This window comes from Spirosoma areae, assembly GCF_054781775.1.
On record NZ_BAAGTT010000043.1, the window covers coordinates 115,344 to 173,014 of the forward strand.

The window sequence follows — 57,671 nt, forward strand, 5'->3', positions numbered from 1 at the left end:
TTGCTATATGTTCATACGTTACTAAATTATTTACTTTTAATGTATAAATCAATTCTTTTTCTTCCTTAGTGAGAGGCCCACCACCGGCACAAACGAGTTTCACTTGATAGTGTTTGAGCAAGTGATAAATCGCCTTTAATAAAGCAAAAAAATTTTTATAATGACCTCGTCTTCCAACAAATAAAAGGTACGGAATCCCTGAGATTGCCGACTTACTTTTTTGCCTGTGCGGTAATATTGGTAGAGAACTCCCTAAGTGTACAACATCTATTTTAGTTGGATCTATATGCAGTAATTCAACAATATCATTCTTTGTACTTTCAGAAATTGCAATTATTTTATCAGATAAATCAGCTATTTTTTTCTTTTGATTCACAATTACTTGATCAGACGCTAACTCAGTAAATTGATTGGCAAATCGTTCGTGAATCATATCAAGAAAAGTAACCACAAACGGCTTACCTTTTAGATAAGGAATAAAATAAGGATCATAATATGTAGCATGAAAAATATCAAATGATTTACTGCCTAATTCATATAAATTATATAGCTTATTTAAATTATAGATGATTTTTTCTTTTTTGGGAATTTTAGTTCCTGGCAAAAAAGGTTTTGTTGAAATTCCAGCTTCATTTAGGTGAATTGTATTAGAGAATAATAGGGGCAAATTAGCACTATTATCTGCAGTCTTGTTAATACCAGAGATAAGCTCTGCAAAATAGCGCGGTAAGCCGCCATAATTATGCATTGAAAACGTCTGATGATCAAAAAGAATTTGCATATCCTGTTTGCTGTGATACTATTCAGCTTGTTATTTAGTTAAGTAACTTTCTTTTATAATACTCTGTATGTAGGAAAAGTCTTTTTCTAATAAAGTACGTCGCTTACCTGCAATTTTATTATACAAGCGCGACCAGCGCGGGTGTGTAATAGTCTTGAATGCTATATTGTTTATTGATTTTCGACTAAAAAGATGAATATTTTGTTCGTTCCAGTTGTAATTCAGGCTAAAACGATCGGCAAGTGCTTGTAAGGACGCACGGCTATATAAGGCTATGTGCTGACCCGTTTCGGGCGTGAAATACCACCATGATTCAGGGCTAACTTCCTGAGTAGGTTGCACCATTGTAGAGAATAAAATTGTATCGCTATATATAAGCATTTTTTCTAGCTCGGCCACCGGGTCAGTCAAATGCTCAAATACCTCAAAAGCCGTCAGCAGTTCAGCTTTAAATTGTAATACATCCGTTACATCGAACAATTCTGCATATAGATTAGCACAATAGATATCCTGTCGATAAAAATCGAAACCCCGATCTCGCATCATGCGTACTAACATGCCATAGCCACCCCCATAATCGATAAACCGTCCATCTGGATTGAACCACTTATTTATTACAGCCTGTACTACAGGTGTCATAAGTTCATTTCTTACTATTAATCCAATGTCCAGACGAGTAATTGCCGAACTGTAGGCCTCCTCTAACCAGTAGGGTGTTTCTGTAAAAATAAACTGACAACGGCTACAGCGGAAGTACTGTACATCATACTTGCCGAGCAGTTTAGCAGAGCCATATGGAGAGACAGTTGATTCACAAATTGGACACGCCATTTTTAAGGAAATTATAGTCTATTGATTCCAGATACCATTTGCTGTACCAGAAATAAGCTTTTGAGCCTGTAGATTACCCAACACTGAACAGGCCAGTAATGATATACTTGTACCTAATATCACACCAGCACTACCCATATTAAGCATTTTACCAAGCAATATAGCCAGTGGAACGTTAATGACTGCAGAAAATAACGCATAATATAACTGAAGCCGAACTTTCCCCAGCCCATTTATAACCGAGGCTATAATACTATTGTAGCAGCTAATGATAATAAACACCCCCATACATATACTGAGTTTTATGGGTACTTCTACTCGACTACCTACCCAAACAGCATAAATAGTATTGGATGCTAAAATCATCAATGCAACAACTATGACTAATCCTAACCATAGTTGTTGCAAATATTGGTGCGTTTTCTGCATCCATAATGTATCTCCCTTCACAGAAGCTTCTGTGAAGGCTGACCAATAAGGAGTTATGGCAATAGCAAATAGAGTACTGGCCGCATTAAAATATCGAAATGCTACATTGTAAGTTGTTACTTCCGAAGGACCAAATAGTTGGGTAATAATGAGATTATCAGTATAAAAAAGAACGATAACCGCCAATTGGACAAAGAAGAATTTGTATCCAAGCCCTAGAAGGCTTCGTGCATATTTTAATTTAGCTAACCTAAATGTGGGACGATAAACATTTAAGGGGCCTCGATACAACCAAAAACCGCCGATTAACAAAGCAACTATAGGACTAATTACAGTTACGGCTGCTAAATAAATTAAACTTCCGCTAGTAATCCGTATTAGCATATATGTGCCTAAAAGTGTTAATATATTCGACCCTAATGTTATTAATCCTGCTTGACTGGATTCCTGCATAGCGAACAAGATATAGGAAAGAATATCAAGCACTAATTTGATAGCCATTGTAATAACAGTTATAGCGACAACAACCTGAAGTTGTTCAACATTTATATCTGTATTAAAAACTCTCTGCCAGGGAATATATCGAAAAACCAACAAAAAGAACACGGTGAGCGCAAACTGAATAATACCGAAAAGTACATAGGCCGTACTGACATAAGACTGAGCCAAAGTAGTATCTTGCTTGGAAACTGCTTCCGAAAATTTATTGCGTAAGCCATTACCAATGCCTATATCCAGAAATGTTAGCATCGTGACAATTGAACTAATGGTTAGCCAAGTTCCGTATATCTCTTTTGAGAGATAATCTATTGTTAATGGCACTAACAACAGAGAAATTAACATTCCACCGCCTTTAATAACAATACCTAAGATAGTGTTGAGATGCGCTTTTCGGGTTCGCGGATGTGTATCTTGCAGGCGTTCACGTACATAGCTAAATGATTTAAACTTCATAAGCACGATAGATTCAGCTCGTTTTTCATAGAAGAATATACGCTTGGAAACGCTCCAGTAATCCACCGAAATATCTTATCAACGGACAGCCATTTAGGATGTATGATAGCCTTATCAAACAGCCAAGATAATTGTAAACGAAATGCGGTCAGCCGCATAATATGAAAGTCTTTCATTAAAGTCCTGGTTTATTTTATATAGGGCTAAAACAAGTTGAATTAGTTCAAATTCGATTATACAACTAAGTTTTAGTAAAGATTCTTTGTTAAACACTTCATAGATTTTCAGATCATAATGTTTAGAAGACATAAAATATAATTATATCTTCTTATATCAAGCACGTATAAAAATAGCATCTTGCTGAAGTATCTTGTTTGATTGCGGGCTAATTAATTGATCGAATGCGCCAATGTACTGAAAACCCATTGATTGAATTATTTTATAGATTTCATCAAACAAAGGCTGCCCATTGTATAATGTTTCAAAAGAAGTTTCGACAATTAATACTTTAGCCTGAGAAATTACTTTCCTACCTCCCAGGATGACGTGCTTCTCGTATCCCTGCACATCAATTTTGATGAGCATATTCTCATACAAAGGAACTGTTTCGAGAAGAGTGTCAAGCATTTCTACTCGAACAGCGGTTTGTTTACGATTCTTAGTGAAAGGAAAGTTACTAATATGCTGATCAGTCATAGACAATACTGACGACGATGCTGAATACTCGTTTTCTTCAAAAGTAATGTTACCAACCTGATCGCCTATTGCAATATTATGCAACATGATACCACTCAGTCCGGCAACATTCCTAGAGAGTTCTTTAAAGCAGTCTGGTAATGGTTCAAATGCGTGAATAGTAGCTTTAGGAAAGGCATTATGAAAGGTAATTACTGACTGCCCAGTATTGGCACCAATATCAAGTATAGTTTTAATTCCCATCTGTTGATAGTATTCACCAATCAGCGTTTTATAAAACTCGGCATTAAATCCTTTTTTTCGCCATTTATATAACGCAGGGTTTCTCAGAAAAAATTTTAGGTCATCAACTGACATATTATTCTCTTGTTAAAAAGTACACCTAAATCCTTATAGAAAGAGAGTGAGTTTTACTACTTAATTTTAGTATCTGCCTCATTAACCATCATCTGAGCAACTTCATTCATAGTGTAACGTGCTTGCCAACTAAGTTGCTGTCTGGCTTTAGTTGGATTAGCATGGCCTTCGGCAATATCAGTAGGCCGAAAAAGTGATGCATCAATACAAACATAGTTTTCCCAATTTAACCCAACACTCTCAAATACAACCTGGATAAAATTTCGGAGCTTACTAGTATGCCCCGTTGCAATAACAAAATCATCAGCCTGTTCCTGCTGTAGCATAAGCCACATAGCTTCTACATAATCGGGTGCCCAACCCCAATCACGGGCAATTTCTGTATTGCCTAATGTGAGCGTTTCTTTACTACCGTTGGCAATGCGACAAGCGGCCGCCACAATCTTCTGCGTTACAAAACGCTCGGGCCGTAGGGGTGATTCATGGTTAAAAAGAATTCCTGTACTTGCGTGTAATTGATAGGCCTCCCGATAGTTCGCTACCTGCCAGAAAGCGGCCGCTTTGGCAACCCCATAGGGGCTACGGGGGCGGAAAGGCGTTGTTTCGTTAGCTGCTTCACTTCCCGTATCGCCAAAACACTCGCTGGAGCCAGCGTTATAAAAGCGAATCGGCTGCCCTGTAAAGCGAATTGCTTCCAGCAAGTTAAGTGTGCCTACACTAATACTTTCCAGAGTTTCAACAGGCTGTTCAAAGGATAATCCTACGGAGCTTTGGCCCGCTAAATTATATACTTCATCGGGTTTTGTACGCTGTAAGGTTTGCAGAACAGAACGGAAGTCATTAATACTAATGGACACTGTTTCAACATCTTCCCGGATACCTAATCGTTTTAAGCTGGTGAACGATGACATTTGGGCATCACGTGAGCCACCAACCACTTTATATCCTTTTGTTAGCAGGAGTTCGGCTAAGTAAGCACCGTCCTGACCCGATACACCACATATAAGTGCTGTCTTCACAAAGTTATTTTGCTAAGTTGAATGCGAACCTACTCAGTCCGTAGATGAAAATGCTTAAAAAGATACCGACAATCGTGAAACCTACTATAATTAAACTGCGCTTAGGGCCGCTTTTTTTCAGGGGAATACGAGCTGGCTCCAGAATTTTAAAAACCGGCGATTCTTCAGCTACTTTAATTTTTGCCTGTTCGAGTTGTTTTGATAAATCGTTGAAAACAGTCTGCGTGAGCAGAAAATTCGCCTGTAGCCTTTGTTCTTCAATCTTTGCCGTATTTAAATAAACACTACGATTCTGATCCCGGTAGTTGGATAAGGCATACTCTGCCCGTTGATATCGGCTTTTTGCTTCGTCTACCTGACGGGCTAAAAAACGAACCTGATTTCTGGTTTTCTCCGTCCGATAACTGACCATGTAATTTGTCAGATATTCCAGTGACAACCGGGCTACAGTAGCCGCTACAACCGGATCAGGGAGCGTGGCTGCCACAGTAATTATTCCGGTTTTTTTATCGTAAGCAGCCGCTACAGCCGCGTGTATCTGATTAATGAGATTTTCCTGCTTTTTTGTAATGTGTAAGGTTCTACTTCGATTGCCCGGATCAGGCACTGGTGTTTCAGTATCGTCCGAACTTAGTAAACCTCCTAATAACGTTTGCTTGCTCTGTTCTTCAACGAACGTTTGCAACGACGTTTCTTTTTCCAGAAGTTGGGAATACACGGGCTGGCGTAATAACTGAAGGGCAAATGGTACACTTTGTAGTACATCGGGATAAATATCAGGCCGAATCGCATCCATACTCCCACCACCTACACCTGCAATATCAAGTCCCGCCAAACCAGCCAATGATCCCAACCCGCCTAATCCACTGGCTTTTGACTGAACTTCCGGCATAACCGTCACCTGCACAGTGTATAAATTGGGTTTTGAAAAAGCGTATAAAGCACCTATGATGAGGAAAGTTAATCCCCCTATTAGAGAACTTCTTCGACTGTCTTTTAAAAATTGAACAATATCTCCCAGCCGAATTTCTATCTCGTCCTCGCCACTTTTCGTCATTCTTTTATTTTCCTCAACTGTCATAGCAGGAACAATCACTAACGTAACACGTTGATAAGGGCGATTGACACAGTTGCCAAAAGCGATAGAATTCCGATACGTTCAGCAGAGCTTAGCCGTGCAGTATCAATAGGTTTGAACGGAATCATAACCGTTGTACCTGGTTCAACCTGGGGGCGCGACTTGGCAAATAGAAATCGCTTCGTCCGATCTTTCCGCCCATTTGGATACACAACATAGCCTTTACTTTTTCGGGCATTGTCGGTATAGCCCCCTGCTTCGCTTATGTAATCTTCAAATTTGTAATCCACTTTGTAGCTTACGGATGATGGATTTAATACCGCACCCTGTACCGTAATAACTTCAGACCGTCGGGGAACATATAACGTATCTCCGTCCTGAAGTAATAGATTTTCCTCGGCCCCTGAGTCATTCAATACATTTCGCAGGTCGTTACCAATAACCTGGCCTTTTCGCCGAAACTGCGCCCCCGCCATGTATGCTCCCGGTCTCAGCCCGCCTGCCCGCACAATAACATCGCCAATTCGCTCTTCGCGGTTGGTAATGGCATAATTCCCCGGCTGCATTACTTCGCCATACACCGTGACTTGCTTTTGTGACTCGTAATTAGCCGATGTACGAACATACACAATGTCGAAAGGCTGAAGACGAAATCCCGGTGAACTACCAGAACCAGTTTCTATAGCCGTCATTTGTAAATTTCGGTCGATGGCAAATCGGTATGTTTCCAGCATTGTAGTACGAACACCAGCCGAATCCTGCCGAATACGCCGGGCTACCTCGACCAGATTAGGCTTAGCGCCTTCCTGAAAACCACCCGACTGAGCAATGAGATCAGCTACTGTCATATTCGTTACAAACGAAATTGTATCCGGACGATTAATTGCCCCTTCAATAGTAACGTAATACTCCTCCCGCAAGTCCTTAATGGATAAAATAGTCAGGCTATCCTGCCGCATCAGGGGAATATCTGCCATTTCACCCCGCATTAATCTACCCAGGTCGAACGACAGATTTTCCTTGTCCATATCAGGGCGTTCCCGGATGATGGTGGCCCGGTTCTGAAACGCGTCTTTACGCAGGCCTTCAGCCCGGAGAATGAGCTGCTTAACCGTTTCTAAACCAGGTTCGAGCGAGTAGTCGCCAGGGCGCATGATTGCTCCTGCCACCTGCACTCTGTTCTCGTATCGATCAAGAATTTTTCCAACCTCGTATTTGTCACCCCGCTGAGGCACGAATCCGGTTATCTGTTCTTCGGTAATGGTAACAATGCGTCGTTCGCGGGTTGTGTTCCGGCGAAGTGTTATGGAGGCCCGATACGCATCGTCGGCAAAGCCTCCGGCAAAACCCAGCACCGTTTTTAAGGTTTCGCCGGGCAGGACTTCAAAAATAGCGGGTCGGCGAACCTGGCCGGTTAAGGTAACGTGCGTATCGTAGTCGGCTACGCGAATAACATCCTGATCCCGCAACTGAATGTTATCGCGCTGATCGGCCCGAAGAATATAATCGTATAAATCAATGGTGCGAACGACCCGGTTGCCCCGAATTACATTGATTTTACGAAAGGAGCCTGTTTCTGGGTTTGGCCCACCCGCTGCATAGAGCGCGTTAAATGCAGAACTGAGGGATGAGATTGTGTAGGTTCCTGGTCGAACAACTTCACCTACCAGGGTAACCTTTATGCTGCGGATATTGGTTAGGGTGGCATTGGCGCTTGTGCCGCTGCCCGCCTGGCCTAAACCCTGGTACCCTCCTTGCCGCAACCGGGCTATAATTCGTTGTTCAGCCTGCTCAATGGTTAGCCCGCTCACGAAAATAGGGGCCAGGTCTGGCACTTTGACGGTACCGTCGGGACTAACTTTTAGCTGAAATTCACCCGTTGACGCGCCCGAAATATCAATTTTAATTTCATCATCGGGTCCTACAACATAATTGCGGGGGGTGGCAATCCGCAGGTTGGGTTCAAATGACAGATTGGCATTCTCGAATAATGAGGCACCAAAAACCCGTAATTTACGGGTCGTATCCCGGCGCACGAACTGCGCTGACGGCAGCGAATCAGTGATACGTTGGGAGAGATCGTTGGGTAGAGTGCGCCCTTTTGTATCGTCAGACAGCGTTCGATTTTGGGGAAGCGACGTTAGGGTCCGAATTTGAGCCATGCGCTTACGCATCTTGGCAATATCGTCGAGGGTATATCCCTGCGACATGGCAGCTTGCTCAATCTGCTCTTCACTGAGTCCACTGGCCTGTGCTTTTCGGTAAAAATTCTGCACATCTTCATCACTCAACTGATCGACCCGGGAGCGGGGGCGCTGAGCAACTGCCTCATACACTCCTGTCAGTAATAAAAGCAGGAGAACAGCTTGATAGGGACGAATGCGATGAATAAAATGTGACAATTTGTCCTTAGTACGCATGAACAATGGCTGTTGGGCCAAAATTTGAAATGCAAAAGTAATAGATTCCGGTTAAAACATCGTTCCCTTATCATAAGGTGATTCGGGTTTGTCGAATCATCCGAACGTTGTACTACCGCCGTAAAGCATTAAATTTGTACAAAAAACAGTCGTCAGTCACCAGTAAAGGCCAGGACCCACTTATTACCGACCGACGATAATCGACTATTGACTAAAAACGAAATGATTAATTTCATAGCTAAATTTTTCGGCACCAAATCGCAGCGGGACGTTAAAGAACTGCTCCCTTACGTAGATAAGGTGAACGCCGAGTTTGCCCGCTTACAAGACCTCTCCAATGATGAGCTGCGCCAGGCTTCTGCTCAACTCAAAGCACAAATTGCCAGCGAATTAGCGGACATTGACACCCAACTTGCCGATTTAACCGAACAGGCTGGACGAACTGACGTTGATGTTAATGAAAAAGAAAGGATTTTCAATCAGATTGATAAGCTTGAAGCGGATCGGAATACCGAACTGGAGCGCATACTGCTCGATGTGCTGCCCCCTGCCTTTGCCATTGTCAAAGAAACTGCCCGTCGATTTACCCAAAACGAGCAGCTAACCGTCACCACTACCGACGTTGACCAACAGATAGCTGCCCGCAAGAAGAATGTTATTATTGAGGGTGATCAGGCGCATTGGGCCAATCACTGGGATGCCGCCGGAACGCCCATTAAGTGGGACATGATCCACTACGATGTACAGATTATTGGCGGTGTTGTGCTTCACCAGGGCAAAATCGCCGAAATGGCAACGGGCGAAGGAAAAACCCTCGTGGCTACCTTTCCCGCGTTCCTGAACGCACTGGCCGGGCGGGGGGTGCATATCGTAACGGTCAATGACTATTTAGCCAAACGCGACTCGGAGTGGATGGCCCCCTTGTTTGAGTTTCATGGCCTGCGCGTCGATTGTATCGACAAACACCAGCCTAACTCAGAACAGCGCAAACAGGCTTATCTGGCCGATATTACGTATGGCACCAATAACGAGTTTGGCTTCGATTACCTGCGCGACAATATGGCCCGCGAAACGGGTGAGTTGGTTCAGCGCAGGCACCATTACGCGATGGTGGACGAAGTTGACTCAGTATTGATCGATGATGCACGTACTCCCCTGATTATCAGTGGACCCATTCCCCGTGGCGATGAACAGGACTATATCGAATTAAAGCCCCGCGTAGCCAGGGTAGTGGAGGCTCAGCGGAAATTGGTATACGATTTCCTGAACGATGCGAAACGAAAAATTGCGGCTGGCGATGAAAAAGAAGGGGGTGTGTCGCTGTTTCGGGCGCATCGGGGTTTGCCAAAGCACAAGCCATTGATTAAATTTTTGACCGAAACGGGCAACAAAGCGTTGTTGCAACGAACGGAATCGATCTATCTGGCCGAAAACCAGAAACTAATGCCCGAAGCTGATGCGCCACTGTATTTTACCATCGACGAACGGCATAACAGCATCGACCTGACCGAAAAGGGAATTGATTACATTACAGGATCAGGCGAAGACCCAAACTTCTTTATTCTGCCCGATCTCTCGATTGACCTGAACGTCATTGAAAAAAATGGCGAGTTCTCGGAACAGGAGAAAATTCTGAATAAAGAAGCTGTGATCCGGGATTATGCCGTTAAAACGCAGCGCATTAACACCGTCAATCAGCTACTGAAAGCCTACACGCTGTTCGAGAAGGACACCGAGTATGTCATCATGGACGGTAAGGTGAAGATCGTCGATGAGCAGACGGGCCGGATTATGGAAGGTCGCCGGTGGTCGGATGGACTGCACCAGGCTGTTGAAGCGAAAGAGAATGTAAAAGTCGAGGACGCCACCCAGACCTACGCAACGGTTACGCTCCAGAACTACTTCCGTATGTATCATAAACGGGCCGGCATGACTGGTACCGCCGAAACAGAAGCCTCCGAGTTCTGGCAGATCTACAAAATGGACGTGGTCGTGATTCCAACCAACCGGGCCATTAGCCGCGCCGACGAAGAAGACAAAGTATATCGTTCGGTGCGCGAAAAATACAATGCCGTTGTTGATGAAATTACCAGTTTAGTCGAAAAAGGCCGCCCGGTGCTGGTCGGTACAACGTCAGTTGAAAACTCTGAATTACTGAGCCGACTGCTGACCCTTCGCAAAATTCAACACCAGGTGCTGAACGCGAAGTACCACCAGCGCGAAGCCGAAATTGTCGCATCGGCAGGTCTGCCCGGCACTGTTACCATCGCTACCAACATGGCCGGTCGGGGTACAGACATCAAATTAACGCCTGAATCGCGGGGCGCTGGCGGACTGGCCATTATCGGGACGGAGCGGCACGAGTCGCGCCGGGTCGACCGGCAGTTGCGGGGCCGGTCGGGCCGTCAGGGTGACCCCGGCACAACGCAGTTCTTCGTTTCGCTCGAAGACAGCCTGATGCGCCTGTTCGGCTCGGAGCGGATTGCAAAAGTGATGGACCGAATGGGTCTTGAAGAAGGCGAAGTCATTCAGCACTCGATGATTACGAAATCTATCGAACGGGCACAGAAGAAAGTCGAAGAAAATAACTTCGGGATTCGGAAGCGGCTGCTCGAATACGACGACGTGATGAACTACCAGCGGGAGGCCATCTACAAACGCCGTCGCAATGCCCTCTTCGGCGACCGCCTGCCGCTGGATATTGCCAATACCATGTATGACGTGGTTGAAGAAACGGTTAACAATTCGGAAGGCAATTACGAAGAGGTTAAACTTCAGCTTCTGACCACTCTGGGCGTTTCACCCAACCTGACCAACGACGAGTTTAACAAGTTGAAGAAGCCCGATCAGGTCCGGCGGCTGTATGATGAGGCCGAAGCCCACTACCAGGCTAAAAATCACGCTATTGCGGAGAAGGCGCTGCCGGTATTGACGCAGGTACTTACGGATCAGGGGCATCAGATCAAAAACATCGTCGTGCCGTTCTCCGATGGCATCCACGAGTTAACGGTGGTTTCAGACCTGCAAAAAGCCGTTAGCACGGGAGGCCGCGAGATCGTAACCGAAATGGAGAAAGCTGTAACGCTGTCGGTCATTGACCAGGAGTGGAAAGAACACCTCCGCGAAATGGACGACCTGAAACAGTCGGTACAAAATGCGGTGTTTGAGCAGAAAGACCCGCTGCTGGTCTATAAATTTGAGTCGGTCGAATTGTTCAAGCGATTCCTCAGCAAAGTAAACTTCGACACGATCAGTTTCCTGACCAAAGCCGATATTCCGGCGCAGGAGGCTGAAGAAGTACAGCAGGAAATCCGGCAGGCTCCGGCCCAGCGTCGGCCACAGCCGCAACCTAAACTCCATACCAACATGGAGGACTTCGACGATAGCCACTTAGCCACCGGCCCCGAAGAATACGCCCGTCGTATGGCCGAAAACGATGCTATGGGCGCCGGTGCACCACCCATGTCGCGTCAGGCCCCGGTTCGGGTAGCTAAACTTGACCGAAATGCGCGCGTCAATGTGCAGTATGCCGATGGCTCTGTGAAGCGGGACGTGAAGTATAAAACGGTTGAAAATGACATAATGGCCGGCAAAGCCGTTCTGGTTGTCTGACAAGTCATTACTTACTGTTTGATTAAACGCCCTCTGATCTGTACATTCGGAGGGCGTTTTCATAAAGTATAGTGCTATATTGTATAGACCCACTGGCCATCATTAAGGCAAAATGCGTAACGTATTCTTTCTCATATTCGTACTTGGGCTGTTTACCTGGGTGCCCCCTGCCGACCCAATTCGGCTTCGACCGGAGCTGTTGTCCTTTATCCCGAAAGAATTTTACATAGCTACCGTCACCGACCAACGACCCGAACGCGGCTCAGTTGCCCGGTTAGCCCTGCAGCTCAATCAGGCTCCGCAGCCCGTTGATCTGGAACGGGGTATAGCGGCCAGCTTTAAGGAATTCATCAGTCAGGGGTTAAAGCAGAACAAAGCACTGCGGCCAGTTGCCATGCGTGTTCGGGAGTGCCGGGTGAACGAAACGGCGGCTGGTAACCGGGTGACGGGCCGGTTTACCTTTTCGGTTACGTTTGAGTTGCTGGGAAAAGATGAGGCAGGTACCGAAACCAGCACGCGCCTGACTGAGTATCGGGGCAGCGCAAATTATACCCGGCCTTTGAGCCAGACAGCCGTTATCGAGTCAACAATCCGGCAAGCCTTAGTGGCCTCACTTCGCAATTTGAATGAGTACATGAATCGGGAGAGCGGCCAGAATGAGAAATTAGCCAGAAGTCTCAAAATCAATTTTATCGACGATATCCGAATCACTACTGACGACACTGTGCAGTATAATCCGGCCCGCAAACTAACCTGGGCCGACTTTCAGGCCGAACCGCGTCGGGGCAGTCATTATGCCGCCGAAGTATTCACCAGTTTTTCGTATGAAGGGAAAAGCACGGTTAAGAATGGTGTTATCCTGCTTAATTTAATCGCTAAAGCCTACATGCTGAAAAACTCCTCATGGGGGCGGGCCGATGCCAAAAACGCCTACGCCCTCAATCATGAGCAGCGCCACTTCGACATCACGAAACTAATTGTCGAGCGGTTCAAGCGTAAGATTCAGCCCGACAGCCTGACGCTTGAGGATTATAACAGTATTATTCAGTATCAGTTTATTGAAACGTTTCGGGAGATGAGCCGCCTGCAACAGCAATACGACGACGAGACGAACCATAGCCTCAATCAGGCCGCTCAGGAACGATGGAATCAGAAAATTGACGCCGAACTCCGTAGCTTTGGCGTTATAAAATGAGGATTGCCCGAATTCGCGTTCTGCACATTAGTACCGCCCACCAACCCCAGGACCCGCGTATCGTGTTTAAGCAATGCCAAACGCTTGCTGAGCACTACGAGGTGTTTTGTGCCTTGCCCAACGCCGACTCGGCCATTGCGCCCGGTATTCAATTCATTAAGCTCCCTTATTTTCGGCGCGTTATCTGGCGAACGCTCCTGACCTGCCCACTTATTTTACTTCGGTGCCTGTGGCTTCGTCCAAAACTAATCCATATTTATGTACCGGAGTTTCTACCGTTTGCTTATGTCTTTTGGCTTTTTGGCGCACGCGTGATTTATGAAGTGCAGGAAAACCTGCATAAAAAAATGCACCTTAAGCGGGTTAATAGAGGTTATTTCCTGGAGAAGGTCTTTTGCTACTTCGATACACTCGCCCGGCGGCATTTCCACCTGATTTTTACGGAGCATGGCTATCTGGCAACTTACGCCCCTTTAAGCAAACCACACGCCGTGATCTACAATTATCCGCAACTGTCGTTTCTGAAACCCTTCCAGCAGCCATACCGGCCTAATTCGGCACCGCCGTCGTTTTTTTATATTGGCTGGCTTAGCTTCGAGCGGGCATTCGATACCCTTGTGGCCAGTTTAGCCAGGCTAAAGGCATCGTACCCGGATTTTGTTGTTCACCTGTTCGGCCGTCGCACGTTTAGGGATAGTGATTTGGCCAGGCTCCCCTATTTTACTGATGTACGGGACCATCTACAATTTTATGGCTATAAAGACCAACGGTCAGCCTTGCCCTATGCGGCTGGAGCAACGGCTGGGCTGGCTCTGCTCAAACCCGTTGGCGACTATCCGGACTCCTACACAACGAAACTGTTTGAATACATGGCCCTCGGTTTGCCGGTTATTACGTCTGATTTTCCTCTCTATCGTGCGATTGTCGAACAGCATAACTGCGGTTTCTGCGTATCACCCTACGACCCCGCTCAGATAGCAAGTTCACTCGTTTATCTGATTGAGCATCCTGAGGAAGCCCGGTTAATGGGGCAGCGGGGCCGCAATGCCGTTGAGGAGTTTTATAACTGGAGCAGCGAAGCCAAAAAGTTAGTGGCATTTTATGAGTTGATTCTCCAACCTGACCAGAAAACCTGATTTAAGGCCATAAAATAAAATATATTCAATACTTTATGGTATTGTTCCAATGTTTAATACCACGTTTTCCCGGAAGGATTTAACTTTACTCACCACTTCGGGTTATCTATACGATAGCCCTACCTATTTGGCCTGATGTACATACATGCAGTAAGCCACTATTTACCTACGGAAGTAGTTGGCAACGAACATTTTACGCAACTCAATGGACTCTCCAGCGAGTGGATTATCGAGCGTACCGGTATTGTAGAGAGACGTAAAGCTTCTGCTGGCGAGAATACGAACACCATGACAATTGAGGTCGTTGAACTGCTCAGGGCCAAAGCGGATCTCTCAACAATTGATCTGATTGTAGGCGCAACGTATACGCCTTACGATACCATAGTTTCATTGGCCCACGAGGCCCAGCATTACTTAGGCATTCCCGACATTCCGGTTATTTCGGTATCAACCGCCTGCTCGTCGCTGCTAAACGCTATCGAAGTGGTGGAAGGCTACTTCGCCTTAAACAAAGCCAGCCGTGCTTTAGTAATCGTTTCGGAGCACAACACGCTTTATTACAACGAAAAAGATACAATTTCGGGGCATTTGTGGGGCGACGGAGCGGCTGCTCTGCTCATCACAAAAGAACGGCAAAGCGAAGGCGACTTTACGATTAAAGGCTTATTGACGGGCGGGGCTGCTCATACAGCGAAGGCAACAACGGCGGTAATGATGAAGCCCGCCGACGGGGGCGTTACGATGCCGCACGGTCGCGATGTATTCATTAACGCCTGTCAGTACATGCCCAAAGCCAGCCTTCAGATACTTGACAAATGCGGTCTGTCTCTGGCGGATGTCGATTATATATTGCCTCATCAGGCGAATTTACGCATTTCCCGAAATGTGATGAACACGCTTGGCTTACCCGAAGAAAAACTGATCTCCAACATTCAGCGCTACGGCAATACAGGCTGCGCGGGTTGTGCCATCGCCCTCTCCGAACAGTGGGACACCTTTAAAAAAGGTCAGCGTATTGTTGTCACCGTGTTTGGGGGTGGGTATTCGTATGGCGCAATGCTGGTAGAGGTTTAGCCGTAAATTATACGGTTGCAGGGTTATAGAGTAGGGTTGGCTGACGCAAATACAGTTCGTGTCAGCCAACCCTACTCTATAACTTTTTTCATTGGGCTTCGGCCCGCCAGGTGTTGTTTTTTTCGTTAATATCCGGCAGTAGTTCGTCCGGGTCGAGGACAACTGTTTTCAGGGTCGAGGTCGAGTTGTACTTAAAGGTCCAGGTGCCGCCCCGCTGCCAAATCTCAATGGGCAGGTTAATGCGGCCTTTCTTGCCGTTGGTTTCGGTGACTTCGACCGTTGCGGGCATTGCAAACTTCTCGAGGTTTTCGATGGAAATCAGCGAGCCTTTGTCAGCAGCGCCGTCTACGTACCGCACGTCTTTGATACCCTGATCCAGTTTCCAGGTTTCGTAGAAGTAGCCCCGCCAGAACCAGCCTAAATCTTCGCCCGCGCCATCCTCCATTGTGCGAAAGAAATCATAAGGCGTTGGGTGCCTGAAGGCCCAGCGGTTCATATAACTTTTGAAGGCAAAGTCGAATCGGTCAGGACCTAAAACAACCTCACGAAGCAATTTCAGGCCCATCCCAGGCTTATAATAAGCCAGCGTACCCAATACGCGGGCCTGCTGCACATCAGGGATAGTCATGATCGGTTCGACCGGATAAAACAACGCTGGCGCAATATCGTGCATCGTACCGCGCTCCCGGTTGTACTCGCCTTTATTGAAATTTGCTGTCGACAGTGTGTTGATAAAGGTATTAAAGCCTTCGTCCATCCAGGGAAACTTACGTTCGTTGTTGCCCACAATCATTGGAAACCAATTGTGACCGAATTCGTGGTCAGTTACCCCCCAGAGCGCGTCTTTCTTGTCTTTATGATCGCAGAAGACAATACCTGGATACTCCATTCCGCCCACAATACCGGCCACATTGGTAGCCACCGGATAGCTGAATTCGTAGAGATAGTTTGAATAAAATTCAATGCACCCTTTTACGTACTCCGTCGAGCGGCCCCAGGAGTCATTGGTTGCACTTTCGACGGGATACACTGACTGGGCAAGGGCCGTTTTACCACTCGGCAGGTTCATTCTGGCAGCATCCCACACAAACGCACGCGACGAAGCCCAGGCCACATCGCGGGTGTTCTGGCAGCGAAATTTCCAGGTTAGCGTGCCGGACTTTTTCGGACGTGTATCGGCATTCGTGACCTCATCTTTCCCCCGGATAACCACCGTTTTGTCGCTCTTGCGGGCTTGCTCCAGGCGTTTCATCTGCTCGGCCGTCAATACCTCGCCCGGATTCACCAACTCGCCGGAACCAACAACGATATGGTCCCAGGGCGTTGTAACCGTGTATTCATAGTCGCCATAATCGAGGTAAAACTCGCCCGCGCCCAGGTAAGGGAGCACGTTCCAGCCTTCAATATCATCATACACACACATGCGTGGATACCACTGGGCAACCTCGTAGATAATCCCGTCTTTACGCCGGAGCTGCCCCATCCGGTCGGAGCCGTATTCAGGAATTTTGAATGAATAGGCTACTTTCACTTTCACGGCGTCGCCGTTTGGCTTAACAGGCTCAGCTAAACGCACCTGCATTCGGGTGTCCGTAATGGTATGTGGCACAGTAACAAACTTTCCCTTTCCCTGATCGACGGTAACGCTCGAAATAGTCAGACCGCCCGCAAAGCCTAAATTACCAAACCGCCCCCCCGAAATCGGGGTTGTTTTGGTCGCCCGCGACGTATCGCTGAAGGCATTCTGGTCTAATTGTAGCCATAGGTACGGCAGCGTTTCGGGCGAGTTGTTTTTGTACGTTATTGTCACCTCGCCAGTGATGGTGTTCTGCTGGTCGTCAAGGGCAATATTTATCTGATAGTCGGACCGATTCTGCCAGTAACGCGGGCCGGGCGCACCACTGCCGGTGCGGTAGTCGTTGCCCGGCTGCATATTAAAGAGTGGATGAAACAGCGCCAAAGGGTCATATTTTGAGACCTGTACGGATGTTGATGAGGGTGCAGTTTGGGCAAAGGCTGTATGACAGAACAACAACAAGCCTGCCCAGCGAGCGTATTTTTTCATGAAGTTTTTGGTACGTAATAAGACTGTTTATACTACAAATAACGCTATAATGCCTCAAAATAAGATAGCGTTCAGAGAGTCAGGTTTAAATCGAGACCATGATGAACCAGCAGAAAGAGAAACAGGCCAAGCCAGAGTATGTCGACGAAGTGCCAATATAATGTAATCAGTCTGATTCTGAGCCGGTTTGGCGGGTTGACACTATAGACAAAAGAGTCGACGTATGGGCGACGGCGCAGGGCTTCGGCCAGGGCAACACCCAGAAAAATCAGGCCAATCAAAATATGCAGCAAATGAATACCCGACAGGATGTAAATAAACCCTCCGGCCGGGTTGCCTTCCAGCTTTACGCCTGCCAGGAACATCTGTCTCCACCCCCACCCCTGTAGCAGCATGAAGAGCGTACCCAGCACGAGTGTCGTAGCCAGGTTGGTACGGTAATTCGCAAAGCGTTCATGTCGAAATGCCTGCACAGCAATATGCAGTGTAAAGCTGCTTAGCAAAATAACAAGTGTACTGATTAAGAAGACATTTGGCAACTTAACGCTAACCCAACCCGACCCGGTTTGCCGAATTACGTAGGCTACTAAAAGCATGGTGAATACCATCACGCTGCTCGCGATACCCAACCATACCATGAAGCGAAACGGCTCCCGCCGTTTGGTCACGAAATTACTCATGTCAGTCGGTTAGTGATCAGTCAATAGTTAATCACCGACGACTAACCATTAATGACAATTGACGTTTACCTATAACGTTCCTTCCCAAACGCGGTAGGCAGTGAATTGGTTTAGGTCGGCAACAGGGGCGTTGAAAATCCCATATACTGTGGAACCAGAGCCACTCAGGCTGGCATAAATGGCACCGGTTTCGTAGAGTAGTTGCTTTAGCTGACCCAAAACGGGGTAGTTGGGAAACAGACTATCTTCAAAATCGTTATGGATGTTTTCGCGCCAACGGTCAATGGGCAGTTGCAGTTGGTCAATTAAGGGCGTTTGGGGGTGGTGAGGTATCACCCCGGCATAGGCTTCGGCGGTTGAAATAGCCAGATTAGGATAAACCAACAGAATAAAATACCCGCTTAATTCAACGGCTATATCCGAAAAAACATCGCCCTTTTCAACACAGTAAAGCGGGCGGTTTTGAACAAAAAAGGCGCAGTCGCTACCCAGTAGGCGGGCGTAGTTCTCTAATTGTGGCAGGCCCAGGCCCAGCGAAAACCGGTTGTTCAGTGCTTTCAGCGCGAAGGCCGCGTCGGCCGATCCACCGCCTAACCCCGCGCCAATGGGCACAAGTTTATGGAGATGCATCTGCACCGGCGGCAGATCAAAATCCTGCTTCAACAACTCATACGCCCGAACACAAAGGTTACTGTTGGGGGTGCCGGGAATGGATAAGCCGCTGCTGCCAAAGGCAAACGTATCTGACGGAATTATTTCCAGTGCATCACTCCAGCCGACGGGATAAAAACAGGATTGCAGATTATGGTAACCGTCAGGCCGTTTTTCGGTGATGTGCAGGCCGAGATTGATTTTGCAGTTAGGAAAAACAAGCACAACTCAGTAGGAATGATGAATGATAAATGATAAATGATAAACGCGCAGAGAAGGAATATCATTCATCATTCATCATTCATCATTCATCATTCATCATTCATCATTCATCATTCATCATTCATCATTCCTACTTTATCTCTACGACTCTGAATTCGGTTCGGCGATTGCGCTGGTGTTCGGCATCGGTGCAGATCACATCGTCGGTGCAGTTGTTCACCAATTGCGACTCGCCCATGCCCAGCGTGGTCATACGTTTGCGGCTGATGCCCTTCGAGACTAAATAGCTGGCAACGGCTTTGGCGCGTTGCAGCGAAAGCGTTTTATTACGCTCGGCATCGCCCCGGCTGTCGGTATGCGACCGTATTTCAATGATCAACGATGGGTACTTCCGCATCGTAGCGACAACTTTATCCAATTCGCGCGACGCGTCGGGACGAAGGCTAAAGCGGTCGAGGTCATAATAAATATTGTCAATCGTTACGACATCACCCACGCTTAGCATCGGCAAATCAGCCGCTACTTCTTTAGGCTTGGCTTTTTTGGCGATGCGCTTAATCTTATTCGTATTGGTACCGAACGCCATTTTAGAGGCTACAAGCGTATAATCACATCCTTCATCAATCTCGAATGCATAGCGCCCATCGGCGCCCGTCACATATTCCCGCTGTGTACGGTCGCATTCATTGCGAAGCCGCACGGTCACGCCTTCAAGCGGTCGTCGTTCAGGTCCACTCACCACCGTGCCCCGGATTCGGGAACGGGTCAGCGTTCCATTGGCCCTCCCCGCGTCGGCCTGAATTGTATCAATTTCAATCGTTGGTTTTATCAGGCCTATTTCTAACCGGCTGGGCTGATCGTCGGTCATGGCCCGGGTGGTGAAACCAACAGTACTGTTGATATAACCATCCCGGCTGGCCTGGAATATAAACGCATTACTACCCTCTAAGCAGAGCCGTACATAGCCATTTTGGTCGCTGGTCAGCGTGCGGTCAGGCTGCCCTTCGCCCCGTGCCTTAACCAGTACATTCGCGCTGTCTAAGGGTTGGTCGGTATTGGTATCGTAGAGCCGGATGGTCAGGTCCCGGCATCCGTAGAGCGAACTCTCCCGAACAAACCGGTAGATGTCGTCATTGTCGTCGCGCCGGTTGCTGCTGAAATAACCACCCCGTCGGCCGGCATCAGTAATCAGGCCGAAGTCGTCCTGCGGAGAGTTGATTGGCGCGTCAAGGTGCTCGACCGACTGTACGGTTCCCCCCGCAGAGAGGGTAGCAAAAAAGATATCTAAAGCGCCAAACCCCCGATGCCCATCCGAGGAGAAATACAGATTGCCAGCGTCGTCAACAAAAGGAAATACTTCGTTCCCTTTCGTATTGATTACACCGCCCAGATTTACAGGTCGGGTCCAGCGGCCATTCTGGTATCGGGTAACATACAAATCAGTACCGCCATAGCCACCGGGCATATCTGAGGCAAAATAAAGCGCCTGCTCATCGCGGCTCAGTGTAGGGTGACCAACTGAATACTCATCGCTGTTAAAGGGCAGTTCCTCAATGTTTGTCCACCCACCGTTTTGCTGAACAGCCGTGTAGAGTTTAAGTTTATTCACGCCCTCAGCGCTCTTACCGGCTTTCCCACCATTAAAATTATTGCGGGTGAAAATAATCTGCGCGCCATCCTGCGTGAAGGTTGCCGGACCTTCGTGGTATTTGGTATTCAGGGTTCGGTTAAATCGCTGCGCTGGATTCGTTGCGCCAACGCCATAGCCCAACCCCTGCGATATGTTGATGCCCTCCACAAAATTGGAAACCGTGCGTGAGTCATTGGCCGTTGGCCGACTGTAGCTATCGCTCCCAACGCGCTGTTCAGCTTGCTTTGTCCGGTCATTAGCCACTTTAGTGAGGCTCCCGTCTGCATTTAGTATACCCCCGATCTTTAAATCGTTCCGGTTAGGTACGTAAAACAAATCAAGATAGCCGGACCCACCCCCACTGCCGGTAGTCTCGATGGCCGACCCGCCTTTTTTACCGGCTACATACACCAGCCCGTCCCGATAAAAGGCCGGGCTAAACTCCTCCCCCCTCGTGTTTAAGGCTAAGGATTCCAACCGATAGCGCACGGCTTCTTTACGTGTACTACCGGGCATAGCGGGACCGGCGGGCTGTTGGCGAACAGGCTGTTGATCTTTCAGTCGCTCATAGCGTTCGAATTGTTTCTGACCCTCCTGAAATTTGCCATTGCCCACCAGTGTCTGGGCGAATTGCAGGACTTGTTGAGGGTCTTCCGTAAGCCCGTTGGCCAGTGCTTCCCGATAATACCGTTCGGCTTTTTGTCCATCGCCAACTTTCTGATACGCAAAGGCCAATCGGCTTTGAGCCGTTGCTTTTTGAGTTGCTGTGAGTTGATCGCCCTGTTCGGTAAGGATTTCGGAATAAGCCTCAATAGCCCGGCCATACGCTTTGTAGTTGAGTAAACGGTCGGCCTGTTGTAACAACGAATCTGCCTGTGCCCAGGCTGTTAAGCAGCTTAGCCACAGTAATCCCCCAAAAATAAACGCGGTCCAATTTTTACCCATTGGTATGTTGCCTGCCCTCGTTGGCCTGCCGTCCTTATCTCTATCGGCAAACGAATTTGCCTACTAATCATTGCGAAAAACTCATCTGGCTAAAGTCAGAAACCGAACAAATTCCCGGCCATCACTCAATCGAATCTGATAATAATACGTGCCATCGGGTAAGCCCTGTTTTGCATCGGCCAGTTTGATTCCCTGATTTGGTATACCATCCCAATCATTCTGATAATTAGGATGCTGATAAACCAAATGACCCCAGCGATTATAAACGTCTAACTGCACCGTAACGCCAATCGGTACACGCTGAATCACAAACCGGTCGTTTATGCCATCACCATTGGGCGAAAAACCTTCAGGAATGAAAACGGTTTCACCTTCTTCAGGCCGTAGGGAGTGGAGCGTTATTAAGGTGGGTTCGTCATTATCAGCCGGATCACCGTTCTGATCAGGGTCAACCTCCGAGCCATTGGTTGAGTTATCCCGGCACACCGTCCCATTTATATCCACTGCCTGCACGGTGGCTTTATTAGTAAATCTGAGTATACTGGCCTGACTCACATCTAACCGAACGGTCAGCCAGATGTGCGCGGATTCACTGGCGGGGATGGTTCCACCGCTAATCAGGGTGGTATCGGCCCCGCGACCCGTGTAGGCCGGGTTCACCACCAAACCACTATCGGCCCGAACAGCTACCGAGCGAATCTGGGCACCCATACTCAGGAAAGCAACAGCTAAATCATCGAAAAGCCGGATGCGCGTCAGCTCATGCCGGCCGAGGTTCGCGGCTGTTAATTGGTACGTCAGTTCAACAAACCGGGTCAATCCATCAACGGTCCAAACCGGCTCACTCACTTTTTTGCTTAAGCCAATCAGTTCGCGTGCGGGGGCTTCCATACGTTGCTGCACGGATGCACTCACGCAGGGGCCTGCGCCGTCGGGGTCAGGTATCGACAGGGTGAATAAGGCAAAACCACGCTGTCGATCAGCTTCGGACAGGAGGTAACGAGCCTGAACACTGGCGTCTGTGAACAACCCCCCACCACCACATTGCCAGACAGGCTCATGAGCAGAGCCTCCCAAAAGCGCCGTTAGGTGAATAACGCCTTTTTGCCAGTCGAGCGAATCGCACCGAATGGCAACCGTTGGAGGGTTGCTTAAACAGATGGGAACGGGGTTCTGACACGGCTGTTGGGCTACCGTTACGGCAACAGGTTCGGTGTAGCACCCTGCGGTGTCCCGACCGAAAATATAATAGGTGCCCGCTCCGACTGCTCCCGGCGACTGAACAGCCGGTGAATTGAGCAATGGTCCGCTGCGGAATGCGTAATGGGTATATTGACCTGTAGGGTTTACAATAGCGTTGGTTAGGTCGGCGGTCTGAAATGGGCAACCATTGGTTAGGGTTGTCAGTAAATTCAGTGGCAGAATGGCTGAACGAACGGCTACCTGAACCGTTTGGGTGCTGTCGCTTTGGCAGGAGCCAATTTGACATACGGCCCGATAGCTGGTTGTTTGATAAGGCGTTACCAGGCGAACCATACCTTCCTGTCCATCATTCCACCGAACACGTCCCAGGCAGCTCGATGCCGTCAGTTGCACCGGCTGCCCACCACAAATTTCGGACCTGCTAACCGAAACCGTAGGAACTGTGGGTAACGCTACCCGTACCGAAATGGCGGGCGATGGATTACCAGGACAGTTATTCTGCTCGCAGGCAGCCCTAAACGTAGTCGTTTGGCCGATGTTACCGGTCCAGGTCAACCCGGTATGCGGCTCGTTATTTCCCTCTATTGTCCAGTGAACAATGCCAGCGCAATTCGTGGCGGTTAGGGTGACCGCATCCGTTGGGCAGACGACAGTAGCCGAAGGCGTGATAACCGGCGCGGCTGGTGTATTGACCGTAATTTTCCAAACCTCTGCGAAACAACTGATGCACCCTGGTTTGGCCCGGCAAATAGCCGTGTATTTTGTGGTTTGCTGCGGACGCACCGTAATGGTGCTGCCCATCTCGCCATTCGACCAGACAACGGTGCCTTCGCACCCCGTGGCCGATAACTTAACGGACTCATTCCGGCAAATAGCGTTTGCCGATCCACGAATGACGGGTGGGGCTGGATTCAGGCACGTATCAGCCAATGGATACCTACCAGCTACGACACCGGGACTTACCAGTATCCAGACTAATACCCATCCGAATTTGCTATAAATTTTATTTAGTAGCTGTCTCCTCATTTATAAAGTACTGTTACCCCTTTGGGAGACGAATTTCATGCCAACCCCTGTTTTCAGGGTATTCTCTTTGTATACATTTATTAATTGGGGCATTTATGTAGTTACTAACATCGTTTATATGATAAACGACCGCTTTATCCTATATCAAAAAAAGATTCTCTGACTCCTCACAAATTATGCCAACCTTACAGATTGTTCTGGTTGACGCTATGAATTTGATGCCCGTAAGCTTGTTGATGTAAGTCGAATCGATTGAGTAACTCACATGGGCTAACTTACACCAAGTGTAAACACCTGGTGGATACGCTGTGGCAGTTCGCGTTGATTATGGGTAATAAAGAGAATGGTCTTATCAGTAAAGCTATCAATTAACTGGCGGGCCAGTTGACAATGCCAGGCATCTATGGCCTGAAAGGGTTCGTCCAGCAGTAACACCGCCGGGTTTTTCAAAAAAGCCCGCACCAATAAAACCAATCGCTGTTCGCCCGCCGATAACGTTCCAAATGAACGGGCTACCGCATCAGCTAAGCCAAAATAGGCCAGCAGGTTTGTTAAATCATGAGTTGTCTCCGGCGGAACCCGGTTTGGTGGCGTAAGGGTGTCTGTTAAACCTGATAAGGCCACCTGACCTACTGACAGATGCTGCGGGAAATAAAGGTGCAGCTCGGGCGAGACAAACCCGATTCGGCGTTTTACGTCCCAGATGCTTTCACCCGATTTACCACGCCGATAGCCAAACACGCTGACATCGTTGGCATAAGCCTGGGGATGATCACCATACAGCAAACTTAGCAAAACTGACTTTCCGGCCCCGTTCGGTCCAAGCAATGCCCATCGTTCGCCCGCTCGAACAACCCAGTTAATGGCATTCAGTAGTACGGTATCCCCATACCGCACGGTCACGTCGCGCAACTGAAAAGCTTCGCTAAAATCTACGGGCTGCGGTTTTGTTTGCAGGATGGGTAACGCCGGAACAGGTAGGTTTACCCGTTTCGGCTGATAGGCCTCTTTGAGTCCTGACCACTGGATTTTACCTTTTTCCAGCATAACAACATGCGTAATAAATGGCGGAATATCGTCAGGATCCGTTACCAGCACGAGGGAAAGCCCATGCTGGAGCAACTCGCTCAGCCAATTGGTCAATTCAATACGGAACGCACTGTCCAGCCCAACAAACGGATTATCCAGCAGCAGCACAGCCGGGTGCCGCAAGAGCGCCTTGCCAATTCGGGCCTTGCGGGTCTGCCCGTTCGATAACTTTATGAGCGAACGATTTAGCAGCGACGTGAGTCCCAGCCGTTCAAGTAGTGCGGCTGTCTCCGCCGAGGGGGTCAGTTGCAGAAATTCCGTCAAGGTTGGCAGCGATGTATAGCCAGCATCAGTCCCCTCATCGCTCATGGTAGCCTGATAGCGCTGCTGGTAGAAGTACCCACTGTACGAAAATCGGCTGGATTCTTCCCTGAACGAAACAAATTCGACGGGCACCCTGCGCGAAGCAGTTCCCGGCGGAGCCGGAAAATGACCTGCCAGCGCTTGTAGGAATGTTGTTTTTCCACTACCTGTGGCGCCCATTACGGCCCAGCACTCACCCGCTTGTAGCTGAAACGTGAGGTCAGTTACGATAACCTGCCCACCGCGCTGGACCGTTAACTTGTGAAGTGAAGCAAGGGGATTCTGTTCAGGCATAAAAAAATGGGGGCCATACCTTTGCAAAGGTATGGCCCCCATCCATCTTTTAATTTATTCCCGGCTTACTTTTCGGGTGGAGTTGTCGTAGTTGTTGTAGACGACCCGCTTTTTTTGTCTTTTTTCATCTTGCTGTTATTTCCCGTCGACCCACCATTCGTCCGGTCGGTAGGGGGCGTTGTCGTATTCTGATCCATTGTCGAGCCAGTGGTCGTTGGCGTTGTTGTATTTTGATCCATCGTTGAGCCACTGTTGGTTGTCGAACCGTTGCTCATCGTACCACTATTTGTATTTGTCGACCCACTGTTCATTGTTCCTGTACCCGTGCTGTAGCTGCTGTTGGTCGTTGAGCCGGTTCCAGTCGTTGGATTTGTACCTGTGCCCGTTGTGGTTCCGGTTGCAGAACCCGTACTGTTGGTTACGCTACCCGCACTATTAGTGGGCGGCTGATTCTGATACGTGTTCGTACTGGTTGGCGGTTGTGGCTGGTTTGTTCCCACCGGCGGCTGTGGCTGGTTAACACCCGTTGTCGTTGGCTGGGTCTGATAGGTCCCTGAATTGGTACCGGTATTCGATCCATTCGTGTTGGTGCCCGTTGTACCCGTCGTTGTCGACCGGTTCGTGTTGGTCCCCGTTGTTGTCGACCGGTTTGTGTTGGTCCCCGTTGTGCCGGTTGTTCCTGAATTGGTCGTCGAATTTGTTGTTTGTGCGTCTACGTTGAGGGCTATGCCGGCTGCCAGCATCCATCCCATCAGCAATACTTTTTTCATCGTTGAGTTTTTTACAGTTTTGACCTGTTATTCTATTACATAACTGGACTAATATAACTTTGTTTAATTTTTTTTAATTTTCTTATAGTCTCTACCCGGACACATCTCCTTTTTAGACAGAAAAAGGCCGTGAACAATTTCCTGTTCACGGCCTGATTAGGAACCTGAGTTATGTGTTACACTTGACCTTACAAATTCATTTTTTTCATCTCCTTCACGGCAAAATCGGCAGCACGGGCAGTTAGTGCCATGTAGGTGAGGGATGGATTTACGCACGACGCCGATGTCATACAGGCCCCGTCCGTGTTAAACACGTTTTTCACCGTATGAAGCTGGTTATGGGCATTCAGCACCGAGGTCTTCGGGTCACGGCCCATGCGGGCAGTACCCATCTCATGAATACCAATACCCGGATTTTTGGTCGTATCGTTGTGGGTAGCAATGTTCTTCAGACCAGCAGATTCGAGCATTTCAGCGGCATCGTTCATCATGTCGATTCGCATTTTCCGCTCGTTTTCCCCATAAGCGGCATCAAATACAATGAGTGGCAAACCCCACTTGTCTTTCTGGTCGGGCGAGAGGGTCATCCGGTTGTTGGGGTTGGCAATCATTTCACCAAATCCACCCAGGCTCATCGTCCACGGGCCGGGCGTAGTCAGGCTTTCTTTGAAATCAGCGCCAAACCCATCGACACCATTGCCCCGGTTCCAGCCACCGCGTCCGGCACCGCCCTGGTAGCCAAAGCCCCGCACATAGTCGCGCTTGTCGCTGCCCCAGTTTCGGTAACGGGGCACATAAACACCGTTCGCCCGCCGACCATAATAGTACTGATCCTCCATGCCGTCGAAGGTGCCGGAGGCTCCTACGGCGAGGTGGTGATCCATGATATTACGACCCAGTTGGTCGGAGTCATTTCCCATGCCATTGGGGAAGCGGCTCGACCTGGAATTCATCAGAATGGACGTGCTGGCAAACGCTGACGCATTCAGAAAGATAATCCGGGCATAGAATTCACGCACTTGTTTGGTATTCTGGTCAATAACCCGAACGCCGGTAGCTTTCTTTTTTGTGTCGTCATACAACACTTCCGACACAATCGAATCCGGCAATAGGGTCAACCGTTTCGTTTTCATTGCCGCTGGCAAGGTGGCTGCCTGTGTACTGAAATAAGCGCCGTAGGGACAACCGCGCATACACTGGTTGCGGAACTGACAGGCTGCCCGACCGAGGTCGTAGTGCAATTGCTTGGGCGCAGTCAGATGTGCCACCCGGCCAATAGTGACTGTGCGGGCAGGAAACGATTTCTCAATCCGCTTTTTGGCTTCCTTCTCTAAGCAGTTAAGTTGCATGGGAGGCAGGAAGTTACCATCGGGCAATACATCCAACCCATCTTTATTTCCCGAAATACCCGCAAACCCTTCTACGTAGGTATACCAGGGCGCTACGTCTTCGTACCGAATGGGCCAGTCGACGCCAATGCCTTCTTTAGCATTCGCCATGAAATCTTCTTTGTTCCAGCGGTAGCTTTGCCGGCCCCACAACAACGACCGGCCCCCGACGTGGTACGCTCGAATCCAGTCTACTTTACGATTTTCCTTTTCGAGGTATGGATTTTCCTTATCGTTCTCGAAAAAGTGCCGGTGCTCTTCGTTAGCCGTATAGCCGGTACGCATATTGGCCCAGTATTCTTCAGCCGCCAGCGTGGTAACTCGCCCCCGGTGCGGAAAATCCCAGGGGTTATTAGTCGCAGTTGGATAGCCCTCAATGTGCTTCACATCGCGGCCCCGCTCCAGCATCAAAACTTTCAGGCCCTTCTGGGTCAACTCTTTAGCGGCCCATCCACCCGAAATACCCGATCCCACGACAATGGCGTCGTAGGTCATCTCTTTTTTAGCGTCTATGTTGAGATTCATTTGTAGAGAAAAGTTGAAGAGTTATAAAGTCATATAGCTGTAAAGTTGATAGAACTACCCTCTGATCAAGTCTATAACTCGTCAACCTTATAACTGTATAACTAAATTAGATTGCCCACGCCTTCTGGCCGGGTTTGAGCGGAACGCAACCGTCGTAACGGCCCGGAACAGCCACGTATTCAAGCGCCTGTGTTGCTCCAATTTCTGACGTAAAATAGCCCGTCAATGTCAGGTCTTTCAGAATTGTATAGAAAGGCGAATACTTTTTCTTCGTATCAGCCATCTGCATATCCGCCTGGGCGCCAGCCGTTTGCGTGTTGGCTTTTGCCGCCTTCATTTGCTCCAGTTGTTGTTTGGCATCGGCTTCAAGTTTCCTGACAACCTCGATACGCTGGGCTGGATCGAGTTGCACAAAGGCTTTTCCGTAGGCATCCTGGCTGAGTTTATTGGTTTGCGTCAGGCCATCCAGAAAGCGTTGTTGATCGTCGGGCTTGTAGCAGTCCTTCAACATAATATCAATGACCTCATTCACTTTAGCGGCTTTAGCGCCGGGAGTTTTGGTCGTTGGAATAATCGTATCGGCCAGTTCGGCAACGGTAGCATCCTGATCGGCCGTAAAGAAAAGCGGCTTGCCTGTCAGGGCGCGTCGGGTAGCCGAGGCTTCGAGCGTATTGGCCAGCGCGGGCAGCGATAGGGTAACGCCGGTCAGCGCAGCTACCCTCATAAGGGCATCTCTCCTGTTCATATGCGTAGAGCGAGTTAAACTTTCAAATAGAACGATATAAGGAATTACAAATGTATAACAATCAAGGAATGGATTGTGTAATTTGGAGATACAGTTTCACAGAATTACATTATTTAGATCGGTGCTAAGCACAACTAAAATACATGAGGTTTGCGCTTATCCCCGTAAGCGCAAACCTCATGTATATTTCGACCGGCGCTATTCCCAGCCATTTTACTCTAAAAACGCTGAACTTCTTTGATTTCCAGCTATCTGACCGGCGCTTTTAAGGTTACGAAATAAACCCGGTTCTTATCAATCGTGCTGGAAGCAGGCAAAAGTTTAGCCCCGTATGTGCCAACGCCGGTTACGCCAAAATCGTCGTCGTTGGAGATAGCAAGAAGCGTTGGGTTGATTAGGGCGATTCCCTCCGCCTTGTCGTGTGGGTAAACCGGCGAAATCTCCGCTGCCAGATCGAAGGCCAGCGTTTTGCTCACCGGCACAATGCCATTTGATTGCAGGGCGGCTGCCGTTTTCAGCTCTTCGACAGTTTTGCCGCTGTATAATTTGCCATTCGCGCCGTTGGCTGGGTCCGAAATATCAGTAGCACCGGTCAGGTCGATTTTATAAACCCGTTTGAACAGCGTGTTTTTGTTGGCATCGGTCCCGTACTCTCCGTCGCGTTCGAGGACTAAAAAAGTGGTGTTTGTAATGGCCGTAATTTCGCTGTTGGCCTGTAAGTTAGCCCGTTCGATGAGATAGACAAATTGCTTTGTGACTCCCGTGGCAATATCGAAGGTCAAAATCCGGGTAATCAATGAGCCAGAAACAGCCGCCGACGACGGGTTGTAGAGCGGAAACTGCATCAAGCCCACCAGCGTTTTACCATCGGGCGTAATGGTCAGCCCTTCCATGCCCCGGTTAGCCCGGCGCGTGGCAAAGACCAATGGAATTTTCCGACCACCTGTACCACTGCCAAACGGATTGATTCGTTCTATGGTCTTGCCATTGGCATCAAAATGAACGAGGTGCGGACCGTATTCGTCGCTGACCCAGAATGTACCGTCTGAAGCGACAGCCAGCCCTTCGGAATCGAGTCCATCAACGCTCGTTCCGATGTTGTTACCCGCCACATCGAGGGCTAGTTCGCCCGTACCACCCTGATTGGCCGGATTGGGCAGACCGTTGAGTTTGCCGCCCGCACTGTTTTTCAGTTCGATAATCTTCTCCAGCGTCATCAGGCCGTTTTTGACCCGAAACTTACCAATTTGGGGGGTAAAGTCAGGTTTGGCGAATACTTTGGAATTCGCAACAGTGCCATCAATATTTGGGCCCCGGTCGGTAAGCATAAAAAACGCGCCGGGGTCGTTTGGATCTAAGGCGATGGCCGAGCCAAAGCCACCATTGTACACTTTCACACCGTTAACATCGCCTAAGACGGTAGGCAAAAACGTGCCGGGGTTCGTGGCATCGACAACCGCCGGAAAGCCCGGCGTGGATTCCAGCCGGTGATCGTCGCAGGCAGTTGTTAAAAAGGCAATGGCGGTGGCGAATCCAACAGCAATACGGAGAGAAAAGAGGGTCATGAGACGAGTTGATTTATGCGTGAGAAACAATTGCAAAAATCGACCGGGCATATTATCCCAACGTTACCTTAACAGTGTGAGTTATGAAGCTATTATTAAGATTAAAAGGACGTTAGCTTATTTCAGCTTAGGAACATACTGATTGGCCCGTTCATTGCGCTCAGCCCGTGTGACGACCTCGTTGATGCGTTTGGTGCGCGTTGCGGGCGTTTTAGCGTTTAGCAGCCACTCCAGAAGGCCACGCTTCACCGATTTGGGAAACGCATCGAAGTACGCCTGAGCCGTGGGATTCGCGGCTAATTCCTGTTGCAAATCGGGCGGGCTTACCAACAACTCAACTTCATCCAGCGCGGTCCAGGTACCGGTTTGCTTCGCCAGATTAACCATCGCCATGCCCGCATCGGTCATCAGGCCGGCCTGCGTCAGGTTTTCAATCTTGACTTTGTTGACTCCGCTCCAGTTGCTTTTTGGATTGCGTTTGGCGAAAAACTGGAAATAATAGTCGTCTGTGCCTTTTTTAACGGAACTGTCAATCCAGCCAAAGCACAAGGCTTCGTCTACGGCCTCATCATAGGTGACGCTGGGCGTTCCGCTCCTTTTTTTGTAGATGGTTAGCCAGATATTTTTTTCAGAAGCATGGTTTTCGCTGAGCCATTGCCGCCAGTCGGACCGGCTTGCGGCATGAAATGTATTGGGTGGTATTGAGGTTGCCATAAAACAAAAATAAGTGATCAATTGCAGGCAACGGTTGGTCATCTGAACCGCTGCCTGCAATTAGAGGGTACTTACTTCTTCACCAGTGCCTGTGTCGGCTGAAAATCCGGGTGGCCCGCCTGCCACAACCCGAAGGCAAACATGTTGGCGAAGTTGCGGAAGGTTACTTTCTTGTCTTCGGTGAAATGGCCGTTATCGTAGTTAACCTGCATCAGTACCGGCTTACCCGACGTACTGGCGTTCTGTAGCGCACCGGCGAATTTGCCTGGTTGCCAGGCCACCACACGTGGGTCGTTCATGCCACCAATGCACATTACGGCCGGATACTTCACGCCTTCGCTGACGTGGTGTAGCGCATCCATTTCATACAGGGCCATGCACTCGGTTGAGTCTTTCACCGTGCCAAACTCAGCCGCATTGACAGGCCCATTAGCGGAGTTTTCCATCCGCAGGGCGTTGCTGCAACTAACATTGCTAATGGCAGCCGCAAATAGGTCGGGCCGCTCAGTGATAGCCCGGCCAATCAGAATGCCACCCGCGCTGGTTCCTTCGCCAATAAGCTTCCCTTTGGCGGTATAGCCGTTTTTGATCAGGTATTCGCCCGAAGCAATGAAATCTTTCCAGGTGTTGGGCTTCGTGGTCTTGTACCCTGCCCGGTACCAGTCTTCTCCTTTTTCGCTGCCTCCGCGCGGGTGGGTTTCGGCAATTACTACACCTTTGTTAAGCAGGGCCAGCATCATCGGGTTGAAATAAGGCGTAGCCGAACTGCCGTAAGAACCGTAGCCGGTCATATAGCACACCGCCGAACCGTCACGTTTTAGATTTTTGTTGTAAATAATGCTCAGCGGCACCTTTGTTCCGTCGTGGCCCGGAATCTCTATCTCCTCGACCACGAGGTTTTCAATACCCGGATACTTCGCATCAATATGGAACGGACTGATGAGGGACTGACCCGTTGCCGGATTATAGTCGTAAATTGTCGTCGGCTGTTTCCAGGCCGTAACGCCCAAGACCAAATCATCCGTTTTTGGTTCGTAAGGGTCAATCCAGGCAGTGCCGCTCACGGGTAGTTTGACCGGCGTCCACCGGCTCGCTTTCAGGTCGTATTGCTGAATAGTTGTGTTGATACCGTTGGACTGAATGGCGAACAGATAGTTTTTCCCGGCCACGATGTATTCGAGTTTGTCCTGGCCTGGTGGCAAAATCTCAGTTGCTGTCTTCGTATCTGGATTTTGCAGGTTCGTCAGCAGCACCCGCCCTTTGGTAGTGCCTTTGAAACTGTGAAAGAAAACGTTGTCGCCAATGATCTCGAAACTCTTCACGCTGTCTTCGGGCATAAACAGCCGTTTCCAGCCAATGACAGGCTTATTCAGGTCGCCCACCGGGGCAATCATGCACTTGGCCCGCTGATCGACCGAATACATGCCGCCAATCAGATATTTTTTGTCGTCCGTGAAGGCGACGCCTGCGTACTCTTCCGGCTTGATGCCTGATTCCGGGTATTTTGCCCGGGAGAAAACCTCACGGTCTGTTTTGGCGTCGGTTCCCACAACGTGATACATCGCTTTTGTGTCGATGCTTCGTTTGGGGTCTTTCGTATCGGCGGAGTTTAGGGGCGTGTAGAAAAAACCCTTCCCGTCGGCGCTCCAGCTTCCTCCGCCAAACCAGACGGGTTCAATTTTGTCGGGCAACAGCGTTTTTGTGTCGACGTTCATAACCCGGAGTACCGACACCTCCGCACCACCCTCGCTAATCTCCATCGTGATCAGCCGTCCGTCTTCGCTGGGCGAAAAGCCAGCAATGGTATATTTCTTGCCCGCTCCGTAAGTTGCCGGATCGAACAGCAGTTGCTCAGGCCCGGTTTTCCCTTCCCGGTAGTACAACTTGCCGATGGTTTCGCTGGCCAGCGTTTTTTTGTAGAAGTAGCGCGAAGAAAGCGTACCTCCCCGCCGACGAACCTGATTGATGCGGGCAGATTTCAGCTTGTCGTAAGCCACAAACGTCTCAACTAATTTGTCCCGGCCTGGAATCTGGTCGAGGGTGGCGTTGGTATAATCGCCCTGCGCTTTGAACCAGTCTTTCACCTCCTGGCTATTCATATCTTCGAGCCAGCGGTACTTATCCACCACAGCCTTGCCGAAGTACGTGTCGGTAACGGGCCGCTTGGGCGTGGGAGGCAGTGTTTGCGCTGATAAAGCACAAATGACAAACAGGCAGGCGGTTAGCGTTATAGATAGAATTTTCATGTGGAGAAAGAGTTGTTTTAGGTTTTACAGTATAATCGTCAGATTATCAAGCCAATATACGGCTATTAGCAGTAGCTGTCAATCAGATAAATATATGATGAGCAGGATTGATTAAATGGGGAAATAGAAAGAGACAGACTTCCTCATATTGCCAGATTTAAAGGCAATGTCAATTTAGGCAGACCGGAAGTGGCAGACAAAAGTTCTTGAGTAAACGGTTGCAAAAATGAACAGCAGGTGCTTTTTGTAACAAAAAGCACCTGCTGTTCACAGAAGTTTGTCCTTTATAAGATTGGGGCAAAAAATTGGTTAAAACAGAGTGACTAAGCTTTAAAAGAGCGGCAACGGCGGGTTTGGATAGTTAAAATCCTGAACAGGCACATCATTATCTTCTATCCACTGATCGCACAATCTTTTATGGGCTACAGGATGATGTAGCCATCTCCTCGCCAATGCAGTAGCTATTGGAATGCCTGCTTCGTACAAACCTCTACCTGCAGGAGTGTGAATTGTACCAAAACTTATCTGCCGACGACCGTAGTTTGCATTTATGATTTGATTCCATTGCTCCCGCCACACTCGTTTGTCAGGTTGACGCGTAAAGCGAACACAATTGATAGAAGGAGTTCTTAACAAATACGCTATAATGTCCTTAGTTGCCCATTCAACTTGCCCCAAAGCATTCAATTGGGCTAATGCATTATCATCAATCAAGTTATAGTCTGTTCCATCGTAACGAGCAATATTGCCTTCAAGTCGATTATGTAACTTTTTATGAAAAGTGTTTTTGATTAGGTCTGCAAAAGTCATCCGCACATGAGCACAGAGCATTAATACTTCATTCAAATCTGGTATGAAAGGAGGAATAGTATTCTCTCGTTTTCTTGTCCACGTTATATTATGCTGGACGAAGATGTTGAACATCGTTGGCCAGAAATAATTACGGCCATAGAAAAAATCAACATCATTGACGGTAGTTCTGGGATTATAAGTACCTACAAACAAAACATGTGGTTCAAACGGTGTAGTGTCTAAAATGGCGTTTTTTGTAGCGAAACCTCCACCAAAATCTTCTTCGAGAAACAGATGAGGGATTGGCTTCGGGATACCTTTGGGTTTTATGTTCATTTTGAGAATAGCTTTGATTACAGTACCAATTTCGCCCCTTTCCACTTGCCTTCCAACACTCAATTCTTAGTTTTACATTTTGCGTGAAACTACCTTATCATGGCTCGCCACATCCGCATTAACACCATTATTTTACTCCTTCAACAAGGGCCGCAAACTATTAAAAGCATTACCAGCTACTTCAACGGCACGGTCAGTCCACGGCAAATTCGGAGTACCATCGACGCGATAAAAGGGCTGGGTTACGACAACGAAAACTTTGAGAAGACGGGCGCGGCCAACCGCAAAACTTGGCAGATTAAGCAGAACCTTTATCAGGTAAATACATACCGGCTTGTTCGAGGTACGTTACCACAAGTTTTTGCTCTCAAACGACAACAGGTACTCGAAAAGCTTACGAACTGGTCAGCCGGGGAAAGTACCCCGGTTATTGAGTCAACTCACTTTTATGAGACAGAAGCGCACAACCCGTTAGATGAAGGCTTGGAGAAAGTTATACAAGCTATTGACAGCAGGACGAAATTGATAATCAGCAGTTTGAAGGGCGATGCAACGTCCATATACGAACTTATTCAGTTTCCGTTGATCGTTCTTCCTGTCAGGACAATCTATCATCGCGGATGTTTCTACTTAGCTGCTGTTGCCGATACCACTCAACAAATATTGACGTTTCAGATTGACCAACTAACGTTTGAAGAAACCACCGAAACTTTTGAACGGTCAGCGTTAACCGAAATGGTTGAGGCTAACCTCAGCAATCGCTTCGGCGTTACACAAAATATTGACGATGAGATTTATAAAATCGAGTTGCGGTTTTCATCTGTAACGGGCAAATTTGTTAGCGAGCAGTTCTGGCACCAAAGCCAGCAAGCCGAACAAATCGGCGATAATTGGTACATCACCTTCCATTGCGGTATCAACCGCGAACTCGTCGGCTGGCTGTTTCAGTGGATGAGCAACGTAAAAATCAGTGGGCCACTTAAGTTGACGGAATTATACAATGAGCAACTGGCGCGGATGCTGAACATGACAAATCGACCTCCCAACGAGCCGCTGGAATACAGCAATACCTTTACTCCGAACAATCCTTAAACGCACTAAGGTTTCCCAATGGCATTAAGCTGTTTTCAAGATAAACTCCGGGCTAATATCTAAACGTTCATAGAGTTTCTTAGCCAAATCAATAGTGATCCGCCGTTTGCCGTTCATTACCTCAGAAAAACGGGCAGTGGAAACTCCTAAAAAATGAGCCATATCCTTCTGCTTCATATTCCGCTCAGCCATCTTGATATAAAGCATACCCGGCAGCGTTTCTGGTATGCGGATAGGCATTAGCGGAATGCTGTCTTCAAAGGTTTCAATGGCTATAGCGAGTTCAGAGAACTGCGCTTCGCGTTGGGTATCTCCTTCAAATCCTTCTGCGATTAGCCTGTCTAAAGCGTTTAAAGCTGCTTTATGCTCATCCCAATTAGTTATTTTCATGAGTCCTTAAGGTCAATAGCTGCTACGTCTACCTTATCATATTCAGCATGAGTGCCGATAAATTTGATATAAACTGTCCGAACGGAGAAGAAAATCATCGCAACCAGTCTGTAATGGTTTCCTTTGATGTTAAAGACATAACGATTATCGGCTATGTAATCTACCGAATTGAATGTCCGTCTTAGAGCAGCTAAATTCTGCCAGTCAGCATTTTTAACAATGTCATACCAATCGTTCAGGGCCGTAGTAACATCGGGATGTTTTTCGCCAAATAGATTTAGGGCGGTCTTGCTGATTACAACCATCAGGCAAACGTAATTACACGCAAATGAATTTCCAATTATAAAATTTAGTTTCCAATTATGGAATAATCAAACGCCTAACTCCCGCACAGCCAGCCAGCTCATTAGCCCGGCTCCGGTTTCCAGAGCTGTTTCGTCGATGTCGAAGGTAGGGGTATGAACGCCGGAGATAATACCCCGCGCTTCATTACGGGTTCCGAGTCGATAAAAGCAGGAATCGACTACCTGCGAGTAGAAGGCAAAGTCTTCGCCGGCCATCCATAAGTCGAGGTCAACCACGTTGTCGGCACCCATGTACTCAACGGCCTGCGCCCGCACCCGGCGGGTAAGTTCGGGGTGGTTTTTCAGGTAAGGGTAGCCGTGAACAATCGTGAATTCGCAGGAGCCACCCATCGCTTCAGCAATGCCTTCGGCGAGTTTGACCATGCGTTTTTTTCCCTCCGCCCGCCAGGCCTCGTTCATGCACCGAAACGTACCTTCCAGCTTAACTTCATTCGGAATTACGTTCGTGACGCCATCGGCAATGAATCGCCCAAATGACAGCACTGATGGGCTGGCCGGGGGGCAGTTTCGGCTAATGACCTGTTGTAGCGCCACAATAATGTGCGAGGCTATCAGAACCGGGTCTACCAGATTATCGGGCATGGCCGCGTGGCCCCCTTTTCCGCGAACGGTCAGGTAAAGTTCGTCGGTGCTGGCCATGTACATGCCCTCACGGAAACCGATTTTTCCTGCCGGAATATTGGGCGCGACGTGCTGACCAAGCATACTTGTTGGAGCCGGATTTTCCAGCACACCCTCCTTAATCATCAGCGATGCCCCACCAGGAGCTTTCTCTTCGCCGGGCTGAAAGACTAATTTCACGGTTCCATCAAACTGGTCACGCAGTACGTGCAGAATACGGGCCACACCCAGCAGACTGGCCGTATGCACATCGTGCCCACACGCGTGCATAACGCCCTCAACCGTCGATTTATAGGGAACATCATTCGCTTCGTGAATGGGCAGTGCGTCCATATCAGCCCGCAGGCCAACCACTTTTGACGGGGCGGCTACGCTGTCGCTCTTACGTCCTTCAATGAGCGCCACTAAGCCCGTATCGGCCACACCCTCCTGCGGGGTGATGCCAATGGCTTTGAGTTGGTCGGCCACAAAGCGGGCGGTATTATGCTCCCGGAACGAGAGTTCGGGATTCGCGTGCAGGTGTCGGCGCGTTTGGACAATATCGGCGGCATATTGCCGGGCAAGCGATTTGATTGAGTCGAGCATGAACGTAGCCTGGACGGCCACGTCCGGGTGTGAAGAAGTTGCCATTAAACGCCCGGATGTGGCCATCCAGGCTACTGTGTGGTAATAAACTGATAATCATTAACAACCGTTTCCAGAAACGTCCAGTTTGAGAGGCTGCTCTGGATTCCGGTTACTTCTTTTATTTTCTCAGCGGTCCGTATCAGCACCTCATCATCGCCCTGCCGCATCACGTTTCGGACAATACTGATGTCGCGGTCAGACAACAACCGAACATCGGGAAACTGCACAGCGTAATTTTCAGGCAAAGGTCGAATCAATACATCTTCCAGCGACACCGCCGGTTTAAGTTTCACGACGGTCGTTCCGGCAGCAATATCGCCCAGCCGCTGCCCTTTGCCATTGGCAGCTACGGTAATAATAGGAACGATTCCCCCAAAGAAGCCTATCGATTCGATAATCCGAAGCAGCCACCGGAGCAGATAAGCGCCTAAGCCTGGCTGCGACCCGTCGAGCATAACAACCCGGATACCGATTGCCAGTTTTCCAGGACTTCGGCCATTCAGCAACCACTCCGACAGCAGATCATAGCCAATGATTGGCAAGAACATAACAACCATGTAGAACATACCCGGTGTCATCCCTACTCGGGCTGGCAGGCCGAAAACCAGCAGTGTCCAGCCAAAAATTACCAGGTAATCAAGCAGGGCCGCCAGAATCCGGTCGCCAACGCTGGCAGGTTCGTATTCCAGCAAAACATTCTGAGAGGTGCGGATGGCAACAGACATGAAAAATAGTTGTAAGTAGTAAGTCAAAAGTCGTAAGTAAGCCGGTGCGGTCAAAAAGTTTTCCCATAAAATACCTGTTGAATTGGTTACATTGACGAACTTAGCTACTCCGACGACTCACCGACATACATGCGCGAGAACCTTTTCGTTAAACGCAATGCCGACAAATGGCGCGAGATAGAGCAGAATCCAGCCACCAACCGGTCGGACCCGGATGAGTTAGTAAGCAATTTTGTGGAACTGACCGACGACCTGTCCTACGCCCGCACCTTCTACCCCGACTCGAACGTGACGCGCTACCTCAACGGACTGGCCGGACAGATGCACCGGGGCCTGATGCAGAACCGGCGCGACGACCGCAGCCGGTTCGTTACGTTCTGGCAAATTGAACTGCCTCTCTTGTTCCGGCAATCGCATCGACTTCTGGCCCTGTCGGCGGGTATTTTTCTGGCGGCCTGTGTACTTGGGTGGCTGTCGGCAGCGCACGATAGCACGTTCGTCCGGCTGATTCTGGGCGATAGTTACGTGAATATGACCCTCGAAAACATAAAAAAAGGCGACCCGCTCGGTGTGTATAACAGCCATGACCAGGCAACGATGTTTGTTCAGATCACCATGAATAATATTTATGTGGCCTTCCGAACGTTTATTTTTGGTTTGTTTGCCTCGTTCGGTACGATGGCCATGCTGTTTTATAACGGTGTCATGCTGGGTTCGTTCCAATATTTTTTCTACGAACGCGGTTTGCTGCTCGATTCGGTTCTGAAAATATGGATTCACGGTACGCTCGAAATTTCGGCCATCATTATTGCGGGTTGTGCCGGTCTGACGGTCGGAAACAGCCTGCTGTTTCCCGGAACATACTCGCGGCTGGCGTCATTTAAACGGGGCATCAGGCAGGGACTGAAAATTGCTATCGGACTGGTACCGATTTTCATTGCTGCCGGTTTTCTGGAGAGTTTCATTACGCGACTAACGTTGCCACCCCTTGTGAGTGGAAGCATTATTCTGATTTCAGCCGCATTTATTGGCTGGTATTTTATTCTGTATCCTATTTCACTTAACCGCAAAATTCAGCCATGATTCAACTTTTCGAGCAACGCGACTTCGGCAATAAAATCAACGCCACGTTTCAGTATGTTATCCAGAACATGCGTAGCCTCGGCATGGCCCTGCTCTACATTGTTGGGCCGGTAGCCTTAGTGGCCGGTATTATGACGGGTGTCATGCAATCGAATATGCTCCAGTTAGTGAGCGAATCGACCGATGTCGATAACCGCGATCCAATGGCAGCTTTTCAGATGATGAGCCAGTTTTTATCGCCCACTTTCTGGTTCGCCATTTTGCTCAGCATTCTGGCCAATGTGGCGGTTATTCTGACCACCTACGCCCACATGAAGGTATACGCCCGCACGAACGGCGGCCCCATCAGCGTTGCCGACGTTTGGACCGAGGTACAACCCATGATTGGCCGGGCCATTATTATTTCGCTGCTTAACTCCATCATCATTGGCGTTGCTTTTGTATTTTTCCTGATTCCTGGTATTTACGTTGCCGTTGTCCTGTCGTTATCGTTAGCTGTTACCGCGTTTGAAGGCACCGATTTTGGGGACACCTGGAACCGGTGTTTCAAACTCATCCGCGACAAATGGTGGTCGACCTTCGGGCTGATTTTCGTGATGGGTCTCATCATTGGGATCGTCGGGTTAATTTTTGCCCTGCCCACCACCCTGATTGCTTTTTTTAGCGGTGCGAAGATGCTCCCCGATGTATCAGTGATGTGGCTTATTGTGGGCAATGTTATCAACCTCGTTGGCAGAACCTTACTAAACGCTGTGCTGTATACAGCTATCGGTTTTCAATACACAAACCTCGTTGAGCGGCAGGAAGGACGCGGCCTGATTTCGGCTATCGATTCAATCGGCACAGCCCCAACCCAACCCCACCCAACAGATGAAGGCAGTTTTTGAAACATTGAGGCTATTGATAAGAACGTTCGTTAACCAGGCCACACAGCGATTGCTTTATCGCTATGTGGCCTGGTGCATCTGCCTGGTACCATTTTTTGCCATACCTAATGCGTACAGTCAGTCAAACAAGGCTATTACGCCCGACGACCGCACCCCGGTGCGGGTACGCTACCCCGAACCCGACCACCTGCACAACCTTCAAACCGACCACGACTATCAATATGGCAACGACGCGCCCCCACCCGACAATCCGGTGGGCCGTTTTTTCAGGTGGCTGCTGGGCAAAATCTCAGCGTTTTTAAGCAGTGAAGCTTATCAAACTATCTGGCAATACGTTATTCTGGGCGCTATTGCGTGCTTGGTTATCTATCTGCTAATGAAGGCCGAAGTACTGGGTTTCCTATTCCCCAGGAAAGCCGAATCGAGTAGCCTGGACTACGAAAATATAAGCGAAAACATTCACGAAATTGATTTTGATGCAGCCACTGAAGAAGCCGTCGGCCAGCGTAATTTCCGGCTGGCGGTGCGGCTGCTTTACCTGAAAACCCTCAAACGCCTGTCAGATGCGGGCCAGATTGATTACAAACCCGACAAAACCAATCGGCAGTATGTATCTGAACTGGCCAACTCACCCCAGCAAGCTGATTTCGAGGCCCTAACCCGGCAATTTGAGTTTGTGTGGTACGGCGACTTTCCGGTCGATGACGTTCAGTTTAGCACCATTCAGCATCAATTTAAACAGTTTGGTGCAGCAACTCAATCAAAAATCCCGGCGGGCAACCGCCTGAACTAACTTTGCTGAAACCCAATAAATATCTCCTGATTTTGCTGGCTACGGTTACGGCCTATGTGCTGTTTGAGTACTACCGTCCGAAGCCAATTGACTGGTCGACAACGTATAAAAACAACGACAAAATTCCGTTTGGCACGGAGGCCCTGTTTGAGTTATTGCCCGATGTGCTGCCCACGTCAGCCATAAAAACAGTGCGCCTGCCTATTTATAATTTTCTGACGGAAGAGAAAATAACTATGCCTGGTAACTATGTCTTCGTCTGTCAGGAATTTGAGGCCGATGGCACTGACCTGAAGCAACTGCTGCCCTATGTCCGGCGCGGAAACAATGTCTTTATTTCAGCGTATGACTTTCCCGATTCACTCGGTTTGATTCTGGGGTTCAGGGCCGATGTAAAAGGCCCAACTCAGGCCGATACCACCCTGCGACAGAATTTCGTAAACCCGTCAGTACACAATCCGGTTGGGTATAATTTTCACCATGACGATGGGCGTAACCATCTGATTATAAAAAATAAAAGAACTATTACTGTGCTGGGGCGCAATGCCCGGAAAGAGCCGGTTTTCATTCGGGTTCGCTATGGTAAGGGTCAGTTTTTGATTCATAATCTGCCACTCGCGTTCACGAATTACTACGTACTCGACCCGAAAACATCGGACTATAGCTTCAAGGCTCTTTCGTATTTACCTGCTCTGCCAACCTACTGGGACGAATACCAGAAACAAGGCCGGTTCGATGAAGAACAGCAATCTATTTTCCGGTATATTCGCTCACAACCGGCCCTTAACTGGGCCTATTATTTAGTTGCCTTTGGGTTGATTTTCTACGCCATTTTTGCGGGGAAACGAACTCAGCGCGTTATTCCCGTAGTTGAACGGCTAAAAAACACATCGCTGGATTTTGTGAAGACCGTTGGGCGGATGTACTTTCAGCAGGGCAATCACGACAACCTGGCCCGCAAGAAAATTCTGTATTTTCTGGCCGACATCCGCGAACGCTATGGCCTGAACACAACAGTTTTAGATAAAGAGTTTACGGAAACGCTGGCCCGAAAAAGTGGCGCATCAATGGCTGAAACATCGGAGTTAGTACAGCTTCTGCGCGACGCTCAAAAACGAACCTTCTTATCCGAATTTGATTTGTTAGCCCTTAATAAAGCGATGGAAAATTTTAAACTGGCTATGGTATGATCAAGGAAATAGCCATACAAAATTTCAAGTCGATAAAGGAATTGAAACTTGATTTAAAGCCAATCAATGTCTTGATTGGCCCAAATGGAGCTGGTAAAAGTAACTTCGTAAGTTTCTTTAGCTTTGTATATGCCATTTATGACAAACAGTTAACGACTTATACAAGTGACAAAGGCGGAGCAGACCGAGTTCTGCATTTAGGTCGCCGGGTTAGCCAGCAATTGGGAGGAAGATTAAATTTTTCAGATATCAATAGATATGCTTTTTGGTTGTCGCCAAATGAGCAGAACAGTTTTTTCTTTTCCGACGAGTACGATGAATATAATCTATCAAAAGGAGACGTAGGCTATTCTGGTTGGTCAATGGATTCTTACGGGAGAGGTCATATTGAATCTAAACTTCATGATTTGACATCGCCCAGAGTTAACTATGTAAAAAAATACCTGGAATCTTTTCGAGTATATCATTTTCATAACACGTCTAAAAGTGCTCCTCTAAAGCAAACCGCCAGAGTTGACGACAATCGTTTCCTGCGGTCAGATGGGTCTAACATAGCAGCTTTTTTATATAAACTTCAGCAAGAAAATGCACTGGTTTACAATCGTATTGAAGCTGTTATAAAGTTAATTGCCCCTTATTTTGAGCGATTTGATTTACAACCTAATGGGAATTTTATTCGGCTCAACTGGCGACAAAAAAATACAGATATATATCTTGACGCATCGGACTTGTCTGATGGCACCATTCGGTTTATCGCTTTATGTACACTTCTACTTCAACCTCAATTACCCGAAACTATTCTTATTGATGAGCCGGAATTAGGCCTGCATCCTTACGCCATTACAATTTTAGCAGAACTAATTCAAGGAGTTGCCCACCAAAAAAAACAATTGATAATGTCTACTCAGTCGGTTAATCTAATTGATAAATTTAGCCCGGATGACATTATTGTAGTCGATAATGTAGCCAATGAGTCAAGATTCAGACGTTTAGATGAGCAATCTTTGGAAGCCTGGCTTGAAGAGTATTCTATTGGTGAATTATGGAATAAGAACGTTCTGGGAGGGAATCCATGAGAAGAGTCATCATTGTTGTTGAAGGGCAAACGTAACAGGAATTTGTTAAAGGTTGTATAGCTCCTCATTTATTTAATACATATGGAGTTAACTCTGTTGCAGCACGTTTGATTGGTAAACCTGGCCATAAAGGTGGTGATGTTCGTTATAGCCGCCTGAAGAAGGATTTAGACATACTGCTACGATAACCAGATGTAGTTGTATCGACGTTCGTAGATTTTTTCAAATTGGCAAATGATTTTCCTAACATTAACAATTGTCAGAAACATGGCAATTCAGAGCAGAAAATCACCTGTTTAGAACAAGGGTTAGCGGCTGACGTAAATGCCCCATTGTTTATTCCCTATATCCAGAAGTATGAGTTTGAAGCCCTTCTTTTCTCATCGGATACCGGATTTTTAAAATATCTTAATGAAGAAAGCTGCCAGGAATTAGAAGAAGTCAGTCGGCAGTTTGTTAATCCTGAAGATATTAACAGCACCGAGCTTCCCTCATATAGATTGATTGATATTATAAAGCGTTATGAATGTTTTCAGTACAACAAGGTAATTTTTGGGAACATCTTCGCTTTAGAAATTGGCATGGAAGCAATGCTGACGCGTTGCCAACGATTTGCAAGTTGGATTGACCAAATAGGTAAGACAGCTTCCCATAATTCATAATCCCGCTTTTTCGGCCACTAATATGACCTTTCCTACTTCCCGAATAGACCTCACTCCCCTCACAACTGCCGTCAATGCTATCCGAGCCGAAGTAGGTAAAGTGATTGTTGGTCAACAGCAAACAGTTGATTTGTTGCTGACTGCCCTGCTTGCCGATGGACACGTTCTGATTGAAGGCGTACCGGGCGTTGCCAAAACGTTGACCGCCAAACTATTAGCTAAAACCATGTCGGTCGGTTTTAGCCGGATTCAGTTCACCCCCGATTTGATGCCCTCCGATGTGCTGGGCACATCCGTTTTCCAGCCCAAAGCGGGCGATTTTGCCTTCAGGCAGGGGCCTATCTTCTCGAACCTCGTTTTGATTGACGAAATCAACCGGGCACCCGCCAAAACACAGGCTGCGCTGTTTGAAGTGATGGAAGAACGGCAGGTTACGAATGATGGCACGACGTACCACCTCCATGAGCCGTTTATGGTGCTGGCCACGCAAAACCCGATTGAACAGGAAGGAACTTACCGGCTTCCCGAAGCTCAGTTAGACCGCTTTCTGTTTAAAGTTGTTGTTGGCTATCCGGCGATGAGCGAAGAAGTAGATATTCTGCGGGGACACCACCAACGCCGGAGCCTTTCCGATGCACTCGATGCGGTTAACGCCGTGCTTACCGCCGATCAACTGGCAGCCCTGCGCGGGCAGGTACATCAGGTGCATGTGGAAGACAAACTGTTCGATTACATCGCGCAGATTGTGCAGGCAACCCGTGCCAACAAATCGCTGTATCTCGGTGCGTCGCCCCGTGCCTCGGTGGCGTTGCTGAACAGCGCCAAAGCCCTTGCTACACTCCGGGGGCGGGATTTTATCACCCCCGAAGATGTGCAGGAGTTAGCCGCGCCCGTGCTGCGCCACCGTGTACTGCTCACCCCCGAACGCGAAATGGAAGGCGGCACCGCCGATGACGTTGTAGCGCAGTTGGTGCAGAAAATTGAGGTGCCGAGGTGAGGGGATGAATAATGTAGAATGTCCAATGAATAATACAAAATCCATAACCGCTTATAGATCTCCACGTCAATCTCCTTCAGGAAAACTGTGGCGCTTCTGCCTTCATTGTACATTATTCATTGTACATTATTCATTCCTCCACGCTCAAACACCCACGCGGGAGCAGTTGACAGGCACCTGGATCGGCGTGCATTCGGAGTGGGATACTGATTTTTTCTGTCCCTTACCGACCTATCTCCAGTTAGATGCCGACAGCACCTATCACCTCGGTATGGTCGATGGGTCGGCCACGAAGCTAACATCGACTTGGGCCGTTCGTGACGAGCGTGTTCGGCTGGATACCATTCATTACGCTTCCCGGCTGGTCGGCGTTCAGGGCGATTTGCTCCGCATTGGCACGAATTATCCGATGGTTTTTCGGCGGTTCAGTACTATAACCATCGATTCGGTTAGCGCGTACCGGCAACTCAGCGGGCGTGTCTGGCAGTCGGACAGCGTGACAATTTCGCTCTACGCAAACGGTCAGGCAAGCTGGGAAAATCGGGCGACTACACGGAGAACTGCTCATTTCTGGCAATTGGCACGGTTTGGCACGTCAGTTTTTCTGGTTATTCGAGGCAATCAGTACAACCGCGACAGTGGCTATAAACCACTTTGGCAATTGAGCAGCCTGTCGGCCAAACAGGTACAGGCTATTGGCTGGACTGGCCATTCAGTAGCTACGGAAACGTTTCGGTTGGTGAGAAATCTATCGCCAGGCGATTCATGCCGCCCCAACGGTTTCCAGACCTGCGACAATTGCTTTAGAAAAATGTGGTACAAATCCTCACTGAGTAGTTTAGACAAACGTTATACCCTGAACCAGCTATTTGCTAAACACTACCAACCGGTAAATCAGACGGGGCAATCGGGCCTGATTCGAATTGACTTTGTCGTTAATTGCGAGGGCCAAAGCGATTTATTCGAGATGAGTGGGTTCGGGGATGATTATTGCCCGACGGTATTTGCCAGCGCGATCACCAACCAATTGCTAACTATTTGCCGTCTGTATGTGGCTACTGACCCGTCTCTGCGTGAACCCGATGACCCTGGTACCCGTCGGCAGGATACAGCGGTTTCTCTAACGTTTCGGCTAAAAGACGGCCGTTTGGTCGATATTTTACCATGAAACAACTGTGGTTTTTCTACTTTTCTCTGCCCATTTCGGTGGCCGCGCAGGATGGCGAGCGGTTTCTCAAATCCTGTGCAAGAACAATGGCTGCAAACCGGTCGTCTCAAACGATGTTTTTTTTCCCGGAAACGCGGGAGAAGATTCGATTAGATACGTTATCGGCTTCGGCAGATAATTATCGCTACCGGGCCTTTAATTACGTCTGGCAACATAACTACGAAAAGGCTTCGCTTTGGTTAGAAAAAACGGCGGCTCTGTATCCCAAAGAACATGGTATCGTTGGCGAATTCTATCTATCCCAGTTGCGGGATTATTCGCGTGCCCTCGTCCACTTCGACGCTCATGACGCCCTAACGCCCGCCTTCGATGACATCGTCGGGTATAATCCCGTGAGTTATATGCGCGGTCTGGCGTATCGGGGTCTTGGCGACCATAAAAAAGCCCTTGAGTTATTTTGCGCTGGCATCGACTCACTGGCCCTCAAACACGGAGCCGAGTGGGTCAACTACAAACATTTCGTTAGCCGGGCGGTGAGTTACATCGCCACACAACAGCCCGAAAAAGCCCTGGCCGACTTAGATAAAGCCCTAAAAAACTTTCCCCGATCAGCAATTGCCCAATACCACCGGGGTCGCGCATTGCTCCAACTCAACCGAACCGCCGAGGCTCGAACCGCGTTTCAGGATGCGTCATTTTTCATTAAAGCTCTGCGCGCCGAACGCACAGGCGATTATGAAGAAGATGGCTTCAACCCAGTGTATGAACCAGAGATAGACGATGCCCTTGCCAACCTGAAACCATCGAGCCATTGAAATTCTTACGTTCGCTCTTTATTGCCACGCGCTTGTGGTTCAGTCTGATAGCGCTTGTGCTGTTATTCGTGGTAGCCTACGCTTTTCCGATTTTGTTTCCGTTGGTGAAAGTGGCGTTCGCCGTTTTTATGGTGCTAACTGGGGTGGATAGCTGGCTTTTATTTCGTGCTCCGAACGGGATTTTCGCCCGGCGAGACGTACCCGACCGCCTGTCGAACGGCGATGAGAATCCGTTATTGATTTACCTCGAAAACCGGTATCCGTTTCGGATCGATGTGGAGGTGATTGACGAAATTCCGTTTCAGTTTCAACGACGCGACGTGCTGTTTCGCGCCCAGCTCAAGCCCCGCGAAACGCAAACCATTCGGTACCAGCTTCGGCCTACCCGCCGGGGTGAGTATAGTTTTGGGGCAATCAATGTCTTTGCCTTATCATCGTTGGGATTAGTAAAACGACGTTATCAGTTTGAGCAGGGCAAACTGGTGGCCGTTTATCCATCGTTTTTACAAATGCGGCAATTTGAACTTTTAGCGGCTACCAACCGCCTGAACGAAATGGGGGTGAAACGCATCCGACGTATTGGGCACAGCATGGAATTTGAGCAGGTGCGACCCTACACCGCCGGCGACGATGTCCGCACGATTAACTGGAAAGCCACATCCCGGCGTAGCGACCCGAGGGGAACAACCTTGATGATTAATGCCTACCAGGACGAACGCTCACAACCGGTTTACTGCCTGATTGACAAAGGACGTGTGATGCAATCTCCATTTGACGGACTAACGCTGCTCGACTATGCCATAAACGCCAGTTTGGTGTTGAGCAATATTGCCCTGCTTAAACAAGACCGCGCCGGTATTCTGACCTTCTCCGACCATATTGGTCAACTGCTCCCCGCTGACCGCCGGACGGGGCAGATGCTCAAAATTCTGGAGTTGCTGTATCGGCAGAAAACACGCTTCCTCGAAACGGATTATGAGAGTTTGTACGCCAGCGTCAGGACGCATATTCGCCAGCGGAGTTTGCTATTACTCTTTACTAACTTCGAGACAGTTAGCGCTATGCACCGCCAGTTGCCGTATTTGCGCCGGTTAGCAAACGACCATTTACTTTTAGTAATTTTTTTCGAAAACACTGAACTCCACAGCCTTCTTAACCAACCTGCCGCTGATACGGAGCAGATTTACCTGAAAACCATTGGCGAAAAATTTGCTTTCGAGAAGAAACAGATTGTGAAAGAGTTAGGCCAATTCGGCATCCAGACCATTCTGACCGCCCCGCAGAATCTGACCGCCAATACGGTGAATAAATACTTAGAGTTGAAAGCGCGGGGAATGATATGAATGGAAATGTGGTGGCAGGTTTGAGAACCTGCCACCACATTTCGTTAGTTATCGCCCAGGCCACCCTTCACCGATTCATAACCGGACTTAAGCCGCCCCATTTCGTTGGCCAGAAAGGTTTGCAACTGGCGATTAAATTCTTCCTTTTCAACATCGGGCAGAGCCGCGTACAGACCTTTCAATTCCTGATTGATAGCGGCTCGCTCGGCATCAGTAGCTGCGTTGATGGAGCGATAGTGGTATTTTCGAAAATCGTATTGTGCCATTCGTCAACTACTCTTCTTCGGGCAGGTTAGCAAAAACTTCGTTGAGGGGGATCTCGAAACCGTCGATATTAATTGGTTGCTCGGGTAATGTATAGACGGTTTCTGTCCAGACATTGATTTGTTCAGTACGCCGGACAACGATAACTTCCCGGTCAAATGGATCAACGAATACGATTTCCTGTACAGATTCCATCTGCTCATATTTGCGTCGTTTAGCACCCAAATCGTAATTGAGGGTTGATTCGGAAAGTACTTCGACAACGATATAGGGATTAGTAATAATTGACCGGGATTTGCCCTGAAAGACGGGTTTACCTTTTATAACCAACACGTCGCCATTGTAATGCCCCTTTCGTCCGTCTTTTCGAATTCCAGCGTTACTGCCAGCTACGTAAATCGGCTTGCCCAGATAAAAACCCGTAAGTAAATAGCCCAACCGAATTACTAAAAGTTCGTGAATTAATCTAGCTAATCCCATTATAATAATCTCTCCATTATGATACTCGACGCGGTAGTCGGTTTCGGAGAGAAAGCCCTCAAACTCTGCCCACGACGCGGGAATACTGACTAATTCTCCTTCTTCAAGCGTCTTTATCTGCTCATCACTCAGCCGTACTTTCTCCAGGACCTGCATACGCCTACTTGTTTTTAGTAAAGATACGATAACCCCTTACAAAGCAAAAGGCCCTTCCTATGCGAAAGAGCCTTGCTTATGATTGTACGCTTGCTTACGATTCCATTAACGCCTGATGCTCCTTTAACCGTTGCTTCTCGATCCGGCCTGATACAATGATGCTTACCTCGTACAGCAGAGCCAGCGGCAAAGCCACCAATACCTGGCTGTAAATATCGGGTGAGGGTGTAATGATACCGGCCACGACCAGAATCACAATCCAGGCATGTTTGCGGTATTCGCGCATAAACTTAGGTGTAAGTACACCCACTTTCGAGAGTACATAGGCAACCATCGGCATCTGAAATATCAGGGCGCACCCTAATGAGAGGGTTACGAGTATACCGATATAGGACGTAATATCGAATTGATTTTTAATATCCGGTGTGATCTGATAATTAGCTAAAAAATTGATAGCCAGGGGAGATACAATAAAATAGCCAAAGAGCAGGCCCAGCAGAAACAGCATCGAGACGAAGAAAACAGCCCCACGTGCCGCCTGCTTTTCAACATTGCGAAGCCCCGGCTTAATGAACCGCCACACCTCCCAAAAGGCGTAGGGGAAGGCAAAGCATAAACCAATAATCAACGAGGAGGTAAGAGCCATCGTGAACTGATCCGATACGCCAAGTGCCTGTAGTTCGAAGTTGAGTTTTTTCACGCACAAATCTGCATAACCCGTCATATCCGACAGTTTACACATCATCCGGTACGTCCAGAAATTAGGGCTTTTAGGACCCATAATCACTGTCTGAAAAATTTCTTCTATGTAGACAAAGGCAATAATGGCAAACACAAAAATGGACCCAACGGCCCGGATGATGTGCCAGCGAAGTTCTTCGAGATGGTCCAGAAAGGACATCTCTTTGCCTTCAGTATCAATTTCTTCGTCGGTCAGTTGGTCGAGAGGCATTGTTCAAAGAGTGAAAGAGTGAAAGAGCGGCTGAATGATTCGCGACTTGTTTTTCGCTCTTTCACTCTTTCGCTCTTTAATCCTGTTAACTTTTATAGAGCGGAAATGCGTTCATCCACTCGTTGATTTCTTCTTTAACGGTCGAAATAACCGCTTCGTTGTCGTGGTTCATCAGCACCTTGTCGATATATACGACGATTTGCTCCATGTCCGATTGGTTCAGCCCGCGCGTGGTCATGGCTGCCGTGCCAACGCGCATACCCGACGTAACCATTGGCGACTTGTCGTCAAAGGGAACCATGTTTTTGTTGATGGTGATGTCGGCCTTAATAAGTGTATTCTCAGCTAATTTACCCGTCAGCCGGGAGGCCGTACCCCCCTTCGAGCGCAAATCAATCAGCATCAGGTGGTTATCTGTTCCGCCCGAAATAATCTGGTAGCCCCGGTTCAGGAAGGCGGTGGCCATTGCCTGCGCGTTGGCTTTCACCTGAACGGCATAATCATAGAAATCCTCGGTTAAGGCTTCGCCGAAACCAACCGCTTTAGCCGCGATGATGTGTTCCAGCGGCCCACCCTGCGTACCCGGAAACACGCCCGAATCCAGCAGGGACGACATCAGCCGCGTCTCCCCTTTTTGAGTTTTGATGCCAAACGGATTTTCAAAGTCATTCCGCATTAGAATAATACCGCCCCGCGAACCGCGCAGGGTTTTGTGAGTAGTAGTGGTCACAATGTGCGCGTGAGCCAGCGGGTCATTGAGTAAGCCTTTGGCAATCAGCCCCGCCGGGTGCGACACATCGGCTAACAGAAGCGCTCCTACTTCGTCGGCAATGGCGCGAAGCCGGGCATAATCCCAGTCGCGGCTATAGGCCGAAGCACCACAAATAAGCATTTTGGGCCGCTCGCGTTTGGCCGTTTCTTCAACAGTATCGTAGTTGATAACGCCCGTTTCCCGCTCCACCCCGTAAAATGTTGGACGAAAATATTTACCCGAAATATTCACCGGCGACCCGTGCGTGAGGTGCCCGCCGTGCGAGAGATCGAAGCCCAGAATGGTATCGCCCGGATGCAGACACGCCAGAAACACCGCCGTATTGGCCTGCGCTCCCGAATGTGGCTGTACGTTTACCCAGGTAGCGCCGAAAAGTTCTTTGGCGCGGTCGATGGCAATCTGCTCAATCTGGTCAACCACTTCGCAACCGCCATAATAGCGTTTGCCGGGCAAGCCCTCCGCATATTTATTGGTCAGCACACTCCCGGCCGCTTCCATCACGGCAGGCGACACAAAGTTTTCGGAAGCAATCAACTCAATGCCCGACTCCTGCCGGTGTTGTTCTTTGGCAATCAGGTCGAACACCTGCGTATCGCGGGTGGTAGAGGTGACGGTCGTCATCAGTCTGAACAGTTTATGTACTTGATTATCTGGTTGATTGGTAAACTTTCAATCAGCCAACGGGTAGCCAGTCAACCAGTTTAACACCACAAATGTACGGCGGAAAATGGTAGCATGGGGAAGATTTTCCGGGTAAAAAAGACGAACGCACTTAGGTCTGATACCTATGCAATACGGGTCCCATTATTTTCCTTTTGCCACCAGTTGGTATTGAAACGGTGTCAGGCCGGTGCTGAGTTTAAACTGCCGGTGAAAATGTGAGCTATTCGTAAACCCGCACTCGAGGCCCACTTGTCCAATGCTTAAATCAAGCGTAGCCAGCAGTTTACGGGCATGGCTAATCCGCAGTTCATTCAGGTATTCGATAAATGTTTTTCGGGTGCGTTTCTTAAAATACCGACAGAAAGCCGCCGGAACCATCCCGGCTACCGAAGCAATCTGCCCGGTCCGAATATCGTCCCGGAAATTAGTCAGCATATACTCCAACACCCGTTTCATCCGCTCGGTTTCAGCGATGCCTGGGGCTAATTGATACCCATCGCTGGCCAGCATATGCGCGTTCGGATCGGTAGCCAACTGGTTTAAAATTGCCAGAAAGCTCAGTAACTGGGGCAAGTTAGTTTGTTCGGTCAATTGCCTCATCATTGTACCAGCTACCTGACTGACGCCCGAGCTGAATCGTAATCCATATCGGGCACGCTGAAGCAACTGCCGCACAAGAGCCGATTCGGGGATAGCTGCCAGTACCCGTTCATCAAATGAAGCCGGACACTGCACGACTATCGACTCGGCCTGACAATGAGGCTTAGTCTGATAAAACTCATCATCATTCCGCCAGAAGTGCGGCAAATCGGGACCAAGCAACACTAAATCACCTGCCTGAAATGGTTCGACATGGTCGCCCACAAACCGCTGTCCATGACTGCTCACAATGTAGGTTAATTCGTACTCTGGATGATAATGCCAGGGCGCGTCGAAATATGGCAATCGAAACCGCCGAACCAGCAGGGAGCTTTGCTCACTAACCAGAATCTTCTCAAACAGAGCCTTCACTGAAGTAACTTATTTTAACGTGTCAATCGAACAATATTGAACAAATAGGTCAAAATTATACATAAATCGGTAAAACTGCTGCGTATAGCCATCAAAATGACCGGCTACTTTTGCATTGACTTAACTAAGTTTTATTAACCTTTTTTACGCTAACATCAGCTACTCATGGAAGCTACCATTGCTAAGAAAACACGCCTGAACGAATTGAACACACCCTACACCGTTAGCCCGGAGGCCATCTCATTTTACCAACAGCATGGGTATGTTAAACTTAAACAGGTACTAAGCCCCGCCGTTCTGGCCTACTACGGCGACATCATAACCGGCCTGGTTTTTAGGCTCAACACGCTCATTAAACCAATGGACGAGCGCACCACCTATGAACGGGCATTTCTGCAAATTATGAACCTGTGGCGCGAAGACGAGCAGGCGAAAGAATTCGTTTTCTCGGAGCGATTAGCCAAAATTGCAGCAGACCTGATGGGCGTTGAAGGCGTTCGACTTTATCACGACCAGGCGTTGTATAAAGAACCATCGGGCGGCATTACCCCCTGGCATGCCGACCAGTTCTATTGGCCGCTGGCATCGCCACACACCGTAACGGTCTGGATTCCGTTGCAGAAAACGCCGATGGAAATGGGACCCTTAGCCTTTGCCGAAGGCAGTCAGCACGTTGAAATTGGGCGCGACCTGGAAATTAGTGATGACAGCGAAAAAATCCTCGCCGACGAATTACAGAAGCAGAACTTTACTGTTCACGACACGCCCTTCGACCTCGGCGAAGTAAGTTACCATGCAGGCTGGACCTTCCACCGGGCCGGGCCAAACCTTTCGGACCGTCCGCGCAAGGTAATGACCATGATTTATATGGATAAAGACCAGATTGTCATACAGCCGCGCAACCAATATCAGTTTGCCGACCACGCTAAATGGCTTGATAACATTCCTGTCGGCAACAAGCCTCAGAGTGCCCTGAACCCGGTTTTATTTAGCTATTAGTCAGTTTTTAACAGCGAATAGTCGTCAGTTGATAGTGGGTCAAGTTATAAACCCATCATCAACTGACGACTATTAATTTTTTATGGAAATATTTTTGGGGTATTTCTGTTGTCTTACCAAACCATCACTTACCCAAAGCGGTATGAAATCAATTCTTACGCTTGTGGTGTGGCTCTTGCTACCCCTTGCTACGTTTGCCCAGATTCTTAAACCAGTTACCTGGACATATAAGCCAGCCAAGTCGTCAGCCAAAGTTGGTGAGATAGTCGAACTACGGTTTACGGCATCTATTCAGGGAGGTTATCATATTTACTCTTCAGAAGTAAACCCTAAAATTGATGGCCCCCTGCCAACGGTCATTAAGTTCACACCCAACAAAACCTATGAATTGGTTGGGAAGATAAAACCAGTTAGTAAAGTAGAAACCAAATTTGAAGAGGCCTTCGAGGGTGATACCTACGTAATGCATGGTCCGGCACTATTCTCCCAACGCGTTAAAATCCTTAACGACAAGCCAATTATTGAGGGGACCATTGACTATCAGACCTGCACAGACAAGGATGGTCAATGTATACCGGGTAATGATGATTTCGCTATTACAGACTTATTTGTTACTGCTGCAACAACTCAGACAACAGCCGTAGCCTCAACCCCCAAAGCAGTCTCGGTCGTCACGAAACCGGCTTCCGAGACCGCCGTTGCGGCCATTACACCGGCTTCCGCAGCGACGACTACGAAAGCCGCCGAACAACCCAAACCCATCCTCTCAGAAACGGGCAAAAAACCGGACTTATATATAGATGAGTCCGGCACCAAATCAGATGGTTCTTTAGGCGGTTTTTTGCTGGCCGCTTTTCTATCGGGTTTAGTTGCGTTGCTGACGCCCTGTGTATTCCCAATTATTCCGGCAACGGTTAGTTTTTTCACAAATCAACAGGGTGGGCAGTGGAAAGCGTTACTGTATGGGGCGTTCATTATCGGTATTTATGTACTGATTGGCACGGTTGTGTCGCGGTTTAACGGCCCGGCTTTTGCCAATTTTGTCAGCACGCACTGGCTACCGAATATTTTATTTTTTGCTATTTTCTTCATTTTCGGACTTTCATTTCTGGGCCTTTTCGAGATTGTTTTGCCGAATTCGCTCATTAACCAGGCTGACGCCCGGTCGGAGAAGGGCGGTATTGCGGGTATTTTTTTCATGGCTTTCACACTCGTGCTGGTATCCTTTTCCTGCACCGGGCCAATTGTGGGGAGTTTGTTAGTTGCTTCGGCGGGTGGCGAGGTTATCAAGCCGATTCTGGGAATGGCAGCATTTTCGTCGGCCTTTGCTGTGCCATTCACGCTGTTTGCCGCTTTTCCGCAATGGCTCAAAAATCTGCCCCGGTCTGGAGGCTGGCTTAATTCAGTAAAAGTTGTACTTGGTTTTCTGGAAGTGGCCCTCGCGCTCAAATTTCTGAGCGTTGCCGACCAGGTTTACCATTGGCACCTGCTCGACCGCGAAGTGTTCCTGTCGATGTGGATTGTCATTTTCGCCCTGATTGGTTTTTACTTCCTGGGCAAACTTCGCCTGCCGCACGACAGCGAGACCAAGTTTATCAGCGTGCAGAAGCTGCTTTTAGCGATTATAACCTTCTCCTTTGTGGTGTATATGATTCCGGGTTTGTGGGGCGCGCCCCTAAAAGCCTTATCGGGTTATCTGCCACCGGAAACCTCACAGGATTTCAATTTGCATAATCAGGTTACCCTTAGTGGTTCGCCATCGGCAGGAAATCGGTTATCGGATGCCGAAAACGTTAAATATGCTGACCTATTTCATTTCCCGCGTGGTTTGCAGGGATTTTTCGACTACAAACAGGCGTTAGCGTATTCTAAAAAAGTCAATAAACCGGTATTTATTGACTTCACGGGGCATGGCTGCGTGAACTGCCGCGAGATGGAAGCCCGCGTCTGGTCAGACCCGGCTGTGATGTCGCGACTGCAAAACGATTTCGTGCTGGTAGCGCTTTACGTAGACGACAAAACTGAACTCCCCGAAGCCGACTGGTACACCTCGACCTACGACCAGAAAGTCAAGAAGAGCATTGGTGCCCAAAATGCCGATTTACAGATTACGAAATATAATAATAATGCTCAGCCGCATTATTGTTTAGTGAACGGCGAGGGGCAACTGCTCGTAACCCCTAAAAACTACGACCGCGACGTGGCAAATTTCGTAGCATTTCTGGAGTCGGGGAAAGCGAAATTTTAGAGGGAATTAACCATAACCACGAATCCTGCTGATAGTATAACGGTACGCACCAGTGAATATACTTTTTGTTTGTAGCCGAAACCAATGGCGAAGCCCAACTGCCGAAGCCCTTTATAAAAACCATCCGGTTCATCATGTAAAATCCGCAGGCACAGAACCGTCTGCCCGAATTAAACTAACGTCTAAGCTTGTTGAATGGGCGGATTTGGTTTTTGTGATGGAAAAGCGACATAAGCAACGAGTGACCGATAAATTTCCTGACGCAATTAAGCGCAAACAAATTATTGTCCTTGATATTGCTGATGACTACGGCTACATGGATGAAGAACTAATTGACGCTATAAAAGCCTCTGTTTCGCCTTATTTAGATCATACCGACGAACAAAAAATCCCCGCCAGACTCTGACGGGGATTTTTTGTTAGTACTAATTTCTGATTAAACAACCGTCTTTGCCCGAACAGCTTGTGCCTGTACCATTTCCAGATCTGGCACCGATTGGTCGGCAACGGTCACGCGGCCCCGTTCTTTGCGAACAATGCGCGAGAAGAGCGAAATCTCCTGGTCGAACAGGAACCGGAAGAACAACCGAACGAAGGATGTATGGTATTTGAGGGTCTCATAATATTCGGGAGCTGATTTCTTAATTTCCGGTAATTTATTCCAGGGAATCGACGGGAAATCGTGGTGTTCATTATGGAAGCCAACGTTCAGATTCGGCACATTAAGCCGACCGTAATAGCTGTATGTCTCCTGCTCCGGGTCGAGCGTCAGAAAATGCTCCTGAATCCAGCGTGCGCCCAGCGGGTGAAAACCAATCGAGAAAAACAGGCACAACACCATGAATATTAGAGCCTTCCAGCCGAACAGGACGATAATCACTGCATCGAACGCTAACTGTACCACAACATTGGCCACTGTCCACTTGTCAATTACGGCTAATTCGCGCATTCTAAGCAAGCGAATCGTCTGAAAAATAGGAAACAAGAGCAGCCACAGGGCCTTGCCAATGAAGTAATTATTAATGAGCCGGGCTTCATACCAATCGGGCAAATCGGCATCCAGCTCATGAACGCCCTGAAAAGCGTGGTGCTTGATGTGAAAATTTTTGAACGACAATGCCGTTGGCAATCCCGTTGGCAGGTTGGCCAGAATAGCAGCCCACATATTGGCCGACGGTTTACGGAAAATCAGATTATGAGCCGCTTCGTGAATGCACACGAACAGTGTATGCGCGGGAAAGGCCCCAATAAACCAGGCCGCTGCCACCACGATCCACCACGATTGGTCGCGGACGAGCCAGGCCAGCCCCGTCATCAAAATGACACACCCGACAATAACCCAGAACGTCGTTGGGTTTTTCTGGCCGATTAGTTTTTTGATTTCGGGGTGCGATTTCAGGATTTGCCGGGTGCGAATACGGTGGGGTTCAGAAGCGTTCGAACGAACAAAATCAGTTAAGATTGCCATAGATGAGGTGTCGCCGGTACAACGGGGCCGCCCGCGCGGTTCGGTAAAAATGA

At 48.5% G+C, this 57,671-nt stretch carries 47 protein-coding genes and 1 pseudogene (1 of these 48 only partly in view); 18 read left to right on the forward strand and 30 right to left on the reverse strand.

Annotated elements, in window-relative coordinates:
* The 7 genes from ACYVI1_RS26685 to ACYVI1_RS26715 form a co-directional block, all read right to left on the reverse strand.
* Nucleotides 1–781 carry the 5' portion of a glycosyltransferase family 4 protein gene (locus ACYVI1_RS26685; protein ID WP_460914111.1) on the reverse strand. The gene continues 353 nt to the left of window position 1, outside the view, so the window shows 781 of its 1,134 coding nt (coding positions 1–781); it begins with the start codon at nucleotides 779–781; its stop codon lies off the left edge, out of view.
* Between the two features lie 30 nt (nucleotides 782–811).
* Nucleotides 812–1,612, reverse strand: a complete 801-nt coding sequence (locus tag ACYVI1_RS26690) for a class I SAM-dependent methyltransferase (protein WP_460914113.1) — start codon at nucleotides 1,610–1,612, stop codon at nucleotides 812–814.
* Between the two features lie 18 nt (nucleotides 1,613–1,630).
* Nucleotides 1,631–2,995: an oligosaccharide flippase family protein gene (locus ACYVI1_RS26695; RefSeq protein WP_460914115.1), complete on the reverse strand. Its 1,365-nt coding sequence runs from the start codon at nucleotides 2,993–2,995 to the stop codon at nucleotides 1,631–1,633.
* A 333-nt stretch (nucleotides 2,996–3,328) separates the two neighbouring features.
* Nucleotides 3,329–4,048, reverse strand: a complete 720-nt coding sequence (locus tag ACYVI1_RS26700) for an FkbM family methyltransferase (protein ID WP_460914117.1) — start codon at nucleotides 4,046–4,048, stop codon at nucleotides 3,329–3,331.
* Between the two features lie 56 nt (nucleotides 4,049–4,104).
* A complete protein-coding gene (locus ACYVI1_RS26705) occupies nucleotides 4,105–5,067 on the reverse strand; it encodes a GDP-mannose 4,6-dehydratase (protein WP_460914119.1) in 963 nt (320 codons plus the stop codon).
* 4 nt (nucleotides 5,068–5,071) lie between these two features.
* Nucleotides 5,072–6,163 carry a lipopolysaccharide biosynthesis protein gene (locus ACYVI1_RS26710; protein WP_460914121.1) on the reverse strand — a complete coding sequence of 364 codons (1,092 nt, stop codon included), beginning with the start codon at nucleotides 6,161–6,163 and terminating at the stop codon, nucleotides 5,072–5,074.
* On the reverse strand, nucleotides 6,163–8,565 hold the full coding sequence (locus tag ACYVI1_RS26715; protein ID WP_460914123.1) for an SLBB domain-containing protein: 2,403 nt from the start codon (nucleotides 8,563–8,565) through the stop codon (nucleotides 6,163–6,165). Before ACYVI1_RS26715 ends, ACYVI1_RS26710 begins: the two co-directional genes overlap by 1 nt.
* Before the next feature lie 222 nt (nucleotides 8,566–8,787).
* Here ACYVI1_RS26715 and secA point away from each other — a divergent pair, with 222 nt between their 5' ends.
* The 4 genes from secA to ACYVI1_RS26735 all read left to right on the forward strand — a co-directional run bounded on the left by secA (nucleotide 8,788) and on the right by ACYVI1_RS26735 (nucleotide 15,582).
* Nucleotides 8,788–12,177: a preprotein translocase subunit SecA gene (gene secA / locus ACYVI1_RS26720; protein WP_460914125.1), complete on the forward strand. Its 3,390-nt coding sequence runs from the start codon at nucleotides 8,788–8,790 to the stop codon at nucleotides 12,175–12,177.
* Nucleotides 12,178–12,289: 112 nt separating this feature from the next.
* Nucleotides 12,290–13,372 (forward strand): hypothetical protein, encoded by a 1,083-nt coding sequence (locus ACYVI1_RS26725; RefSeq protein WP_460914127.1) that lies wholly within the window; start codon nucleotides 12,290–12,292, stop codon nucleotides 13,370–13,372.
* The gene (locus tag ACYVI1_RS26730) at nucleotides 13,369–14,508 is read left to right on the forward strand and encodes a glycosyltransferase (protein WP_460914128.1); all 1,140 of its coding nucleotides are present in this window, start codon (nucleotides 13,369–13,371) and stop codon (nucleotides 14,506–14,508) included. Before ACYVI1_RS26725 ends, ACYVI1_RS26730 begins: the two co-directional genes overlap by 4 nt.
* Before the next feature lie 135 nt (nucleotides 14,509–14,643).
* Entirely contained in the window at nucleotides 14,644–15,582 is a 939-nt protein-coding gene (locus tag ACYVI1_RS26735; RefSeq protein ID WP_460914129.1) for a 3-oxoacyl-ACP synthase III family protein, read from the forward strand.
* Between the two features lie 88 nt (nucleotides 15,583–15,670).
* Here the strand turns inward: ACYVI1_RS26735 and ACYVI1_RS26740 are convergent, their stop codons facing one another.
* The 13 genes from ACYVI1_RS26740 to ACYVI1_RS26800 form a co-directional block, all read right to left on the reverse strand.
* A complete protein-coding gene (locus ACYVI1_RS26740) occupies nucleotides 15,671–17,515 on the reverse strand; it encodes a M1 family metallopeptidase (protein ID WP_460914237.1) in 1,845 nt (614 codons plus the stop codon).
* 203 nt (nucleotides 17,516–17,718) lie between these two features.
* Nucleotides 17,719–18,327 carry a cytochrome c oxidase subunit 3 gene (locus ACYVI1_RS26745; RefSeq protein WP_460914130.1) on the reverse strand — a complete coding sequence of 203 codons (609 nt, stop codon included), beginning with the start codon at nucleotides 18,325–18,327 and terminating at the stop codon, nucleotides 17,719–17,721.
* 69 nt (nucleotides 18,328–18,396) lie between these two features.
* Nucleotides 18,397–19,203: a 4-(cytidine 5'-diphospho)-2-C-methyl-D-erythritol kinase gene (gene ispE, locus ACYVI1_RS26750; protein ID WP_460914131.1), complete on the reverse strand. Its 807-nt coding sequence runs from the start codon at nucleotides 19,201–19,203 to the stop codon at nucleotides 18,397–18,399.
* 127 nt (nucleotides 19,204–19,330) lie between these two features.
* The gene (locus ACYVI1_RS26755) at nucleotides 19,331–21,775 is read right to left on the reverse strand and encodes an OmpA family protein (protein ID WP_460914132.1); all 2,445 of its coding nucleotides are present in this window, start codon (nucleotides 21,773–21,775) and stop codon (nucleotides 19,331–19,333) included.
* A gap of 81 nt (nucleotides 21,776–21,856) precedes the next feature.
* Nucleotides 21,857–23,908, reverse strand: coding sequence for a gliding motility-associated C-terminal domain-containing protein (locus tag ACYVI1_RS26760; protein WP_460914134.1), 2,052 nt, complete (start codon nucleotides 23,906–23,908; stop codon nucleotides 21,857–21,859).
* A 366-nt stretch (nucleotides 23,909–24,274) separates the two neighbouring features.
* Entirely contained in the window at nucleotides 24,275–25,690 is a 1,416-nt protein-coding gene (locus tag ACYVI1_RS26765; protein WP_460914136.1) for an ATP-binding cassette domain-containing protein, read from the reverse strand.
* 65 nt (nucleotides 25,691–25,755) lie between these two features.
* Entirely contained in the window at nucleotides 25,756–26,460 is a 705-nt protein-coding gene (locus tag ACYVI1_RS26770; protein WP_460914138.1) for a hypothetical protein, read from the reverse strand.
* Between the two features lie 188 nt (nucleotides 26,461–26,648).
* On the reverse strand, nucleotides 26,649–28,373 hold the full coding sequence (locus tag ACYVI1_RS26775) for a GMC oxidoreductase (protein WP_460914141.1): 1,725 nt from the start codon (nucleotides 28,371–28,373) through the stop codon (nucleotides 26,649–26,651).
* Nucleotides 28,374–28,479: 106 nt separating this feature from the next.
* The gene (locus ACYVI1_RS26780; RefSeq protein ID WP_460914144.1) at nucleotides 28,480–29,118 is read right to left on the reverse strand and encodes a gluconate 2-dehydrogenase subunit 3 family protein; all 639 of its coding nucleotides are present in this window, start codon (nucleotides 29,116–29,118) and stop codon (nucleotides 28,480–28,482) included.
* A gap of 248 nt (nucleotides 29,119–29,366) precedes the next feature.
* Entirely contained in the window at nucleotides 29,367–30,683 is a 1,317-nt protein-coding gene (locus tag ACYVI1_RS26785) for an esterase-like activity of phytase family protein (RefSeq protein WP_460914145.1), read from the reverse strand.
* Nucleotides 30,684–30,800: 117 nt separating this feature from the next.
* Nucleotides 30,801–31,397, reverse strand: a complete 597-nt coding sequence (locus ACYVI1_RS26790) for a YdeI/OmpD-associated family protein (protein ID WP_460914146.1) — start codon at nucleotides 31,395–31,397, stop codon at nucleotides 30,801–30,803.
* A gap of 71 nt (nucleotides 31,398–31,468) precedes the next feature.
* Nucleotides 31,469–33,643, reverse strand: a complete 2,175-nt coding sequence (locus ACYVI1_RS26795; protein ID WP_460914147.1) for a prolyl oligopeptidase family serine peptidase — start codon at nucleotides 33,641–33,643, stop codon at nucleotides 31,469–31,471.
* A 330-nt stretch (nucleotides 33,644–33,973) separates the two neighbouring features.
* On the reverse strand, nucleotides 33,974–34,771 hold the full coding sequence (locus tag ACYVI1_RS26800; RefSeq protein ID WP_460914148.1) for a hypothetical protein: 798 nt from the start codon (nucleotides 34,769–34,771) through the stop codon (nucleotides 33,974–33,976).
* 99 nt (nucleotides 34,772–34,870) lie between these two features.
* On the opposite strand from ACYVI1_RS26800, the gene ACYVI1_RS26805 reads away from it, so the two are divergent.
* Nucleotides 34,871–35,863 carry a helix-turn-helix transcriptional regulator gene (locus tag ACYVI1_RS26805; RefSeq protein WP_460914149.1) on the forward strand — a complete coding sequence of 331 codons (993 nt, stop codon included), beginning with the start codon at nucleotides 34,871–34,873 and terminating at the stop codon, nucleotides 35,861–35,863.
* A gap of 24 nt (nucleotides 35,864–35,887) precedes the next feature.
* Here the strand turns inward: ACYVI1_RS26805 and ACYVI1_RS26810 are convergent, their stop codons facing one another.
* The 4 genes from ACYVI1_RS26810 to ACYVI1_RS26825 all read right to left on the reverse strand — a co-directional run bounded on the left by ACYVI1_RS26810 (nucleotide 35,888) and on the right by ACYVI1_RS26825 (nucleotide 38,591).
* A complete protein-coding gene (locus ACYVI1_RS26810) occupies nucleotides 35,888–36,253 on the reverse strand; it encodes a helix-turn-helix domain-containing protein (RefSeq protein ID WP_460914151.1) in 366 nt (121 codons plus the stop codon).
* On the reverse strand, nucleotides 36,250–36,558 hold the full coding sequence (locus ACYVI1_RS26815) for a type II toxin-antitoxin system HigB family toxin (protein ID WP_460914153.1): 309 nt from the start codon (nucleotides 36,556–36,558) through the stop codon (nucleotides 36,250–36,252). Before ACYVI1_RS26815 ends, ACYVI1_RS26810 begins: the two co-directional genes overlap by 4 nt.
* 66 nt (nucleotides 36,559–36,624) lie before the next feature.
* Entirely contained in the window at nucleotides 36,625–37,824 is a 1,200-nt protein-coding gene (locus ACYVI1_RS26820) for a M20 metallopeptidase family protein (protein WP_460914239.1), read from the reverse strand.
* A 71-nt stretch (nucleotides 37,825–37,895) separates the two neighbouring features.
* Nucleotides 37,896–38,591: an RDD family protein gene (locus tag ACYVI1_RS26825; RefSeq protein WP_460914154.1), complete on the reverse strand. Its 696-nt coding sequence runs from the start codon at nucleotides 38,589–38,591 to the stop codon at nucleotides 37,896–37,898.
* 129 nt (nucleotides 38,592–38,720) lie between these two features.
* Between ACYVI1_RS26825 and ACYVI1_RS26830 the strand changes: the two genes are divergently transcribed.
* From ACYVI1_RS26830 to ACYVI1_RS26875, 10 genes and pseudogenes are all read left to right on the forward strand, one after another.
* Nucleotides 38,721–39,674, forward strand: a complete 954-nt coding sequence (locus ACYVI1_RS26830) for a stage II sporulation protein M (RefSeq protein WP_460914155.1) — start codon at nucleotides 38,721–38,723, stop codon at nucleotides 39,672–39,674.
* The gene (locus tag ACYVI1_RS26835) at nucleotides 39,671–40,561 is read left to right on the forward strand and encodes a hypothetical protein (protein WP_460914156.1); all 891 of its coding nucleotides are present in this window, start codon (nucleotides 39,671–39,673) and stop codon (nucleotides 40,559–40,561) included. The genes ACYVI1_RS26830 and ACYVI1_RS26835 overlap by 4 nt, the downstream gene beginning before the upstream one ends.
* Nucleotides 40,545–41,354, forward strand: coding sequence for a DUF4129 domain-containing protein (locus ACYVI1_RS26840; RefSeq protein WP_460914157.1), 810 nt, complete (start codon nucleotides 40,545–40,547; stop codon nucleotides 41,352–41,354). The genes ACYVI1_RS26835 and ACYVI1_RS26840 overlap by 17 nt, the downstream gene beginning before the upstream one ends.
* Nucleotides 41,355–41,356: 2 nt before the next feature.
* Nucleotides 41,357–42,544: a DUF4350 domain-containing protein gene (locus tag ACYVI1_RS26845; RefSeq protein WP_460914158.1), complete on the forward strand. Its 1,188-nt coding sequence runs from the start codon at nucleotides 41,357–41,359 to the stop codon at nucleotides 42,542–42,544.
* Nucleotides 42,541–43,620: an AAA family ATPase gene (locus ACYVI1_RS26850; protein WP_460914159.1), complete on the forward strand. Its 1,080-nt coding sequence runs from the start codon at nucleotides 42,541–42,543 to the stop codon at nucleotides 43,618–43,620. Before ACYVI1_RS26845 ends, ACYVI1_RS26850 begins: the two co-directional genes overlap by 4 nt.
* Before the next feature lie 200 nt (nucleotides 43,621–43,820).
* A pseudogene (locus ACYVI1_RS26855) lies at nucleotides 43,821–44,282 on the forward strand (DUF4276 family protein); the annotation flags it as partial.
* A gap of 22 nt (nucleotides 44,283–44,304) precedes the next feature.
* Nucleotides 44,305–45,279: an AAA family ATPase gene (locus ACYVI1_RS26860; RefSeq protein ID WP_460914160.1), complete on the forward strand. Its 975-nt coding sequence runs from the start codon at nucleotides 44,305–44,307 to the stop codon at nucleotides 45,277–45,279.
* Nucleotides 45,280–45,445: 166 nt separating this feature from the next.
* Nucleotides 45,446–46,447 (forward strand): hypothetical protein, encoded by a 1,002-nt coding sequence (locus ACYVI1_RS26865; protein ID WP_460914161.1) that lies wholly within the window; start codon nucleotides 45,446–45,448, stop codon nucleotides 46,445–46,447.
* The gene (locus tag ACYVI1_RS26870; protein ID WP_460914163.1) at nucleotides 46,444–47,262 is read left to right on the forward strand and encodes a tetratricopeptide repeat protein; all 819 of its coding nucleotides are present in this window, start codon (nucleotides 46,444–46,446) and stop codon (nucleotides 47,260–47,262) included. Before ACYVI1_RS26865 ends, ACYVI1_RS26870 begins: the two co-directional genes overlap by 4 nt.
* Complete coding sequence (locus ACYVI1_RS26875) at nucleotides 47,259–48,605, forward strand: DUF58 domain-containing protein (protein WP_460914164.1); 1,347 nt, start codon at nucleotides 47,259–47,261, stop codon at nucleotides 48,603–48,605. The genes ACYVI1_RS26870 and ACYVI1_RS26875 overlap by 4 nt, the downstream gene beginning before the upstream one ends.
* Before the next feature lie 44 nt (nucleotides 48,606–48,649).
* Here the strand turns inward: ACYVI1_RS26875 and ACYVI1_RS26880 are convergent, their stop codons facing one another.
* The 5 genes from ACYVI1_RS26880 to ACYVI1_RS26900 form a co-directional block, all read right to left on the reverse strand.
* Nucleotides 48,650–48,871, reverse strand: a complete 222-nt coding sequence (locus tag ACYVI1_RS26880) for a hypothetical protein (RefSeq protein ID WP_460914166.1) — start codon at nucleotides 48,869–48,871, stop codon at nucleotides 48,650–48,652.
* A gap of 7 nt (nucleotides 48,872–48,878) precedes the next feature.
* Nucleotides 48,879–49,505: a Uma2 family endonuclease gene (locus ACYVI1_RS26885; protein WP_460914168.1), complete on the reverse strand. Its 627-nt coding sequence runs from the start codon at nucleotides 49,503–49,505 to the stop codon at nucleotides 48,879–48,881.
* A gap of 94 nt (nucleotides 49,506–49,599) precedes the next feature.
* Nucleotides 49,600–50,457 carry a twin-arginine translocase subunit TatC gene (tatC, locus tag ACYVI1_RS26890; RefSeq protein WP_460914171.1) on the reverse strand — a complete coding sequence of 286 codons (858 nt, stop codon included), beginning with the start codon at nucleotides 50,455–50,457 and terminating at the stop codon, nucleotides 49,600–49,602.
* 85 nt (nucleotides 50,458–50,542) lie between these two features.
* Nucleotides 50,543–51,850: a serine hydroxymethyltransferase gene (locus ACYVI1_RS26895; protein WP_460914173.1), complete on the reverse strand. Its 1,308-nt coding sequence runs from the start codon at nucleotides 51,848–51,850 to the stop codon at nucleotides 50,543–50,545.
* Between the two features lie 183 nt (nucleotides 51,851–52,033).
* The gene (locus ACYVI1_RS26900; RefSeq protein ID WP_460914175.1) at nucleotides 52,034–52,903 is read right to left on the reverse strand and encodes a cupin domain-containing protein; all 870 of its coding nucleotides are present in this window, start codon (nucleotides 52,901–52,903) and stop codon (nucleotides 52,034–52,036) included.
* Nucleotides 52,904–53,068: 165 nt separating this feature from the next.
* Here ACYVI1_RS26900 and ACYVI1_RS26905 point away from each other — a divergent pair, with 165 nt between their 5' ends.
* The 3 genes from ACYVI1_RS26905 to ACYVI1_RS26915 all read left to right on the forward strand — a co-directional run bounded on the left by ACYVI1_RS26905 (nucleotide 53,069) and on the right by ACYVI1_RS26915 (nucleotide 56,556).
* The gene (locus tag ACYVI1_RS26905) at nucleotides 53,069–53,902 is read left to right on the forward strand and encodes a phytanoyl-CoA dioxygenase family protein (protein ID WP_460914178.1); all 834 of its coding nucleotides are present in this window, start codon (nucleotides 53,069–53,071) and stop codon (nucleotides 53,900–53,902) included.
* Nucleotides 53,903–54,044: 142 nt separating this feature from the next.
* Nucleotides 54,045–56,150 (forward strand): protein-disulfide reductase DsbD family protein, encoded by a 2,106-nt coding sequence (locus tag ACYVI1_RS26910; protein ID WP_460914181.1) that lies wholly within the window; start codon nucleotides 54,045–54,047, stop codon nucleotides 56,148–56,150.
* Nucleotides 56,151–56,202: 52 nt separating this feature from the next.
* A complete protein-coding gene (locus tag ACYVI1_RS26915) occupies nucleotides 56,203–56,556 on the forward strand; it encodes a low molecular weight protein tyrosine phosphatase family protein (protein ID WP_460914183.1) in 354 nt (117 codons plus the stop codon).
* A 30-nt stretch (nucleotides 56,557–56,586) separates the two neighbouring features.
* Here ACYVI1_RS26915 and ACYVI1_RS26920 read toward each other — a convergent pair whose 3' ends face one another.
* Nucleotides 56,587–57,618 carry a fatty acid desaturase gene (locus ACYVI1_RS26920; protein WP_460914185.1) on the reverse strand — a complete coding sequence of 344 codons (1,032 nt, stop codon included), beginning with the start codon at nucleotides 57,616–57,618 and terminating at the stop codon, nucleotides 56,587–56,589.
* Nucleotides 57,619–57,671 lie beyond the last annotated feature (53 nt).

What these genes read in the sequence shown, in the direction of transcription:
- ACYVI1_RS26800 (WP_460914148.1), bottom strand. Translation starts at nt 34,771, where the DNA reads ATGAACATAAAACCCAAAGGTATCCCGAAGCCAATCCCTCATCTGTTT.
- ACYVI1_RS26745 (WP_460914130.1), bottom strand. Translation starts at nt 18,327, where the DNA reads ATGAGTAATTTCGTGACCAAACGGCGGGAGCCGTTTCGCTTCATGGTA.
- ACYVI1_RS26850 (WP_460914159.1), top strand. Translation starts at nt 42,541, where the DNA reads ATGATCAAGGAAATAGCCATACAAAATTTCAAGTCGATAAAGGAATTG.
- ACYVI1_RS26820 (WP_460914239.1), bottom strand. Translation starts at nt 37,824, where the DNA reads ATGCTCGACTCAATCAAATCGCTTGCCCGGCAATATGCCGCCGATATT.
- ACYVI1_RS26905 (WP_460914178.1), top strand. Translation starts at nt 53,069, where the DNA reads ATGGAAGCTACCATTGCTAAGAAAACACGCCTGAACGAATTGAACACA.
- ACYVI1_RS26765 (WP_460914136.1), bottom strand. Translation starts at nt 25,690, where the DNA reads ATGCCTGAACAGAATCCCCTTGCTTCACTTCACAAGTTAACGGTCCAG.
- ACYVI1_RS26695 (WP_460914115.1), bottom strand. Translation starts at nt 2,995, where the DNA reads ATGAAGTTTAAATCATTTAGCTATGTACGTGAACGCCTGCAAGATACA.
- ACYVI1_RS26690 (WP_460914113.1), bottom strand. Translation starts at nt 1,612, where the DNA reads ATGGCGTGTCCAATTTGTGAATCAACTGTCTCTCCATATGGCTCTGCT.
- ACYVI1_RS26725 (WP_460914127.1), top strand. Translation starts at nt 12,290, where the DNA reads ATGCGTAACGTATTCTTTCTCATATTCGTACTTGGGCTGTTTACCTGG.
- ACYVI1_RS26840 (WP_460914157.1), top strand. Translation starts at nt 40,545, where the DNA reads ATGAAGGCAGTTTTTGAAACATTGAGGCTATTGATAAGAACGTTCGTT.
- ACYVI1_RS26735 (WP_460914129.1), top strand. Translation starts at nt 14,644, where the DNA reads ATGTACATACATGCAGTAAGCCACTATTTACCTACGGAAGTAGTTGGC.
- ACYVI1_RS26880 (WP_460914166.1), bottom strand. Translation starts at nt 48,871, where the DNA reads ATGGCACAATACGATTTTCGAAAATACCACTATCGCTCCATCAACGCA.
- ACYVI1_RS26885 (WP_460914168.1), bottom strand. Translation starts at nt 49,505, where the DNA reads ATGCAGGTCCTGGAGAAAGTACGGCTGAGTGATGAGCAGATAAAGACG.
- ACYVI1_RS26910 (WP_460914181.1), top strand. Translation starts at nt 54,045, where the DNA reads ATGAAATCAATTCTTACGCTTGTGGTGTGGCTCTTGCTACCCCTTGCT.
- ACYVI1_RS26790 (WP_460914146.1), bottom strand. Translation starts at nt 31,397, where the DNA reads ATGGCAACCTCAATACCACCCAATACATTTCATGCCGCAAGCCGGTCC.
- ACYVI1_RS26740 (WP_460914237.1), bottom strand. Translation starts at nt 17,515, where the DNA reads ATGCAGCCGGGCAACGACTACCGCACCGGCAGTGGTGCGCCCGGCCCG.
- ACYVI1_RS26730 (WP_460914128.1), top strand. Translation starts at nt 13,369, where the DNA reads ATGAGGATTGCCCGAATTCGCGTTCTGCACATTAGTACCGCCCACCAA.
- ACYVI1_RS26755 (WP_460914132.1), bottom strand. Translation starts at nt 21,775, where the DNA reads ATGGGTAAAAATTGGACCGCGTTTATTTTTGGGGGATTACTGTGGCTA.
- ACYVI1_RS26785 (WP_460914145.1), bottom strand. Translation starts at nt 30,683, where the DNA reads ATGACCCTCTTTTCTCTCCGTATTGCTGTTGGATTCGCCACCGCCATT.
- ACYVI1_RS26825 (WP_460914154.1), bottom strand. Translation starts at nt 38,591, where the DNA reads ATGTCTGTTGCCATCCGCACCTCTCAGAATGTTTTGCTGGAATACGAA.
- ACYVI1_RS26870 (WP_460914163.1), top strand. Translation starts at nt 46,444, where the DNA reads ATGAAACAACTGTGGTTTTTCTACTTTTCTCTGCCCATTTCGGTGGCC.
- ACYVI1_RS26895 (WP_460914173.1), bottom strand. Translation starts at nt 51,850, where the DNA reads ATGACGACCGTCACCTCTACCACCCGCGATACGCAGGTGTTCGACCTG.
- ACYVI1_RS26830 (WP_460914155.1), top strand. Translation starts at nt 38,721, where the DNA reads ATGCGCGAGAACCTTTTCGTTAAACGCAATGCCGACAAATGGCGCGAG.
- ACYVI1_RS26775 (WP_460914141.1), bottom strand. Translation starts at nt 28,373, where the DNA reads ATGAATCTCAACATAGACGCTAAAAAAGAGATGACCTACGACGCCATT.
- ACYVI1_RS26715 (WP_460914123.1), bottom strand. Translation starts at nt 8,565, where the DNA reads ATGCGTACTAAGGACAAATTGTCACATTTTATTCATCGCATTCGTCCC.
- ACYVI1_RS26805 (WP_460914149.1), top strand. Translation starts at nt 34,871, where the DNA reads ATGGCTCGCCACATCCGCATTAACACCATTATTTTACTCCTTCAACAA.
- secA (WP_460914125.1), top strand. Translation starts at nt 8,788, where the DNA reads ATGATTAATTTCATAGCTAAATTTTTCGGCACCAAATCGCAGCGGGAC.
- ACYVI1_RS26780 (WP_460914144.1), bottom strand. Translation starts at nt 29,118, where the DNA reads ATGAACAGGAGAGATGCCCTTATGAGGGTAGCTGCGCTGACCGGCGTT.
- ACYVI1_RS26860 (WP_460914160.1), top strand. Translation starts at nt 44,305, where the DNA reads ATGACCTTTCCTACTTCCCGAATAGACCTCACTCCCCTCACAACTGCC.
- tatC (WP_460914171.1), bottom strand. Translation starts at nt 50,457, where the DNA reads ATGCCTCTCGACCAACTGACCGACGAAGAAATTGATACTGAAGGCAAA.
- ACYVI1_RS26810 (WP_460914151.1), bottom strand. Translation starts at nt 36,253, where the DNA reads ATGAAAATAACTAATTGGGATGAGCATAAAGCAGCTTTAAACGCTTTA.
- ACYVI1_RS26835 (WP_460914156.1), top strand. Translation starts at nt 39,671, where the DNA reads ATGATTCAACTTTTCGAGCAACGCGACTTCGGCAATAAAATCAACGCC.
- ACYVI1_RS26815 (WP_460914153.1), bottom strand. Translation starts at nt 36,558, where the DNA reads ATGGTTGTAATCAGCAAGACCGCCCTAAATCTATTTGGCGAAAAACAT.
- ACYVI1_RS26795 (WP_460914147.1), bottom strand. Translation starts at nt 33,643, where the DNA reads ATGAAAATTCTATCTATAACGCTAACCGCCTGCCTGTTTGTCATTTGT.
- ACYVI1_RS26920 (WP_460914185.1), bottom strand. Translation starts at nt 57,618, where the DNA reads ATGGCAATCTTAACTGATTTTGTTCGTTCGAACGCTTCTGAACCCCAC.
- ACYVI1_RS26700 (WP_460914117.1), bottom strand. Translation starts at nt 4,048, where the DNA reads ATGTCAGTTGATGACCTAAAATTTTTTCTGAGAAACCCTGCGTTATAT.
- ACYVI1_RS26770 (WP_460914138.1), bottom strand. Translation starts at nt 26,460, where the DNA reads ATGAAAAAAGTATTGCTGATGGGATGGATGCTGGCAGCCGGCATAGCC.